Annotated in this window: 52 protein-coding genes and 1 tRNA gene; 31 read left to right on the top strand and 22 right to left on the bottom strand. The window is 60.6% G+C overall.

Features of this window, described 5'->3' with window-relative positions; genetic code table 11:
- The 4 genes from LB525_RS28615 to LB525_RS26790 form a co-directional block, all read left to right on the top strand.
- The coding region (locus LB525_RS28615; protein WP_263492908.1) for a type I secretion C-terminal target domain-containing protein at positions 1–1,820 on the top strand (1,820 nt) is incomplete at its 5' end.
- A gap of 72 nt (positions 1,821–1,892) precedes the next feature.
- Complete coding sequence (locus LB525_RS26800; protein WP_224549243.1) at positions 1,893–2,261, top strand: hypothetical protein; 369 nt, start codon at positions 1,893–1,895, stop codon at positions 2,259–2,261.
- Positions 2,262–2,515: 254 nt separating this feature from the next.
- Entirely contained in the window at positions 2,516–3,151 is a 636-nt protein-coding gene (locus LB525_RS26795; RefSeq protein WP_318012422.1) for a lytic transglycosylase domain-containing protein, read from the top strand.
- Between the two features lie 231 nt (positions 3,152–3,382).
- Positions 3,383–4,630 carry an ABC transporter substrate-binding protein gene (locus tag LB525_RS26790; RefSeq protein WP_224549241.1) on the top strand — a complete coding sequence of 416 codons (1,248 nt, stop codon included), beginning with the start codon at positions 3,383–3,385 and terminating at the stop codon, positions 4,628–4,630.
- Positions 4,631–4,664: 34 nt separating this feature from the next.
- Here the strand turns inward: LB525_RS26790 and LB525_RS26785 are convergent, their stop codons facing one another.
- The 8 genes from LB525_RS26785 to LB525_RS26750 form a co-directional block, all read right to left on the bottom strand.
- On the bottom strand, positions 4,665–5,681 hold the full coding sequence (locus LB525_RS26785; protein WP_224549239.1) for a phosphatase PAP2 family protein: 1,017 nt from the start codon (positions 5,679–5,681) through the stop codon (positions 4,665–4,667).
- Between the two features lie 138 nt (positions 5,682–5,819).
- The gene (locus LB525_RS26780) at positions 5,820–6,533 is read right to left on the bottom strand and encodes a methyltransferase family protein (protein WP_224549237.1); all 714 of its coding nucleotides are present in this window, start codon (positions 6,531–6,533) and stop codon (positions 5,820–5,822) included.
- On the bottom strand, positions 6,505–7,302 hold the full coding sequence (locus LB525_RS26775) for a sterol desaturase family protein (RefSeq protein WP_224549227.1): 798 nt from the start codon (positions 7,300–7,302) through the stop codon (positions 6,505–6,507). The genes LB525_RS26780 and LB525_RS26775 overlap by 29 nt, the downstream gene beginning before the upstream one ends.
- Before the next feature lie 101 nt (positions 7,303–7,403).
- Complete coding sequence (locus tag LB525_RS26770; RefSeq protein WP_224549225.1) at positions 7,404–7,916, bottom strand: prepilin peptidase; 513 nt, start codon at positions 7,914–7,916, stop codon at positions 7,404–7,406.
- Complete coding sequence (locus tag LB525_RS26765) at positions 7,913–8,458, bottom strand: tetratricopeptide repeat protein (protein WP_224549223.1); 546 nt, start codon at positions 8,456–8,458, stop codon at positions 7,913–7,915. Before LB525_RS26765 ends, LB525_RS26770 begins: the two co-directional genes overlap by 4 nt.
- Before the next feature lie 53 nt (positions 8,459–8,511).
- Complete coding sequence (locus LB525_RS26760; protein ID WP_411971054.1) at positions 8,512–9,462, bottom strand: type II secretion system F family protein; 951 nt, start codon at positions 9,460–9,462, stop codon at positions 8,512–8,514.
- An 11-nt stretch (positions 9,463–9,473) separates the two neighbouring features.
- Positions 9,474–10,445 (bottom strand): type II secretion system F family protein, encoded by a 972-nt coding sequence (locus tag LB525_RS26755; protein ID WP_224549210.1) that lies wholly within the window; start codon positions 10,443–10,445, stop codon positions 9,474–9,476.
- Positions 10,445–11,830 carry a CpaF family protein gene (locus LB525_RS26750; protein WP_224549207.1) on the bottom strand — a complete coding sequence of 462 codons (1,386 nt, stop codon included), beginning with the start codon at positions 11,828–11,830 and terminating at the stop codon, positions 10,445–10,447. Before LB525_RS26750 ends, LB525_RS26755 begins: the two co-directional genes overlap by 1 nt.
- A gap of 497 nt (positions 11,831–12,327) precedes the next feature.
- Here LB525_RS26750 and LB525_RS26745 point away from each other — a divergent pair, with 497 nt between their 5' ends.
- The 11 genes from LB525_RS26745 to LB525_RS26695 all read left to right on the top strand — a co-directional run bounded on the left by LB525_RS26745 (position 12,328) and on the right by LB525_RS26695 (position 20,710).
- Positions 12,328–12,501, top strand: coding sequence for a Flp family type IVb pilin (locus LB525_RS26745; RefSeq protein WP_224549206.1), 174 nt, complete (start codon positions 12,328–12,330; stop codon positions 12,499–12,501).
- A gap of 59 nt (positions 12,502–12,560) precedes the next feature.
- Complete coding sequence (locus tag LB525_RS26740; RefSeq protein ID WP_224549204.1) at positions 12,561–12,734, top strand: Flp family type IVb pilin; 174 nt, start codon at positions 12,561–12,563, stop codon at positions 12,732–12,734.
- 86 nt (positions 12,735–12,820) lie between these two features.
- Positions 12,821–13,861 (top strand): Flp pilus assembly protein CpaB, encoded by a 1,041-nt coding sequence (cpaB, locus tag LB525_RS26735; protein ID WP_224549202.1) that lies wholly within the window; start codon positions 12,821–12,823, stop codon positions 13,859–13,861.
- 52 nt (positions 13,862–13,913) lie between these two features.
- A complete protein-coding gene (locus LB525_RS26730; protein WP_224549200.1) occupies positions 13,914–15,368 on the top strand; it encodes a type II and III secretion system protein family protein in 1,455 nt (484 codons plus the stop codon).
- Positions 15,355–15,657, top strand: coding sequence for a hypothetical protein (locus LB525_RS26725; protein WP_224549198.1), 303 nt, complete (start codon positions 15,355–15,357; stop codon positions 15,655–15,657). The genes LB525_RS26730 and LB525_RS26725 overlap by 14 nt, the downstream gene beginning before the upstream one ends.
- 61 nt (positions 15,658–15,718) lie before the next feature.
- On the top strand, positions 15,719–17,254 hold the full coding sequence (locus LB525_RS26720; RefSeq protein ID WP_224549196.1) for a TadE/TadG family type IV pilus assembly protein: 1,536 nt from the start codon (positions 15,719–15,721) through the stop codon (positions 17,252–17,254).
- 62 nt (positions 17,255–17,316) lie between these two features.
- Complete coding sequence (locus LB525_RS26715) at positions 17,317–17,805, top strand: TadE/TadG family type IV pilus assembly protein (RefSeq protein ID WP_318012424.1); 489 nt, start codon at positions 17,317–17,319, stop codon at positions 17,803–17,805.
- A 2-nt stretch (positions 17,806–17,807) separates the two neighbouring features.
- Positions 17,808–18,434 carry a TadE/TadG family type IV pilus assembly protein gene (locus LB525_RS26710; protein WP_224549192.1) on the top strand — a complete coding sequence of 209 codons (627 nt, stop codon included), beginning with the start codon at positions 17,808–17,810 and terminating at the stop codon, positions 18,432–18,434.
- Complete coding sequence (locus tag LB525_RS26705; RefSeq protein WP_224549191.1) at positions 18,431–19,594, top strand: CpaE family protein; 1,164 nt, start codon at positions 18,431–18,433, stop codon at positions 19,592–19,594. The genes LB525_RS26710 and LB525_RS26705 overlap by 4 nt, the downstream gene beginning before the upstream one ends.
- Positions 19,581–20,156: a L,D-transpeptidase gene (locus LB525_RS26700; protein WP_224549189.1), complete on the top strand. Its 576-nt coding sequence runs from the start codon at positions 19,581–19,583 to the stop codon at positions 20,154–20,156. The genes LB525_RS26705 and LB525_RS26700 overlap by 14 nt, the downstream gene beginning before the upstream one ends.
- Complete coding sequence (locus LB525_RS26695) at positions 20,153–20,710, top strand: hypothetical protein (RefSeq protein ID WP_224549187.1); 558 nt, start codon at positions 20,153–20,155, stop codon at positions 20,708–20,710. The genes LB525_RS26700 and LB525_RS26695 overlap by 4 nt, the downstream gene beginning before the upstream one ends.
- A gap of 33 nt (positions 20,711–20,743) precedes the next feature.
- Here the strand turns inward: LB525_RS26695 and LB525_RS26690 are convergent, their stop codons facing one another.
- On the bottom strand, positions 20,744–21,280 hold the full coding sequence (locus tag LB525_RS26690) for a hypothetical protein (RefSeq protein WP_224549185.1): 537 nt from the start codon (positions 21,278–21,280) through the stop codon (positions 20,744–20,746).
- 130 nt (positions 21,281–21,410) lie between these two features.
- Between LB525_RS26690 and LB525_RS26685 the strand changes: the two genes are divergently transcribed.
- From LB525_RS26685 to LB525_RS26675, 3 genes are all read left to right on the top strand, one after another.
- Positions 21,411–22,184 (top strand): thermonuclease family protein, encoded by a 774-nt coding sequence (locus LB525_RS26685; RefSeq protein WP_224549183.1) that lies wholly within the window; start codon positions 21,411–21,413, stop codon positions 22,182–22,184.
- 257 nt (positions 22,185–22,441) lie between these two features.
- A complete protein-coding gene (locus LB525_RS26680) occupies positions 22,442–23,188 on the top strand; it encodes a GGDEF domain-containing protein (RefSeq protein ID WP_224549181.1) in 747 nt (248 codons plus the stop codon).
- 265 nt (positions 23,189–23,453) lie between these two features.
- Entirely contained in the window at positions 23,454–24,359 is a 906-nt protein-coding gene (locus LB525_RS26675) for a LysR family transcriptional regulator (RefSeq protein WP_224549172.1), read from the top strand.
- Here the strand turns inward: LB525_RS26675 and LB525_RS26670 are convergent.
- The 5 genes from LB525_RS26670 to LB525_RS26650 form a co-directional block, all read right to left on the bottom strand.
- On the bottom strand, positions 24,343–25,047 hold the full coding sequence (locus tag LB525_RS26670; RefSeq protein WP_140700483.1) for a peroxiredoxin-like family protein: 705 nt from the start codon (positions 25,045–25,047) through the stop codon (positions 24,343–24,345). The genes LB525_RS26675 and LB525_RS26670 overlap by 17 nt on opposite strands.
- Positions 25,048–25,187: 140 nt before the next feature.
- Entirely contained in the window at positions 25,188–26,534 is a 1,347-nt protein-coding gene (locus LB525_RS26665; protein ID WP_224549170.1) for a dihydrolipoyl dehydrogenase family protein, read from the bottom strand.
- An 18-nt stretch (positions 26,535–26,552) separates the two neighbouring features.
- Positions 26,553–27,947: an NAD(P)/FAD-dependent oxidoreductase gene (locus tag LB525_RS26660; RefSeq protein ID WP_224549168.1), complete on the bottom strand. Its 1,395-nt coding sequence runs from the start codon at positions 27,945–27,947 to the stop codon at positions 26,553–26,555.
- Between the two features lie 33 nt (positions 27,948–27,980).
- A complete protein-coding gene (locus LB525_RS26655; RefSeq protein ID WP_224549167.1) occupies positions 27,981–29,132 on the bottom strand; it encodes a patatin-like phospholipase family protein in 1,152 nt (383 codons plus the stop codon).
- A gap of 22 nt (positions 29,133–29,154) precedes the next feature.
- Positions 29,155–29,937 (bottom strand): 3-hydroxybutyrate dehydrogenase, encoded by a 783-nt coding sequence (locus tag LB525_RS26650; RefSeq protein ID WP_224549156.1) that lies wholly within the window; start codon positions 29,935–29,937, stop codon positions 29,155–29,157.
- A 209-nt stretch (positions 29,938–30,146) separates the two neighbouring features.
- On the opposite strand from LB525_RS26650, the gene LB525_RS26645 reads away from it, so the two are divergent.
- Entirely contained in the window at positions 30,147–31,091 is a 945-nt protein-coding gene (locus LB525_RS26645; RefSeq protein WP_318012423.1) for a LysR family transcriptional regulator, read from the top strand.
- A 52-nt stretch (positions 31,092–31,143) separates the two neighbouring features.
- Here the strand turns inward: LB525_RS26645 and LB525_RS26640 are convergent, their stop codons facing one another.
- From LB525_RS26640 to LB525_RS26615, 6 genes are all read right to left on the bottom strand, one after another.
- Positions 31,144–31,608: a DUF302 domain-containing protein gene (locus LB525_RS26640; RefSeq protein ID WP_224549154.1), complete on the bottom strand. Its 465-nt coding sequence runs from the start codon at positions 31,606–31,608 to the stop codon at positions 31,144–31,146.
- 42 nt (positions 31,609–31,650) lie between these two features.
- A complete protein-coding gene (locus LB525_RS26635; protein WP_224549152.1) occupies positions 31,651–32,853 on the bottom strand; it encodes an MFS transporter in 1,203 nt (400 codons plus the stop codon).
- Positions 32,854–32,942: 89 nt separating this feature from the next.
- On the bottom strand, positions 32,943–33,425 hold the full coding sequence (locus tag LB525_RS26630) for a cupin (RefSeq protein ID WP_224549150.1): 483 nt from the start codon (positions 33,423–33,425) through the stop codon (positions 32,943–32,945).
- 192 nt (positions 33,426–33,617) lie between these two features.
- Positions 33,618–34,532, bottom strand: a complete 915-nt coding sequence (locus LB525_RS26625) for a LysR family transcriptional regulator (protein WP_224549148.1) — start codon at positions 34,530–34,532, stop codon at positions 33,618–33,620.
- Positions 34,533–34,737: 205 nt separating this feature from the next.
- Positions 34,738–35,013 (bottom strand): hypothetical protein, encoded by a 276-nt coding sequence (locus LB525_RS26620; protein ID WP_224523767.1) that lies wholly within the window; start codon positions 35,011–35,013, stop codon positions 34,738–34,740.
- A gap of 181 nt (positions 35,014–35,194) precedes the next feature.
- On the bottom strand, positions 35,195–35,473 hold the full coding sequence (locus tag LB525_RS26615; protein ID WP_224549146.1) for a hypothetical protein: 279 nt from the start codon (positions 35,471–35,473) through the stop codon (positions 35,195–35,197).
- Here LB525_RS26615 and LB525_RS26610 point away from each other — a divergent pair.
- The 5 genes from LB525_RS26610 to LB525_RS26590 all read left to right on the top strand — a co-directional run bounded on the left by LB525_RS26610 (position 35,459) and on the right by LB525_RS26590 (position 39,384).
- The gene (locus LB525_RS26610) at positions 35,459–36,544 is read left to right on the top strand and encodes a patatin-like phospholipase family protein (protein WP_224549144.1); all 1,086 of its coding nucleotides are present in this window, start codon (positions 35,459–35,461) and stop codon (positions 36,542–36,544) included. The genes LB525_RS26615 and LB525_RS26610 overlap by 15 nt on opposite strands.
- A gap of 232 nt (positions 36,545–36,776) precedes the next feature.
- A complete protein-coding gene (locus LB525_RS26605; protein ID WP_140700495.1) occupies positions 36,777–37,046 on the top strand; it encodes a DUF2282 domain-containing protein in 270 nt (89 codons plus the stop codon).
- Positions 37,047–37,089: 43 nt separating this feature from the next.
- Positions 37,090–38,124: a DUF692 domain-containing protein gene (locus tag LB525_RS26600; RefSeq protein ID WP_224549142.1), complete on the top strand. Its 1,035-nt coding sequence runs from the start codon at positions 37,090–37,092 to the stop codon at positions 38,122–38,124.
- Positions 38,111–38,911: a DNA-binding domain-containing protein gene (locus tag LB525_RS26595; protein WP_224549140.1), complete on the top strand. Its 801-nt coding sequence runs from the start codon at positions 38,111–38,113 to the stop codon at positions 38,909–38,911. Before LB525_RS26600 ends, LB525_RS26595 begins: the two co-directional genes overlap by 14 nt.
- Positions 38,908–39,384, top strand: coding sequence for a DoxX family protein (locus LB525_RS26590; RefSeq protein ID WP_411969137.1), 477 nt, complete (start codon positions 38,908–38,910; stop codon positions 39,382–39,384). Before LB525_RS26595 ends, LB525_RS26590 begins: the two co-directional genes overlap by 4 nt.
- Positions 39,385–39,984: 600 nt before the next feature.
- On the opposite strand, the gene LB525_RS26585 is transcribed toward LB525_RS26590, so the two are convergent.
- On the bottom strand, positions 39,985–40,569 hold the full coding sequence (locus tag LB525_RS26585) for a hypothetical protein (RefSeq protein ID WP_224549138.1): 585 nt from the start codon (positions 40,567–40,569) through the stop codon (positions 39,985–39,987).
- A 495-nt stretch (positions 40,570–41,064) separates the two neighbouring features.
- Here LB525_RS26585 and LB525_RS26580 point away from each other — a divergent pair, with 495 nt between their 5' ends.
- Positions 41,065–42,786 carry an ATP-dependent nuclease gene (locus LB525_RS26580; RefSeq protein WP_224549136.1) on the top strand — a complete coding sequence of 574 codons (1,722 nt, stop codon included), beginning with the start codon at positions 41,065–41,067 and terminating at the stop codon, positions 42,784–42,786.
- A 294-nt stretch (positions 42,787–43,080) separates the two neighbouring features.
- Here LB525_RS26580 and LB525_RS26575 read toward each other — a convergent pair.
- Positions 43,081–43,155 (bottom strand) — tRNA-Thr (locus tag LB525_RS26575).
- A gap of 223 nt (positions 43,156–43,378) precedes the next feature.
- Between LB525_RS26575 and LB525_RS26570 the strand changes: the two genes are divergently transcribed.
- The 6 genes from LB525_RS26570 to LB525_RS26545 all read left to right on the top strand — a co-directional run bounded on the left by LB525_RS26570 (position 43,379) and on the right by LB525_RS26545 (position 47,827).
- Positions 43,379–43,627: a hypothetical protein gene (locus LB525_RS26570; protein ID WP_224549127.1), complete on the top strand. Its 249-nt coding sequence runs from the start codon at positions 43,379–43,381 to the stop codon at positions 43,625–43,627.
- Positions 43,628–43,767: 140 nt separating this feature from the next.
- Positions 43,768–45,060, top strand: coding sequence for a UDP-N-acetylglucosamine 1-carboxyvinyltransferase (gene murA / locus LB525_RS26565; RefSeq protein WP_224549125.1), 1,293 nt, complete (start codon positions 43,768–43,770; stop codon positions 45,058–45,060).
- A gap of 92 nt (positions 45,061–45,152) precedes the next feature.
- Positions 45,153–45,587: a DUF2948 family protein gene (locus LB525_RS26560; protein ID WP_095765704.1), complete on the top strand. Its 435-nt coding sequence runs from the start codon at positions 45,153–45,155 to the stop codon at positions 45,585–45,587.
- Between the two features lie 6 nt (positions 45,588–45,593).
- Positions 45,594–46,886, top strand: coding sequence for a histidinol dehydrogenase (gene hisD, locus LB525_RS26555; RefSeq protein WP_224549123.1), 1,293 nt, complete (start codon positions 45,594–45,596; stop codon positions 46,884–46,886).
- 2 nt (positions 46,887–46,888) lie between these two features.
- Positions 46,889–47,374 (top strand): UPF0262 family protein, encoded by a 486-nt coding sequence (locus LB525_RS26550; RefSeq protein ID WP_224549121.1) that lies wholly within the window; start codon positions 46,889–46,891, stop codon positions 47,372–47,374.
- A gap of 42 nt (positions 47,375–47,416) precedes the next feature.
- A complete protein-coding gene (locus tag LB525_RS26545) occupies positions 47,417–47,827 on the top strand; it encodes a low molecular weight phosphatase family protein (RefSeq protein WP_263492904.1) in 411 nt (136 codons plus the stop codon).
- Positions 47,828–47,891: the final 64 nt, after the last annotated feature.

Genomic DNA, 47,891 nt, shown 5'->3' with positions numbered 1-47,891 from the left:
TCGATGCCACGGGCCATTACACCTACACGCTGACAACGCCGGAGGCGAACGCCCCGGCCGGCAACAACGGCACCAACATCCAGAGCGGCACCGACGCGTTCACCTATACGGTGCAGGACGCCTTCGGCAACACCAACACCTCGACCATCACCATCTCCATCAAGGACGACGTGCCACAGATACTCTCCATTCAAAACACCGTTATGCCGAATGTCGCCGACACCGACGCCCACGGCACATGGCAGCCTGTCTTCGGCGCGGACGGCCCCAGCGCGACCGCCGCGATCGGAGTTGCAATGGGGACCGCACCCTCTGGCGAGACTTACTCGATCACCAATAACGTGGGCACCAGCGCGACCGGCGAGCAAATCAATCTGGTCACTGTGACTCCGACCACGGGGACGGCCTACACATTCTACGAGTACACCCATTATAATGCAGCAACCCATAGTTCGGAGATGCTCGCGTATCAGACGTTGGCTGGCGCTCAGTCGGGGCAGGCAAGCAATGAGTTCTTCACACTAACAATGGCGGCGGATGGGACATATGATTTCCATCTCGCAACGAACCAGTTGCAAACCACGACAACTTTTAATGGATCAAGCATCCCCCCCGGTAGCAATTACTACGTGGATGTTGCCGGGACGAGCATAACCAATGGCCAACACGCGAACGATCCAGTGCCTACCTCCGGCTATGACATTCTGATCCAAGGCGGCACCAACTATGTAGTGGCAACCGGTGGATTTACGCAGGGAACTGTCAATTCAAGCCAGAACAGCTTCGGGGTGAATAATGCCCACTTTAACCCTGGCGAGGTTGTGGATTTCAAGTTCGGCACGCCGCAACTCTCGGCCTCGTTCAGCATCGCCACGCCGCCGGCAGGCGAAAGCTTCCAGGTTTACATCTGGAACTCCGCACATACGGCGTACCTGACCGAGATGCTGACGGGGAACAATGTCGGTACGTTCACTGTCGACGCAGCCCACTGGACCGGCACCGGTGTCAATGACCTGGCACATTTCAATGCCTTTGTTGCCGCGAACGGCGGCGGCTTCTCGGAGATGGACGTCGTGAATAACGGGGTCACGGTTGACCTCACATCCATCAAATATAACGAGCAAGTGACGGTGGCCGATACAGCCCTGACCTTCGCTCCCACCATCACCGATGGCGACGGCGATGTTGCCTCTAGCGGCAGCAATCTGACGGTATCCTTGATCGGCAGCCACACCGGATACCAACTGTCTGGAGCCAACGCCGTTCTCGTCGCCAGCGCGAGCGGGCACGACACTTTTACGGGGAATGGAACCAACGACACGGTCGACTTCTCCAACGCGGCGAGCTCCGTCCAGGTCAATCTCTTGACGCACAGCTACGGTGGAGCGGCGAGTGGCGACACGTTGACTGGAATAGAGAACCTGATCGGTTCCTCGCATGACGACGTTCTGGTTGGCGACGCCAACAGTAATATCCTCTCCGGCGGCGGTGGGACGAATACGATGACCGGCGGCGCTGGCGCCGATACGTTCAAGATCGACCATCTCGACATCCATGACCTGATCACCGACTACAGCGGTGCCGGTGGGCAGGGCGACAAGATCGACCTGACGGCGTTGTTTGACGCGCCCGTGGGAAGCAACGACATCAGCAACTATGTCCAGTATGACACCAGCACCAAAATGCTGAGCGTCGACAGCACCGGTACGGGCAGCAATTTCGTCGTCGTCGCTGAGCTACAAAGCGGGCCGACCACCACCGGGACGATCAACATCCTTTACGATGACTCGAACCATCAGCAGCACACGGCCACCATTTAGCACTTATGCGCGGCCACGCTTCCATGCTAAGCATTAGTGAACCGTGAATTCGCAATTCGAAGAGGGGCTTACATGAAACATTCCGCAAGATTGCTGGCTTCGGCCGCGGCGCTGTTGGTGGCCGGGTCGACGGGGTTTGCCGCCGACATCATCGGCGAGCCGGCGGTGAATTATTGCCGCACTGTGGGCACGTCGGACCTGGTGCTGACCGACAACATGGTCGAGCTCAAGGACCATGTGGTGAAGCTGATGGACGAATCGGTCGCCGTCGCCAACAGCCCGGAATGGATCAACTCGTCGCGTCCCGCCTTCGTCTGGGCCTCGGAAGCCAAGGTCGCCTGCGGCATGGCCTATGGCTACCTCAAGACGAACTACAAGGACGAAGACACGCTCAACAAATGCGAGTGCTTCCACGACCGCATGGTCGAGTACATGCACTGAGCTGACGGGCAAGCGGACGCCGGCTGGCTGCGATGGTGGCCGACGGAGAACCGGCGAAGGCGATCGCGCTGGACCGGTCCGCCGTTTCACCGAAACGGCGAAACGGTCCATCTCTTTGTCTTGACGCAAGTGCGAGCGGAAAACCGCTGCGCAGTGTTCTTGGAGTTGCCCTGGCAGTCGCCTTGCTCGGCCTGGGGCAAACACCTGTCCACGCCAACTGGCTGGAACGACCGCAACCGTCGGGGACGCAGCCCGTGCGCTGCGACGCGGCGCCCGAGCGGACGCGCGCGACGTTCAAGGCATTCGCCACCTGCCAGGCGTCGCTCTACGGCCTCGAGCCGGTGCTGGCGCATGCGGTGATGGAGATCGAAAGCGGCTTCGATCCCGGCGTGCGCGGCGCCGACGGCGAGGTCGGGCTGATGCAGGTCATGCCGGCAACCGCGCGGATGCTCGGCTTTCGCGGCTCGCTCGACGAGCTTGGCGAGCCGGCCACCAACATCGCGCTCGGCGTCAGATATCTGGCGCAGGCAAACAGGCTCGCCGTGGGCGATCTTTGCACCACCGTGATGAAATACCGCGCCGGGCACGGCGAGACCGGCTTCTCTGTCCGCTCGGTCGACTACTGCCGGCGCGCACGCGCGATCCTGGCACGGGAAGGCCTCGACGCGACCGGGCCGCTGCCGGTGGCGACGATCGGATTCTCCGACGTCTCGACGATCGGCTTCTCCGACATCTCGATTGTCGGCTTGCCCGCCGCCGGCGAGGAGAAACGCGTCTGCGTGCGACGATCGTTCGTGCCGGGGCCGCGCTACATGAAATGCGCCGACTATCGCAGCCCGGCGCAAGCAAGGACGATACAGGCGCTGAGAGCGCGGCTGTTCGATGGCTGAAGCCATGATGCAAGAATTGCGGGACGGCCGGGCAGGCAAACGTTAAGAGAAGTGAAGGCGGACCGGGGCGAATACCGGCGGCAGATGGGATGGAAGCATCAAATGAAATGTGAGCGGCACGATCCGGACCTGAAGCGCGCCGCGCCCAAACGAATCGTTGCGGCGCGCTTCAGGTCTTTGTCAGATCCATGTCGTCTCCCCAAAACCGGGACCACTTTTGGGCGACATGCATTGGGGGCTCTCGCTCTCGGGCTCGTCGCGACGCTGTGCGGATGCCAGTCCAAGAGCGGCGCGTCGGACGTGCTCGATCCGTCGGCGATCACGGCACCCACCGGCCAGGCGGGCGCGCCCGCGGCGCCCGCCCAGCAGGCAAGCGGCCAGGCCTTGGGCAGTGCGGCCTTGGCCAGCGCGACCTCGGCCGGCCCGGCCTCGGCCGCCGCCGCCAAGGCCCAGCTGACGCTCGGCACGGGGCCGACCAAGGTGGCCATGCTGCTGCCGCTTTCGGCGCCCGGAAGCACGGGCGAGACCGGCCGGAAAATGTATGACGGCGCGCGCCTCGCAATGGCCGACCTCGGCGACAAGCTTCTGACGCTGACGATCGAGGACACGCGCGGCGACAGCAGCTACGCCAAGGACCTCGCGGTGAAGGCGATCACCTCGGGCACGGCGAAGGCGGTCATCGGGCCGTCCGAGCTTGCGGCCGCACAGCACCTTGCCAAGCTCTCCGGCTCCAAGCGGCCGCCGGTGCTGGCGCTGGCCGACAATTTCGCCGGCGGCCCCGGCGTCTATTCCGTGCGGCTCGGCGAAGCCGATAGCGCTGCGGCGGGCGCGGCGGCGGTCGCCGCCAAGGGCGCCAGGAAATTCGTGCTGCTGGTGCCTTCGGGCGCCGACTCGAGCGCCGTGGAATCCCGGGTTGCCAACGCACTCAGCATCTATGGCGCCACGCTTGCCGTGACCCTGCCCTATTCGGCGAGCGACGGCGGCGCCAAGGTGGTGTCCGACATGGGCTCGCTGGTCGAGGCGCCCGACGCCGTGGTCGTCGCCTGCGGCGACGGCAGCCCTGTCGCCGTGCTCGCGGCGCTGAAGGCCAAAGGCATTCCAGGCAAGGCGGTGACGCTGATCGGTACCGACCGTTGGCTCGAGCACCCGATGGATCCGCTCTACGAGGGCGCCTATATCGCGACGCTCGACCAGAGCGAGACCGGCCCGATCGCCGACCGCTTCAAGGCGACCTACAACTACCAGCCGGACGTCAACGTGGCCTATGCCTACGACGTGGTGGCGCTGAGCGCGGGCATCGCCAGCTCCGCCGGACCCGACGGCTTCAGCAAGCAGGTGCTGGAAAACACCAGCGGTTTCCGCGGCTCGACCGGCCTGTTCCGCTTCCGCGCCGACGGCTCGAGCCAAAGGTCGATGCCGTTTTTCAAGGTGGAGAAGGGGCGGCTGAAGCTGGTGGAGAAGTCGACGTCGGGGTTTTGAATTGCTCGCTGTCGGCACCTGCCGCACGACCTTGTTAATCAACTTCCGGCGAGAGCACTGTTCGTGGCGGCAGATTTGCGCCCTTGGCGGTCGAATCGATTCTGTAGGTAACCGATCTCACAATGACGATGGAAAGGGCCGCGATGGCTGCCCCAGCAATCAGGTCGATCATATGATGCCCACCCTCCGGCATCGTGCTGATGATCATGATAACTTCCAAGAGCAGTACAGGCCAAAAAACAACTCGAAAATAGCGCATCGAATAAGCGATCAGAACGCCTAGACTCGTATGGAAAGAAGGGAACGTCACGAGCGGTTGAGCTTCACTGAAATTTAAGGCGAATGGTTCGCCGGATCGTAGCTTCAACAAAGTTGTGTAGTGCCACATCCCCGCTTCAGAAGTGAAATTACTGAATGCGGCGGCTGGAGGCTTAAAGAACGCATATGCCCCGGCAGCAGGGACCAATGCCTCGACAACTCCTATTATTGTCAAGCAGACTGCGCTGGTTACATAGTATTCAAGCAGTCGGTCCAATCGATGCATCGAGGCATGAAAAACCGCGACCATCATCATCTGCAAACCGATCGAATGATAGGCTGCTACAAGGGTGGCACTAACAATCGGGCTGCTATTGGTCAATTTCAGGAAGGCAAGCCAGTCGAACCCGAACGCTCTGTCCATTCCTGCAAGGTTTCCGTCAAGCAGAGGCCTGCCGTTGGCAGAGGCAAGACAGATGAAGACCGCGATTGCCAGCCCGAAAGGAATCGCCAGGGCACACAAATGCAGCAACGTCTGTCCTGTTCCAACCAATTTGCGGATCAACCGAGCTGGACGAGACTCGTCGCCTCTAACGCGGTGACCGACCAGCGCGACTACTACATACAAAGCAACGACGAGGGCTACTATCTTTGCTATGATTCCCAGGTTTGACGGATCAAGATAGACGTTCGAGTAGGGCAGCCAAACGAATCCCGCCGCCGCAACGACTATCGTCAAAATCAACGACAGAAAGGCAAGCCGTCGAACTTCTGTATTGAGACGGTAGATCATGCCATGGCTCTTCGCCGAATTGTGCGCATTCTGGACCGTTCGTTCCTCGCTGACCGGATTTCGCTGACCAGCAACCTGCTGTGTCTCGTCGGTTAGCGGATGGGTTGCGACAAGAAAATGCTAGGCTCCGATCATCCACTATCGAGGGGCTTCAACTTCCGGAGGCGAAGGCTCATCTCGCCATCCAGGGACTGGCGACAAGCTTGGAACAAGCATCGGAATCCTTCGTCTATACGCCTCGTATTCGGGAAACGCCGCACCCAAGACTCTCTCCTCATTGACTATCCGCCGATATTGGAAGGCAACAACTATCGCGCCGACGACAACCGTCGACCAAGTCGGATTGCGAAGAATCACGCCGAGCAGAACGATCGCTTCACAGGCATAAAGAGGGTGGCGCACGAACTGGTACGGGCCGGTCGTAACGAGCCTCCTCGCTTGGGCAAGGATGCTGAATGATCGACCGAGCCGCCAGAGGCACCAGATACAGAGGACGAAACCGAGAATCGTGATGAGGTCGGCCACAATTTCCAGCTTTGGTGCCACCTGTACGCGGGGAACGGCAATCAAGGTGACGGTGGCAAGGCAACCGATCAGGGCGGAAATTCGGGGCTCGATTCCCTGTGCCGTCTTGAGGGGCGGAAGCCTCGCAACGGTCGTGACGACGACGAGCATCATGAAGCCGAGCGCTGCGATATTCGCTCCGATTTCGACCAGCCATCGCACCGTCCAGTCCGAATTGCTGACACCCGCGACCGTTGTCGCCGCTTTCAAAGTCGCGCAGACTGTGAAGTAAAGCGTCATCGTCGCGCGCCCAACGAAGTCACGCATCGCTGGTGGAGGGAGTTTCATTGGTTTTTCCCTTCGGGACAAATGGGTAGGCGAGTTGCTCGATATAGTTCGAGGGTACGGGGTCATCGACGCCATACCGTTCAGGCACAGTTTTGCCGGGCAGGTGCATCGTCCCAAAGATGACATCGATGATTGAGAGCTGCCCCGCAAAATTCTTGTCGTACGCCGCCCGCTCATTGGCGTGATGCCAATGGTGAAACTGCGGTGACGCAATCAGCCACCGAAGCGGCCCGAGGTTCAGCCTTACATTGGCATGCAGCAATAGGGCATGGGCGTGGAAGATGAATGCGAATAGGCCGATGGCTTCGTTGCTATACCCCAGCAAATAGACTGGGATGAAGGAAGCGCCTTTCGTCAGGATCTGATCAACTGGATGGATACGGTGCCCCGCAAGCCAGTCAAGTTCCTCGATGCTGTGATGGATTGCGTGGAAATGCCATAGAAACGGAATGGCGTGAAAGGTTCGGTGGGCGAAATAAAACGCTATGTCTGCAATTAAGATGATTTCTACGACCTGCAGCCAAATCGGTTGTGACGAGACGGTCATGCCAACAAAGGCGGGCACAAGCCAGCCCATCCAGCTCGTCGCGAACGTAATGACCGCAATCAGACCAAGGGTTATCGGCGCCCCGTTGAACACTGCGTAGACCAGATCATTCAGGAAAGCTCTTCGAAGAACTTTCTGGCTAGGCCGCAGGGCAAACAGACGCTCGATCGGCACAAAGATAAGCGCCGTGATCAAAAGAGCCTTGACACTCAAAACGTCCATGCGGCGCCCCCGCCGAAACCCGCACGATCCAATCACTTCGACAAAGTTAGCGCAAGCTTATGGTTTCCGAACGGTTAACCGGCTTGTTGTCGATGCCATGGTTAGCTGAACGCGCTCAGGCCAATCTGCATCGCTATCGTGCAGATCGCGGCTGCCGAAATCGGCACACCAAACGGCGCCACGCCCTTTCTGTCCATATGCTGGATGTAGACGCGAAACATTCCGGCCGGCAACAAAAACGGGTTCTTGACCGCCACTGCCGTGATCACAGCGAATATCAGCAGCAAAACCGAGAACACCGCCAAATTGCTGCCGCCGATGACAAACGGCATCGCGGCCATCAGCTTGACGTCGCCGGCGCCAACTTTGCGCATAGCCCAGAACGGAAAGAGCGCGATGAACAGGATTAGGCCGGCAATGGCGCTCAGGCCCATATCCCACCACGATCCCGACTGAAGACACAAAAGTTGCAGCGAACCGAGACCCAGGCAAAGCAGTAGCAGAACGTCACGATTGGCGATTTTCTGGGTGGAGAAGTCGATCCAGCCGACCTTGGCCAGCAGTGGAATAGCCAGCGCCCTGAGCAGCAGCGAAGTAGCCAGCAGAAGGCTCATGAGCGTTCTATGTTGCGTATGCTAGACGACAAGAGCTTGAGATTGTTGGCCACCGTCGGGTCGTTCGGCGCGAGTTCATAGGCTTTCAAGAAATTTGTTCGCGCGTCCTGCAACTTGCCGCGCAGCAGATAGGAATAGCCGACATTGTTGTAGTATTCCGGCGTCGCGCCGAGCAGTCTGAAGGCCCGGCCATAGGCCATGTCGGAAAGATCGAAGCGCCGGATGCGGTCGCAAGAGGCAGCGAGACCCAGCCAGGCCACCCCATCATTGGGTGCCAGCCGCGTGGCCTTGTAGAACAGGGCGCCGGCGTTGCCGTAGTTTTCGGAGCGGAACTGGGTCTTGGCCTCGGTGATCGCCTGGTCAGAGGCGTAGTAGTCGACATCGCTGATGGTCTTCAGCCCGTCGAAGGTATCGCCAAAAGCGGTGTAGTCGCCCTTGGCGGGCTCGTTGGTGCGGACGACGCCGCCGGTGGAGTCGTTCGTCTGGCATCCGGCCAGGAAGATCAGCAGCAGGCTGGTCGCGACTGCGAGGCGCTTTGTCATTATGTGTCCCACGAGTCCCCCGACTCTACTTTAGAATCTAATCATATGACCGACTAGAAGAAAACGCCTTTCATGCGAATGATCACCGGCAACATGACAACCATCATGACGACGGGAAAAATGCATAACCCCAACGGGATCATCATTTTTACCGGAAGCGCGTTGGCGCGCTCCTCAGCTCGAAGGATCCGCTGAGTGCGCATTTCATCGCTGTAGACCCGCAACGCCTCGGTGAGGCTGGTGCCGAGTTCTTCCGACTGTCGGAACAGGACCGCGAGTGCCTTCGCTTCTTCCAAACCGATCCGATCTGCCAAATCGCGCAGCGCTTCGCGCAACGGTTTTCCAGCGCGCAGTTGCAAATTCATGATTGAAAGCTGAATGCCGAGCCATTTGTGGGTGCCTGCGAGTTCGTTGCCGACTCGCTCCACGGCAGCCTCCAAACTCATACCTGCATCGGCACAGGTGATCATCATATCCATGAAATCCGGAAAACCGCGACGATAGAGCTGCTTCTGACTATTTTCAAACCGATCGAGCGCGATGCTTGGGATTACGATACAGCCAAGTCCAATCAGGGCCGCCCCTGCGAACGCCAATATGCTCGGCAATTGAGGCGGCAGAACGTGCGAAAGAAGGGCATACATAACCACGAATCCGACACACACGGCCACGAAGCGCGATAACGTGTAAATGATCGGCGCGCTGGGTTGATGGAATCCAGCCCGAAACAACTTGGCCTCAAGCGCGTTAGGTTCGCCGCGTTCCTTCTCCAATGCCTTGAAATAGGCCTCCACTGGCCGCTGTGCCGAAATCCTATTTAGTTCCTGCCTTGCACCGAGTGATCGCCGGCTACTAATGCCCCCGGATAACAGGCTTTGGGCAACCAGGCGCCTGGTTTGGAGAACCGGCATCAAAGTCAAAGCTATAACGACAAAAAAAGCTACCGCTGCCAAAAAAACTGAAATTGACAGCAGAACAGCCAAATCTCCGAAACTGGTCAGCAAGTCCATTTCCTTCAAAAATCGAAATTGACCATCCGGTACATGATGAAATCCCCCAGCAATGCCCAGAAGCCAAAGATCGCAAAAGCTGGAAAAATCAGTGGGCTTCCCCAGACATCGCCGTAGTAGCTCGGCGCGATACCCATCAGAACGCCGAGCATGAAAAGCGGAAACAGGGAAATGATCCACGCAGACATGCGTCCCTCGGCTGAAAGCGCCTTTATCTTCAGCCGGAGCGTGCGCCGTGCTCGTAATACCGAGGCAAGATTCGACAAGATTTCTGTCAGATTGCCACCGGTCTTGGCTTGGATTGAGAGAGACACAGATAGGAGATGTAGCCCCTCGAAACCGACTCGTTCGGATAGCTTTCGTACCGCCTGCTCGAGACTCAATCCAAAAGTGATTTCGTCGGAGACTATGCCAAACTCGGTCCCCAGCGGGTCGGCCATTTCTCGCGCAACCAGGCCGATTGCTACCGTGGTCGGATGTCCGGCGCGAAGCGAACGCACTATCATATCGAGCGCGTCGGGTAACTGCGCGGCGAATTTCAGAATTCGTTTGTCTCTGGCTCTTTTTAGGACGAGGAGCGGCAGCACCGCTCCGATGAAAACAAAGACAATAACAGCAGCGAGTGTCGAGAAGCCGAAGATCAACGGCAATAAGAGGGCCAGAACAAGCCCGGCAAGCAAAAACGCCGCGGCGAACGCCAACGGGTTTCCCGTGACGCCGGACTGGGTGTAGAGCCGATTGAGCGCGACTGCTCCAAAAATGAAATCACCCGATGCGGTAAGGCCACGTTCCTGAAGCAAGCTCTGCAGACTTTGCTCCGCCGGGGTGTCGTCTCCCAGGCGTTGCAGACGCCTGTTGATCACTCCTGCTCGCGCTCGCCGACCAGCAAACGACAGATAAAAGGATTCCGCAGCAAGAATCACCGAAGCAGCGGCCAAAACGTACATAAAATAGAGCAGGGTTTGGCCGGTCAGCATCAGAGCGGAACCTGGGGATTGAACGCGTCTTTTCCGAAATGGTGGCCCAGTGTTGCCACTTCTTGGGCAAATCGCGGGCGGACACCGGTAGCGCGGAATTCGCCGATGATGATGCCATCCGCACCGACATCCCGGCGAACAAAATGATAGATCTCCTGAAGCTGGATGACGTTTCCTTCCATGCCAGTCAGTTCTGAAATGGAGATCACCCGCCTACCCCCGTCCGAAAGACGCTGCGTCTGTATGATGATATCGATAGCCGAGGCAATTTGTGCACGAATAGAATCATTCGTCATCGGCATACCAGCCATGCCGACCATCTGTTCCATGCGCGATATTGCGTCGCGAGGCGTGTTCGCGTGGATGGTTGTCATCGAGCCTTCGTGGCCGGTGTTCATCGCCTGAAGCATGTCGAAGGCTTCTTCGCCGCGGACCTCGCCGACGATGATGCGATCCGGCCGCATGCGCAGCGCATTTTTGACCAGTTCCCGCTGGCGGACTTCGCCCTTGCCCTCGACGTTGGGCGGCCGTGTTTCCAGCCGGCCGACATGCGGCTGCTGCAGTTGCAATTCCGCTGCATCCTCAATCGTAACCAAGCGCTCCCTGCTGGGTATGTAGCTCGACAATGCATTAAGCAGCGTGGTCTTGCCGCTGCCGGTACCGCCAGAAACAAGGATCGACTTGCGTGACTGAACGGCTATCCGCAGCAAATCAACCATTGGCGGACGGATTGAGTTGAAAGCCACTAGCCGCTCAAGCGAATAGGGTTTTTTTGAGAATTTGCGGATGGAGACCAACGGACCATCCACTGAGATCGGCCGAACTGCGATGTTCACGCGCGATCCATCTTCGAGGCGGGCGTCGACCATAGGCGCGGATTCGTCCACCCGACGACCAATGGCCGAAACGATCTTATTGACGATCCTCAGCAGATGCGCCTCGTCGCGGAAGCGAATCGAAGTTTCCTCAAGCACGCCCCGCCGCTCGATGAAGACGTGCTTATGCGTATTGATCAAGATGTCGGCGATAGAATCGTCCTTGAGCAAAGGTTCGATTGGCCCCAATCCGAGCATTTCGTCAGCGGTGTCACTGGTGAGTCGATCGAGCTCGCGCGCATTCAGTGGCACATTCCGGCCACGCACGAATTCACGAACGATCGGCCGGATCTCATTTAGGATTTCGTCCTTCGGCGCAGTTTCAAGCGCCGCGAGATTGAAACGGTCTATGAGATGGCGATGTAAATCCACCTTGATTGTGAGAAAATCGTCCCTGTCCGACTCCCCCTCAGTCGAAGGGACTGGTGCCGCTCCGGTTACTGCAACAGCCGTATGCCCCGGCTGCGGCGGCTTCTGTTCGTTCGATCCTTTGATGAAGCGACCCAACATGTCGCCGAACCCTTGCTGATTTCCCCAGCTTTGAAACTAAGCGTTAACCACGAGGGGCACAAGCGGCTTGGAGGACACACTGGCCGTATTACTTGTGACATAGTTAAAAATAGAGATTTGAGAAACCGTTTTATTTTCCCCCGCCCAATGCCAATCGACCAAAGTCCTAGGACCTTTGTCGCAACATAGATCGACAACACCACTAACCCATTTTATATAAACATATATGTCATATGTCTAATGTGACGCTTCGGAGACACGGGTATGGCCGAATTGTGAATGAATGGTTAAGATCGCTTGAAAATCGAAACGAATCAAGCCGTTGTCAAAAGTGAGAAAGCCTCAAACCGAGTATTGAAGGGTTAAAGGACTGTTAATCCGTTTGACTCGGCTTTTTTGCGGGACCTAGGATTGAACGTGACGGGGGATGCTTGGGTATGGGGTTCATCCTTAGGCTCTGTCTCGTCGGGTTCAAACCTCCAAAGGGAGAAATTGGCATGAAAAAGCTCATGACGATGGCCCGGCAGTTCCGCGACGACGAAAACGGCGCTGCCATGGTCGAGTACACCATCCTGCTTGGCATCATTACCATTGCCGTGATCGCGTCGATCATCACAGTCGGTGCCTGGGTCGGCGCTCGCTGGGTGACGCTCGCTGCGGCGTTGCCGTAATATCCCCACCGAATGACCAGCGCCGAGACCTTCGGCGTCGATCAAGGGAGAAAATGGGCATGAAAAAGCTCATCACTATGGCCCGGCAATTCCGCGAAGACGAAAACGGCGCTGCCATGGTCGAGTACACCATCTTGCTTGGCATCATAACCATTGCTGTGATCGCGTCGATCATAACCGTGGGCGCGTGGGTTGGAGTCCAATGGACTTCGCTCGCTGCGGCGTTGCCGTAAAATAATATTGGCGCCGAGGGTAACCCTCGGCGCCGATGGGCTTGGATAGCGCAGGGATCTGCGTAAACATCGGGCGGGGCAATTCCATGCGTGCAAACACAGTCATCATGATCGTTCTCGCCTGCGTATTTGGCGTGTTGGCGGTTGTGCTTGCCAATATGTGGCTGGCCAATCAGCGAAGCGCCATGGCGAAGCCCGGGGACCTGCCGCGCGACACCATCGTCGTGGCCGCAGTGCCGCTGAAATTCGGTGACTCGCTGAGCGACGACAAATTGCGTGAGATCCCATGGCCCGCGGGCGCGGTTCCGGCTGGCGCCTTCAAGACGATCAAGGATCTCCTCGCCGGTGACGGCACAAAGCAGGCGCTTCAGGCGATGGGCGTCAACGAACCAGTCTTGGCAACCAAGATCACCGGGCCTGGTCAACGCGCCACACTTTCTGCCGTGCTGGCGGAAGGCATGAAGGCCGTTTCGATCCGTGTGAACGACGTACTTGGTGTTGCCGGTTTCGTCTTCCCGGGCGACCGCGTCGACGTCCTTTTGACGCGCTCCGTGCGTAGCGACAGTGGCCCCGACAAGAGCTTCGTCGACGTGCTGCTGCAGAGTGTCAAGGTGCTTGCCGTTGATCAGGTGGCCGACGAAAGCAAGGACAGCCCGACTGTCGTGAAGGCAGTGACAGTCGAAGTCAGCACTAAGGACGCACAGAAGCTGACCCTTGCAGCCGGCGCCGGCCAGCTATCATTGGCGCTTCGCCAAGCCGCGGCCAGCAAAGGCGAAACGACCGAGCGCGTCACGCTTTCGGATTTGACCGGCGAGACGCCCGAAGACGCTGCCAAGAGGCAAGCGGAACTTGAGAGGCAAAAGGCCGCGGAGGCTGCGGCCGCGGAAGAGCGCAAGCGAGCCGATGACAAGCTCAATGGACTGGCCCAGGCAGTTGAACGGGTCGGAAGCCAGATCGATCAGTTGAGCAAGGTGAAGCCAACTCCCGCTGTGGCGCCCGCGCCACAAGTACAGGAAGTTGTAAAGGAAGTGGTCAAATATGTGCAGCCGGAACCGCCGGCCCGCGCTACGATCGGCGTCTTCCGCGGCGTGAAGCTCGAAACGTACGACGTGCCGCGCCAGCGCTAAAAGCCAGCGGCAAACGAGGGGCTGCCAAGCGGCAGCAAGTGGGGAGACGAGGATGGACGGGTTCTGCGTGAGGATGGCGGCGGCGCTATTCTCAATATCGTTGTCGATGGTCTCTGGGCATTCGGCGAGAGCAGCTGACCGCTTCATCGACGTGTCGAGCCCGTCGCTCCATCGCATCTTCATCCCGGTCTCGCAATCCGCGACGATCCAGGTCAACGCCACACTAGGCGACATCGTCGTTGGCGACGAGAAGATCGCCGATGCGCAGCCGATGACCGACAAAACGCTCTACATCATCGGCAAGAGCCTCGGCACCACGACGGTCAATCTCTTTTCAGAGGACAAGCGCTCGCTGGGTGCGATCCAGATCGAGGTCGGCCAGGACGTCAGCGACATGGCGGCCGCGATCCGCCAGGTGGCGCCGAAGGCGCGCATCGAGATCGGTTCGATCAACGGCAAGGTTCGGCTGAGCGGCCATGTCAAGGACGCCGCGACCTTGGCGCAAATCGTCGAAGTCACACAGCAGTATGGACCCGACTCGATCATCAACGCCGTCACCATCGATGACAGCGAGCAGGTCAATCTTTCGGTGCGCATCCTTGAGGCCAAGCGCAACGCCGGGCGGGATCTTGGCGTTTCTTTCAGGAGCACAAATAGAAGTGGCACGAGCCGCACTGGAACGGGAATTGGCGCTATATCGAAGGACGACGACGGCAATTCGGTGGTGCTTGGCGATGGAGAGCTACTTAGTGGCCTGCTGTCAACCGCCAGTCCCTTCGGAGCGCTGATTACCCGCATCATCGATAGCAACGTCAAGGTCGATTTGATCATTGAAGCGTTAGAGTCGAAGGGAGTCGTGCGACTACTGGCCGAACCGAACCTCACGACGGTTTCCGGCGAGACCGCAAGCTTTAACGCCGGTGGCGAGGTGCCTATCCGCAGCGTCAACAGCCAGGGCGAAATCGAAATCGTATTCAAGCAATTCGGCGTCAATCTGAACTTCACGCCGGTCGTGCTCGACGACGGCAAGATCCACATCAAACTGGCGCCGGAAGTGAGCGATCTGACCGGGTTCACCCCCGCGGGCGACCCGATCTTCACCAACCGCAAGCTGGCAACCGTGGTCGACCTGCGCGACGGCCAGAGCTTCGCGGTGGGTGGGCTGCTCTCAAGCAAGAACACGAGGCTGCAGGATCAGGTGCCGTGGCTTGGCCAGGTGCCGATCATCGGCGCGCTGTTTCACAATTCGAGCACGCAGAAGGAAGAGACCGAGCTCGTCGTCATCGTCACGCCGCATCTCGTGCGGCCGGTGAAGCCTGGCGAACAACTGGCGACGCCTTTCGACAAAACGAAACCCGCCAACGACCCGGAACTTATGCTGCTCGGTCAGCTCGAGGTTAGCAAGGACATGATCCGCAAGTACGAGCACGGCGACGGCGTCACCGGCCCTTATGGCCACATGCTGGATGTGAAATCGAAGGACAAGCTGGTCTATGTCAAGAAATAAGCTCCTGCTCGTCCTTCTCGGCTCCAGCCTGCTTGCGGGCTGTGCGGCCGACTATCTGAACAACTACGATACGATGACGCTGGCGTCGGGCGACTCGCAGAAAGCCAACCAGCTGCTGCAGACGATCGACCCCTACAATCCGGCTTCGAACAACACTAAGATCGAAGGCGACGGAGCGCGGTCAGTCGCCGTGGTGCAGAAATACAAGCTTCCGCCAAGTGGTTCCGCGCCGGCAACCAACATGACGGTCAATGTCGGCCCGTCGAGCGAGACCAGCGCAGCGAAGTAGAAGGATGCGGTTCGTCAGGCGAGCGAGGACGCCTGGCACGAATGGAACAGAGAGTAAGATCATGTTGAGGACCATTCGTGAATTCTGGAACGATCAGCGCGGCATAGCGATGATCCTCGTTTCCATCATGTTACCGGTGCTTATCGGCTTTTCGCTCCTGGCGATCGATATGAGCCGGGTCAACAATATGCACAACGACCTGCAGAAGGCTGCCGACGCGTTTGCCCTGGCCGGCGCGGCTGAGCTGGACGGGTCAACCGGCTCTTGGGGGCGGGCCGAGCGCGCGATGGCGACATTGGTCAGCAATGAGAGCCACTTCTCGACGGTGGGGACGAATGGCTGGTTCATTCTGACCTCTGGTCAACCTGGCGGGACACTGAACTGTAACGCCGCCGGAAACATTTCCTGGTGTTTCCTGAAAACAATTCCCGCGGCTGACAGCACCCCGATAACACCCGCCAATCGGGCCAATGCCGATCGCACCATCGGGGAAGCGGAAACGCGCTTCATCCAGGTAACTGTCAACCCAACGGGCTTTGCAGCAATCTTTCCGGCATCATTCCTTACAGGCAACGCCGCCGATAATGGTTTCAATGTTGGTGCGGTCTCCGTTGCGGGCTTCGTCTCCGGTGTCTGTGATTTCACGCCAGTCTTCATCTGCAACCCCTATGAAATGGACGCGAACGGAACGAACAGCGCTGGTGGTTACACGCTGCAGCAGGCTGTTTCCGATCCGGTCGTTCACCGTCGGCTGATCGAGCTGAGAAAGGTCGGAAACGGCGCCGCTGCCGGTCCGGGTAACTTCGGCTTCCTTGAGCCCCCCCCCGGCGTGGGTAACGGCGCCCAGGCGCTTGCCGAGACGATCGCGACGTCAAAGCCGATCGGCTGTTATGAATCCGGCCACGTCTCGACCAAGACCGGGCAGAACGCCGGGCCGGTGCAGGATGCTTTCAATGTCCGCTTCGGGATCAGGGCAACCGGCGGCGGCTTCAATAGTGCCGTGTATGGGCCGGCCTCGAATGTCCGCAAGGGAGCAGTAGCCAGCAGCGGCAACGGCAACCAGTGCTCTCAATATAACCAGTTGACGTTCAATGGTCCCGGCAACATGGGGCTGCCTAGGGACGCCGCCACACCGTACATGAACGGACGAATGGGCGATGGAAACTGGAATCTTTCGAGCTACTGGAGCACCAATTTCAGCTCCGCCTCCCATCCTGCCGCGTGGGATACAACCAAGCCGACTCGCTACGAGGTCTACAAATACGAACAGTCCGCCGGGCTGGTCGGAACACGGTCCGCGGGCGGCGAGGTGGGAACGCCATCCAATGCATGCCAGCCGCCGGTCACTTCCGTCGATCGCCGCTTGCTGTACGGGGCAATCCTGAACTGCAACGCGCTCGAGGCAGCGGGCAACGACCTGTCGGGACACAGCACCAATCTGCCCGTGGAAGCCTTCGGCAGCTTCTTCCTCACAGAGCCAGTCGCGTCCGCTTCAGACGATGCTTCGATCATGGTCGAGTTGGTCGACGTCACCGGGGGTAGCGGCCAAGGAACGCTCAACAGTTTCCTGCGCGACGAAGCGCAACTGTACCGGTGACGGCTATGCTGAGGAAATTGATTTGTCACCTGAACAGATTTCGACGTGACCATCGAGGTGCAGTGTTGGTCGAAATGACCCTCATTACCCCTTTGATGCTGACCTTGTCCGCGGGCGTGTTCGAATTTGGCAATCTGATCCACGACAAGCTGCTGATGGAGGCCGGCTTGACCGACGCCGCCCGCTTCGGGGCGCGTTGCAACAGTCAACTTTATACCCAGTATCCAGGTTTCACCGCCATCGATTGCGCCGCTGTGGCCGCCAACATAGCCGTGTTCGGCAACGCGGCGGGATCGGGGAATGCGCGCATCAGCGGCTGGCAGAAATCGGGAGGGGCATCGAATAATGTGACGGTGACTATTGCAGCCGCGGCATCCTGCCATGACGCTGTGCAAGCCGGTGTCACCCAGTACCGCTCCACCACAGCACAAGTCTGCATCGTTCGAGCGGCGGGCAACTACCCATATAGCGGCATCGGTATGCTGTCGATTATCGGCATCGGCCCAGTCACCTTGAGCGGTGCCCATGAGGAGCGGTTGATCCGATTCTGATCATGATCAGGCGTTTCGCAACATCGGAGGACGGCGCGGCAATGGTCGAGATGACCATCGTGTCAACGCTGCTGTTTACTCTTGTCCTCGGCTTCGTGGACTTTGGTTACGCTCTTTACCAATGGAACGCGGCCACCAAGGCCGTTCAGATCGGTGCCCGCTTGGCCTCCATATCCGATCCGATTGCCCCGGAAATCGCAACGGCCGGACCAACGGCAACACCGGGAGCGCCGGTGATTGCCGGATCCTTTGCCTACGTCTGCAATGGTGCCACCTCGACCTGCACATGCACAGGAGCGTATTGCGTCAATGGCGTTTGGACACCAGCAAATTTCAATAGGATTTATGCTGGTGACGATGGAATATGTGGGGCTGTGGCCGGCAGCCGTCCTGGCATGTGTGACTTCTTTCCATTGCTGCAACCAGCCAATGTGGTCGTTAGTTACACCGCAACCGGCCTCGGCTACCAGACGCGGGCGACCGGGGCCGTGCCAACCATTACCGTCAGCCTCCAGAACGTGACCTTCCAGTTCTTCTTCCTGCAGGGACTGATGGGGTTCGGCAACATCACCATGCCTTCCATGCTGAGTACTGTAACGGGTGAAGATTTAAAGAGTACATCACCATGAACGCCATCGACACCAGAGTTCTGCCCACGAAGCGCAAGCAGGTCGCCCTGTTTTCTTCTGATCCGAATTTCAGGCAGGATGTCACGACCCGTCTCGACGCGCTGGCGATCTATGACGTCAAGGTCTCGGATGCGGCGGAGTTCCTGAAGGGGCCGCCGGTCGACAGCCGCCCCGGCATCATCATCCTCGATCTGGCCAATGGCGAGCTGCTCGGCAATCCGGCAATCGTCGAGGCGCGTGCGGCCTGGGCGTCGGTGCCGCTGATCGCGATCTCCGACGAGCTCACCTCCGAGCAGACGCGCGTTCTGGTGCGAATGAACGCGTCCGACTGGCTGCACAAGCCGCTCGACGCCAAGGAGCTGCTCAACGCCGTCACCTTCCACGACACCGGCAGCCAGGGCACCAAGAGCCGCATCGTCACCTTCATTGCCGCCAGCGGCGGCGCCGGCGCCACCACGCTGGCGATCTCGGCGGCCGAGTATCTGGCCTCGAAATCGGCCGAGCGAGCGGCCTCGACCTGCCTCGTCGATCTCGATTTCCAGAGCGCCAATTGCGGCGCCTATCTCAACCAGTTCAACCAGTTCGACCTCTCCGGCATCATCGGCCAGCCGGACCGGCTCGACGTCGAGCTGATGGACGTCATCAAATTGTCGCGGCCCTCCGGCCTGACCCTCTATTCCTTCGAGCGGCCGCAACTGCCGTTCGAGCCGCGCGGTTCCGACTTCGTCTTCCGGCTGCTCGACCTCGTCGCCTACCGCTTCGACGACATCGTCATTGACCTGCCCAACATCGAGACGCCGTGGCACGATTCGGTGCTGCGCACGAGCGACGAAATCTTCATCGTCTTCGAGCTCAACGTCGCTTCGCTGAGGCAAGGCAAGCGGCTCTACAAGAAGATCCGCGAATTGCGCGGCAACAAGGTCAGCATCACGCTGGTGGCCAACAAGCACAAGCGCAAATGGTTCGGCAACCACTTCTCGCGCAGCGAGCTGGAGAAGATCTTCAAGGCGCCGCACATCAAGTCGCTGGCGCTGGACAACGCGCTTCTGGCCGACGCGCTGAACCGCGCCATCTTGCCTTCCGAGGTCGACGGACGCGCGCGCTTCAACAAGGACTTGAAACGCATGTTCAAGGAGCGGCTGGACAATGCCCAGCGCTAGCCTTCGCATTGCCGGGCGTCTTGCCGCGGCCGGCCTGATCGGCATCGCGCTGGCGTCGGCCTGCGACGTAGCGATGGCCGGATCAGGACTGCCGCCGCTGCCGGCCATGGGCCCCAGCCTGCGCAAGGCGGTCGCCTTCGAGACCCGTGAGCAGCCCGGCACGATCGTCATCCGCAAAAACGAGAAGGCGCTCTATCTGGTGACCGCAGCGGGGCATGCGCTGCGCTACCAGATCAGCGTCGGCCGCGACGGCTTCGGCTGGACCGGAACTGTCAAAATCGCTTCCAAGACCGAATGGCCGGAATGGCGCCCGCCCAGGGAAATGCGCGCGCGCCGGCCGGAACTGCCGGCGATGGTGCCGGCCGGTCCCTACAATCCGCTCGGCGCCAGGGCGCTTTATCTGTCGCGCGACGGGCGCGACACGCTCTATCGCATCCATGGCACCAACGATCCCAAGGGCGTCGGTTTCGACGGCACGTCCGGATGCTTCCGGCTGACGAACACCGATGTGATCGATCTTTTCAAACGCGTCGCGGTGGGCGCAAAGGTGGTGGTTGAATGACGATGATCAGCGAGCCGGACGTTCCGGCAATCGAACTCGGTCACAGGGAAGCCGCTCCGGGAAAGCCCAGCCGGGCCAGGCTGATCGGCGTCGTGGCGGTGGGTGCGCTGCTCGTCACCGTCGTCAACGTGACGGCCGCGGTCTATCTCTATCGCGGCGTCAACGACCTCAAGACGATGGAGGCGCGGCTGGAACAGCTCGGTCAGTTCGAGCAGCGGATCGGCGCCCGCATCGACACCGTCAATAACGGTTTCCAGAGCCGGTTCGAGACGCTGGACCATCAGTTGCAGGCGAATTTCGGCCGGATCAACGGCAATATCGCCAAGCTTGAGCAAGGCCAGCCCGTCGCCGCCAGCGAGCCGGCGCCCGGCGCGGCCGAGCCGGGCCTGCTCGACAACACCACGGTGGCGGATGCGTCCGCGGCCGACGGAGACGCTGGCGCCGGAGACGGACAGCCCGCGTTCAAGCGCAAGGTCGCGCCTCCGGGGCCCAACCCATCCTACCAGCGCATCCAGCAGCCCGACGGCAAGGTCTATTACAAGAAGATCAACTGAGCAGGCGGTTTCGCCGCCGACTGAGCCAGCCGGTTACAGATCGCGCTGCAGTGAAAGGACGCGGATCACGCGGGTTTCGGCGCGCAGCCTTGCCTCGCGCAAGAAAGCTACGTGGCAATAGGCGCAGGCCGCGAGACCGAGGCACAGCACCAGGCAGTTCTGCAAACTTAGGTCGACCATCACCGAAAACTGAAGGCCATGAGGCGTAACGAGGGCGGCGATAGTGCTCGCCGTTTCCGCGTTGCTGCTCAGCGCCATCATGAACCCGGCGAAAATCATTGCAGCATGATTGGCGATGAAGAAACCGCCGGACCATTTTGAGCGGCTTGCCATCCAGCAGGCGCCTGCCGCAAAGACGACAATGGCCGCATCGAGCGCCATCGATCCGCCGAGATAGACATGCGCCTGCTGCCAGAACATGGTCGAGAACGGGCGCAGTTCGAGCCAGGCGTGCCACACTGCGGGGCTGGCGGGATAAAAGCCGAGCAGCAGCGCCGCCATCCGCTCCGCCGCCAGCAGAAGCAGCATCAGGGCAGGAAAAGCAAAAAGCAGTATCGGCTTGCGCATCATGTCATCCCCTCGACATCCGTTGAGCGATTCTAGGCCGCATTGGTTGCGCGACGCTTAACGCAACGCCTTGCTTTTCAAGGAATGTCGCTCATGTCTAATGTGTGATCCGGGTCAATGGTCGGGGTGTGCCGTGTCGGCAGGAGCTAACGGGCTCGAGCAGCATCATCGACAGCCGGCACGACCCGGCGGAGGTTCGCGCGTCAGCCAGGCGAACCCGCCCGGCCGCCCGCTGCTGGCGTCCGCGCTCGGCGGCCTCGGGCTGCTCGCAGGCATGGTGCTGATCGCCGAGGGCGGGCGCTGGCTGCCGCCCACTTCGATCGCACCGGCTCAGGACCCCGGCGACCTGAAGCCGGCCTTCCATGGTCCGATCCATGACGCGCGGCCAGGCCGGCCGGCGCGCAAGATCGCCGAGGACCTCATTGCGCCGCCGCCGCTCGACCCATCCGGGATCGAGCGCATCGAACCGCGTCCTCCGCTTGGCGAGCTCGGACTTGCGCCGCGGCCGCAGACGCCGATGCCGCAGGATTGGCGCGAGACGCTGCTTTTCCGTCCCGTCGCGACCTCCTCGGCGGTCGTCGAAGCCATGGGACGCACCGTCGCCATCAGCGGGACGGTCGACATAGGCCCCGACAGGACCTGCATATTCGACGACACCGCCTGGCCTTGTGGCCAGCGGGCGCGGGCCGCCTTCAACGCCTGGCTGCGCGGGCGGGCGCTGAAATGCCTCCTGCCGCCGGAGGTCGACCGTTTTGCCATCGCCGCGCCCTGCGCGCTCGGCACGCAGGATGTCGGCGCCTGGCTGGTTTCGAACGGCTGGGCGATGGCCGCTCGCAGCGGCATTTACGGCAAGGCGGAGGTGGTGGCGAGGACCGCCCGGATGGGCATTTTCGGCCCACCGCAATAGTGCTGTCGCGGGAAAGCCGGCGGCCGGTTTCCTCGCGCACTTGCGTGAAAGCAGAATGGTCAGGGCGGTTCAGCACTTCTAAAACCTGGACTGGCCGCCGACCTGGCAGGTCGTCAGCCACCGGCCGCGGCCGCCGTTGTGCCGGATCCGGCGCTTGCCATGGAGAACATGCCGACTTGCATCAAATTGTACGTTTCCCTGACACCGAAATCGTAACGGACCTCCTGTATGCCATGCGTCGAACAGGAGATTGGCCCTTGACTGCGAAAACACCGACCGCGCCGGTTCAAACGTGGAAGCACCTCATCTTGCTGGCCGCGCTTGGCACCGCCGCCTGCGTCGCGCTTTCGCTCGGGTTGAACTACCTGCTGCTTTTCAGCGACAGCCTCACGCCATTCGGCCGCGGGGCAATTACGGCAATCATCGTGCCGATCGTCATCGGTCTGCCGTTGTTTGCCCTGCTCGGCTGGCAACAGGTGGAGATCCGCCGCTACCGGCAGGAACTCACCAGATCCGGCACCTACGACCAGCTGACCGGCTGCCTGAACGGCAAGGTGTTCACCTCGATGGTCGACCGGAGGGCGCAGAGACCGGCCGGTCCGCGCTCCGGCGCCTTTCTGGTCATCCATCCGGAACATCTGGCATCGATCAACCTGCGCTTCGGTCTCGAATGGGGCGACGAGGCCTTGCGGCTGATCGCATCGGCTATCCGGTCCGCGGTGCGCAAGGACGATCTGATCGGCCGGATCGGAACCTCGATGTTCGGCGTCTTCCTGCCGGGCGCGAGCGAAGAGGACGCCAAGGACGTCGGCGAGCGCATTCGCGGCACGGTCGGCGAGATCTACTTCGCGCCAAAAGGCGACAAGGACGTGCTTGCGATCAAAGTCGGCGGCGTCATTTTCGAGCGGGAGCTGGATTTCGAGGACATGTTCCGCTTCGCGGAGGAAGGCATGGCCGAGATCCCGGACGAAGCCGGCCTGCGGCTGTCGCATGTCACCAACTGAGCCGGCGCGATCGCCCGGCACGCCCACCAGATGTTTCGGAAAGCCGGTGCTGCGAGAGGATTGAACTTCCGCTAATTCAATAAAAACAATACTTTACACTATGTTTTCTAGCATTGTGACGACCGACAAGGTGAACCTGCTGGACAATTGTCTTGCGGGCAAACCCCAGCAAATCACCCCTCGACCTTGCTTGGATTTCCGCTAGCATGGCCGCGAATTAGCTGTTCCTGAAGAAATCGAATTTCGCTGAAGGGGGCGAAAATTCATGGAGATGCAGCAGGTCCGCTATTTCTTGGCCCTGTCCAACACGTTGAACTTCACCAGAGCGGCCGAGGAATGCAACGTCACTCAGCCGGCGCTTACGCGCGCGATCAAGACGCTTGAAGAAGAACTAGGTGGCGAGCTCCTCCGGCGAGAGCGTCAGCACTCGCACCTGACGGAACTTGGACGGCGGATGCTGCCCTTGCTGCAACAATGCTATGACGCGGCCACTTCCGCCAAGTCATTGGCCAAGGCTGTGCAAAGCAGTGACGTTGCGCCGCTCAATGTGACCATTTCGAACAGCATCAACATTGCGCTGCTGGTTTCGCCGTTCACCGAGCTCTTTCGGGCCTATCCCGGTGTCCATCTCAAAATCCACCGTGGCTCGCCGGCGGCGGTGATCGAGGCGCTAAAGGGCGGTGAAGTAGAGTTGGCGATTGCCGGCCCCCTTGGACAGGCTTGGGACCGCCTGGACGTGTGGCCTCTGTTCCAGGAAGGGATCGAACTCGCGGTAAATTCAGATCACCCGCTCGCCCGGCGAAATGAGGCTGATGTCGCGCTGGCTCAGCTCGCCGCCGAACCTGTGCTCAGCCGGATCGATTGGGAGACGAGCGAGGAACTAGCGCGTTGTCTTTCCGCCAAAGGGTATACACCCCGGACCGCGCATGAAGTCGAGACCGACCAAGATCTCCTTGCGCTGCTTGAGGCCAATGCCGGAGTTGGCTTTGTCTCGCTTACGGCACCGCGATCCTCGAACATCCGCCGGCTCAAGCTTCGCGATCTGGACGTCTCGCGGACCGTTTCGGTTTATGCGGTCGCCGGCAGGCAGCGCGCACCTGTCGCGACGACGCTGCTCAATCTCTTGAGAGCGGCCGACTGGTCATCCTTCGGCGTCAGCGAGCCCGCCTGAGCGCCGCGATCAGGTCGTCGATGTCCATGCGACGGCGGTAGTCCGGATCGACGAAGCGATCGGTGATGATCCCGTCGGTTCCGACGACGAATGTGGCCGGGATCGGCAGGAACCAGCTGGAGTTGCCCTGGTAGCTTGGGAGGTCATAGGCAACGCCCATCAACCGCTCCATTTCGGTTCCGATCCATATTGCCAGGTTAAGAGACAGGGCGTAGCCATTGTCCATATCGGTCAGGAAGGGGAAGCTTGCGCCAACCGCGGCCTTCATGGCCCTGGCGAATTTGCCTCGCTCGGGCATGATCGCCACGATTTGCCCGGCCAATGCCGCGATCTCCTGCTGCGCTTCGACGATGCCGATCGCGTTCAAACGGCAGTAAGGGCACCAATGCCCGCGCTGGAAGGTGATCACAGCGGGCCCTTGGAGCAGGATGTCGGCCAGGCCAACCAGCCTGCCTTCGTCGTCAGGCAGCAGGAATGGCGGCATGACATCGCCGGGCTTTGGCGCCGCCGCTCCGGCACCCTGTTTCTCCAGGCGTTCCACCAGCCGATCTACAGCGTCCGCGAACTCCGAGTTTAGCCGGCGGACCGCCGCGGCAACCACCGCCAGCCGTTCATTGAGAGGCGCATCAAGCTCGATGGCTGCCTGCACGGACTGCTCGAATGTCATTGCCTGGTCGTCGGCGGCCATGTCTGCACTTTCATACCTCGCACACAGCCTATCACCGTAACCCCTCGGCAGTTGCCATGTTTTTCCTGCATGGATTTGATGCCCCACCTGCATCGACACATGCCAGATCTGTGTCTTCTTCGCTGACCCGAGGCGACGCGTTACATCATGTTCCTGATATCCGCCGTGAAGGTCGGGAAAGCGCATACCATCTCAGACAGCTCTCGTGCCGTGATGCCGTGCCTCATCGCGAGCGCAAATATGTGGATCAGCTCTTCGCCGGCATGGCCGACCAGGTGAGCCCCAAGGATCCTGTCTGTCATTTCCTCGACGATGATCTTCGACCACGCTACCGGCTCGGCGTAAGTCCTGGCCGAAAGCCAGCCTTGCATGTCGTTTGAGTGGACGTTGATGATGAAGCCGCGTTCCCTCGCCTTGGCCTCGGTCAAACCGACGGTTGCCATGGCCGGAATGCTGTAGAGCGACGCAGGTATGTGACTGTAGTCGGGCCGATGTTTCGGGCCGTCGACGATATTGCGGCCGACGATGCCGCCCTCGTAGGTCGCTATCGGCGAAAGCTGCGGAGAATTCCAGACCGCGTCGCCGCAGACATAGACGTCCGGGTTGGAACGGGACCTCAGATGATCGTCGATCTCGATGCGGCCTTCGCGATGCACGATGACGCCGGCGCCGAGATCGAGGCCTTCGACATTGGCAACGCGCCCGGCGCAATTGACGGCCCGATCTGCGTCCACCCGGTATTCGGCGCCATCCTTCGCGAAGCTCACCCGCAGTCGCCCGTCGACCTCCTCGATCTTCTTGACCCAGGCCTTGGTATGGATGCTGATACCCAGGCGCTCGCCCTCGCCAAGGAGCTGAGCAACGGCATCCACGTCGAAGCTTCCCAGAAGCTGCGGCAGCGCCTCTAGGATCGTGACTTCGACGCCGGCGCGCGCATAGACGTGACCCAGCTCGAAAGCGATAACGCCACCGCCAATGAACACCACGGCGCGAGGCAGCGTCGGATCGCTCAGCACATCGTCCGATGTCGTCAGGAATTCCGAGCCCGGAATCGGCATTGGGCGCGGCTTCGAGCCGGTGGCGATGACGATGTTCCTGGCCTCGAATTCTCGACCGCCGACGCGGATGGCGTTGCTGGCGACAAATGCGGCCTCGCCGTAGATGACGTCGACGCCTCGCTTGGCCATCAAACCGGACAATCGGGACGGGATATCCCTGATGATGTCCTTTTCCCGCTCGATCAAGCCTCGCCAATCTAGCCGCGGCGGTTCGATCCTTATTGCATGATCGCCGGCCCTCGCGATCTCGTCGAGCGCGTGGGCTGCCGCGACCAGCACCTTCTTCGGAGTGCAGCCGCGATTGGGACAGGTGCCGCCAAGATCGCGAGCCTCTACCATGGCGACGGAAAGTCCGGCGGCGCGCGTTGCCACCGTCACGCCCATTCCGGCATTGCCGCCGCCCAGGATCACGACATCATACTTTTCCATCGCACCGCCTCCGCCGCTCTAATGAAGCTTGATGCGCGGTCTGGCGCGCCTGACGATCATCTCGCCGATCGAAGCCAGCGTTGTCTGCGCCAGGCCGTGCACCGCCTTGAGATGCATCTTGTGCAGCGTGCGGTAGACGAGCCTTGCAATGAGACCTTCGATCTTCAGTCCCCCGATCAGGCTGCCGAACGCACCGTAGTCGGCGAGTGAGACGAGGGAACCATAGTCGCGGTAGCGATACGCCGGCGGGGCCCGCCCCGCGAGACGTGCCGCGATCACCTTGGCCATGTGGGCTGCCTGCTGATGGGCTGTCTGGGCGCGCGGCGGCAAGGCGCTTTCTTCGCCCGGGAGAACGCAGTTCGCGCAGTCGCCAATCGCGAACACATTCTCGTCTGCGACCGTGCGCAAGGTTTCATCGACGATCAGGCGGTTGATGCGATCGGTTTCGAGACCTTCGAGACCCTTCAGGAAATCCGGCGCCTTGATTCCGGCCGCCCAGACGACCAGTTCGGCAGGCACAAAGAGCTTGTCGCCGAGCCGTATACCGTCTTCGGTCACTTCGGTGACCTTGATCCCGCAGCGTATCTGCACGCCCAACTTGAGCAGCAAGCGTGCCGTGGCGCGTGCCATCTGCTCAGGCAGCGCAGGCAGGATCCTCGGTCCGGCTTCGACGATGGTGATGCGGATCAGCCTTTCGAAATCGATGTTGTCGAGATTATGCGACGCAATCTCGCGCATCGACTTGTGAAGTTCCGCTGCCAGCTCGACGCCGGTGGCGCCGGCGCCGACAATGACGCAATGGAGCTGACCAGGTGAAAGCTGCTCATACTGCGCATTGGCGCGCAGGCAGGCGTCGATCATGCGCTTGTTGAAGCGGGCCGCCTGTTCCGCGGTATCGAGCGAAATCGCATGGCGCGCGGCGCCCGGCGTGCCGAAGTCATTGGTCACGCTGCCAACGGCCATGACCAGCGTGTCGTAGCCCAGAACGCGCGGCGGGATGACCTGGCGACCGTCATCGTCGAAGCTGGGCGCAACGAAAACCTGGCGTTTGGCACGATCGATGCCGACGACCTCGCCAATGCGGTATCGGTAGCCGTGGCGGCTGGCATGGGCGATGTATTCGACCGCGTCGCGCGATGCACTCAAGGCGCCGGATGCCACCTCATGCAACAGCGGCTTCCAGATATGGGTGCGGTTTCGGTCGACAAGCGTGACGGAAAGCCGCCGGCTGCCGAACTTGCGGCCGAGGCGCGTCGCCAGTTCCAGGCCGCCCGCGCCGCCGCCTACAATGATCACGCGGTGCAATGACTTGTCCGCGTGCGAGCGAGTCTCCGGGATCGTGCGGAACAGCGCAGCATTGTTGGCGAGCACAGCTTCCGGGATCAACCGCATGCCGGGGGTGACAATCTGCATCGGTGGTCTCCGTATCTTGCTCGGCGCGGCACGTCACTCTTGGGATTCGTGGATCACGATGCCTTGCAGCATGTCGACCTCGCATTCCCAGGGCTTGTCAGCGAGGACGCGCTGCCCATGCTCGTATCCTGCCTGCCAGCGCGTGCGTATGCCCGAGCGGGTGAAGTCGATGTCCTTGGTGTGGTCCTCGCCGTCCAGTCGCGGCGAAAGCAGGCGAACGAGATGCATGACCGACGGGCAGCCATAGGAGGCGAGCTCCTTGAACATCGGATCCTCGCGACGCTCCTCCGGCACGAGCCTTCCCAATTCGCGCACGACATGCCGCAACCTATGCAGTTGCTCCTGCCGTGCAACGTGGCTCCGGCCGCGGCTGGCATATTGAAGGTCCTTCTGTCGCCCCATGACCTGCCAGATCGATTTCGGCTCGTTGGCGCGGGGCTGCCACATGTTGACGGCAAAGATCAGCGCGTCACGCCGAGGGCGCTCGTCCAGCACGACCTCAATGGGCGTGTTCGAATAGATGCCGCCGTCCCAATAGGGCTCGCCGTCGATGCAGACTGCTGGAAACGCCGGCGGCAAGGCACCCGACGCCATGACATGCGCCGCCGACAGGATCATCTCGCGCGTGTCGAAATATTTGAGCTCGCTGGTGTTGACGTTGACCGCGCCGACCGTCAGCCGCGTGTGGCGCCCGTTGAGATAGTCGAAGTCGATCAGATTGCTGAGCGTCCTCTTGAGCGGATCCGTAGTGTAATAGGATGCGTTCTCGACACCAACCTCGCGGTTGACTCCGAACATGGCGCTTGGGTTCGGCTCGAAGAACCCCGGGATGCCGCGCATCACCGTGCCCATATTGGCAAAAATGTTGCTTGGAACCATCATCCGGAAAAACTCGTCGAATGGACTGCTGCGGCTGACGCCGTCCCAGAATTCCTGCAGCCTGGCCAGACGCACGCCGGGCTCGTTTCCAGCAATCAGCGCGGCGTTGATGGCGCCGATGGACGTGCCGATGACCCAGTCCGGTTCGATGCCGCCCTCGACCAGCGCCTGGTAGACGCCGGCCTGGTAGGCGCCGAGCGCGCCGCCGCCTTGAAGGACAAGAACGGTCTGACGCTTGACTTCGCCCTGATGGCCGATCGCCGGTCCTGCTTGCGGGGCGGACAGGTTTTGCGTGATCTTGTTCATCGCCTTCGCTCCTCGTGCGGGTCTAGTGAGCGGTCCAGCCGCCTTCGATCGGCATGACGGCACCGGTGATCGAGGCCGCGTCGTCCGACGCCAGGAACAGGCAGAGCGCGGCAACCTGCTCGACCGTGACGAACTGCTTGGTCGGCTGCGCTGCCAGCAGAACATCCTTGATCACCTGCTGCTCGGTGATGCCGCGCGCCTTGGCGGTATCCGGTATCTGCTTCTCGACCAGCGGCGTGAGCACGTAGCCGGGGCAAACGGCGTTGACCGTGATGCCCTGTTCGGCAACCTCCAACGCGACTGCCTTGGTCAGGCCGGCGACACCGTGCTTGGCAGCGACATAGGCGGATTTATAAGGCGATGCGACGAGCGCGTGCGCCGAGGCCACGTTGATGATGCGACCCCATTTGCGCGCCTTCATCGCCTGCAAGGCGCGCCGGATCGTATAGAACGAAGACATGAGATCGATCGCCACCACCGCTTCCCATTTCTCGATCGGGAAGTCATCGATCGGCGCGACATGCTGAATGCCGGCGTTGTTGACCAGTATGTCGACGGCGCCGAACTCGGCGATGGCCTTGTCCATCATCGCCGTGATGGCGTCGCCCTTGCTCATGTCGGCATTGTCGTATCGAACGGCGACCTGATGATCGGCCGCAAGCTTGGCCCGCAGGCGTTCGATCTCGGCGGCGTCGCCAAAGCCGTTCAGAACGATGTTGCAGCCCTCGGCCGCGAAGGCTTCGGCAATGCCTTGCCCGATGCCGCTGGTCGAACCGGTGATGAGCGCTGTCTTGCCTTTGAGCATCGTCTTGTCCTTCCGATTGCGCTATGAGCGACGGGGTGCGGGCCGGCTCTGGATCTGACGATGAGTATGGTGAACCGCCGCAAGCTGCGGAAATGCCGTTGAGACATGGATTCGATAGCTGACGGTCAGATCGTCGGCTGTGGAGGTCGATCGACCGCTCGGGTTGTTTGACGTCAGGGCAGCTAGTAAGATTGCATGGCACCCGGGCCGTGCCGTATGCACGTCCAGTGAGGGAGCGTGCAGTGGAGATCAGCCAGGTCCGATACTTCTTGGCCGTCGCCAAGGAACTGAATTTCACGCGGGCGGCCGAGCAGTGCAATGTCACGCAGCCGGCGCTGTCGCGCGCCATCAAACTCCTGGAAGATGAATTCGGCGGGCCGCTTTTCCACCGTGAGCGCCGTTTCACTCACCTCACCGAGCTCGGCCGCATGGTTGAGACCTATCTCGAGGGAGTCTTCGAGAACTCTCGCCAGGCAAAGCAGATTGCCGAGCAATATGTGAGCCTGAAGAAGATGCCGCTCAAGGTCGGCATCATGAGCACCATCGCTCCGGACGAGATCATCGAGCTCATCGCGGCCGTGCGCGCGCACCACCCTGGCGTCGAGTTGCATCTTTGCGATGCGGACGCGGTAAGCCTCAGGAGAAGGCTGATCGGGGGTGAGCTCGAGGCTGCCATCTATGCGTTGCCTTCAGACGCCCCCGACGAAGAAGTGCACGCCCTGCCGCTTTTCCAGGAGCAGATGGTGATGGCTGTTCACCTGACCCATCGCCTTGCCAATCAGCGCGCGGTGCGGGTGAAGGATATGAGCAACGAAAGCTATATCCACCGCAACAATTGCGAGTTCGCCGGCTACGCGGATGCCATCCTTGCCGAACAAGGCGTCACGGTCAGCCCGGTATACTGGAGCGATCGTGACGACTGGACATTGGCGATGATCGCCGCCGGGCTCGGCTTCGGCTTCATGCCCGAGCATACCGCCAAGCATCCTGGCGTGGTGTCTCTGCCGATCACGGAGCCGGAATTCTGGCGGGAGGTCAATCTCGTCACGGTGCGCGGCCGCAGGCATTCGCCCGCGGTCGGCGCATTGGTGCGAGAGGCCACGCAGAAGAAATGGTTTGGCGAGCGGGCTAAAGCGTTGTCCGCCGCCGAATAGGGTCGTCAGGCAAGGCAGCGTGCTTTGCATGCCGGGCAATGCTTTTCCGCATTCAGTTCCTCTTGACGGTTGAGGTCACCGACTGGATGACTTCCGTCGCCATCTTGAACTGCGCGGTGCGGTCGGTGATGCCGTGCCGCTTGGCGATCCAGTCGAAATCGCTGTAGGCGGCGTAAACCGAGCCGTCGGCGCTCTGGTAAACCAACACTCTCACAGGCCAGTCGAGCCCGGCTTCGGGATTGGAGGTGATGAAGGTGGTGCCGAGCGCCGGATTGCCGAACATGACGAGCCGCGACGGCCTGACATCGTTGCCCGCATTCTTGCCAAGCTGTGCCTGGTCGATGACGCCGAAGAACTTGATGCCTTTCTTGAGCACGTCCTTCTTGATGCGGGCGACGGTTTCGGCGACGGAATAGTCGCTCTTGACTGTGACGACGCCGTCCGAAGCCGTAGCCGGGAGGGCAGCAGCCATCAGCATGGCTGCGCCTGCAAACAGAGCTTTAAGATGGTTGGTCATGTCGGTCTCCTTGGTTGGACAACTAAGTTTCGATTTCAGGTCTCAGGCCTTCGGCGTTTGCAGCACGCGCGCGATTGCGATCGCACTGGCGAGAACCGCGGCCAGCACGATCACGCATGCGGTCCAGCCGACACGGTCGTAGATCTGTCCGATGAGGAAGCTGCCGGCGAGCCCGCCCGCGTAGTAGGACGCGAGATAGATGCCGCTCGCGGCGGCGCGATCGCGCGAGGCGGTCCGGCTGACATGTCCCGTGGCTATCGCTTGAGCCAGGAAGGTGCCGACGGCAACCAGCGCCATCCCGGCGAGGACGACCGGAAGGCTGGGTGCGAGCAGCAGAAGCAAACCGATGATCGCCAGCCCAAGCGTCGCGCCCACCCCCATTCTCGGGCCAAGGCCTGAGGCCACGCGCCCGGCGAGCGGAGTGGTCAGCATTGATGGCAAGAAGACGAAATAGACTGCGCCAAGCGCCATGGGGGTCAGCGAAAGCGGCACCGCGACAAGCTGAAAATTCACATAGGTGAACGTGCCGATAAAGACGAACAGGATCAAAAAGCCGATCGCAAAGCAGGCACGCAGCTCGGCGTTCCGCAACGGGGCTTTCCAGGCGGCGCGGGCGAGCCCCTCTCCCGCGTCCGCGCGCATCATGGATGAGGTCTTTTGCAACGTGAACCAGACAAGGGCGGCGCCGAGCAGATTAAGCACGGCGAAGGTCAGAAAGTTGGTGGAGATGCCGAACGTGTCGGCGACGGCCGCCGACATCAACCGGCCGAAAAAGTTGCTGGCAACATTCCCCGTCACATAGGCCGCAAGCGCGCTCGTCGTCTGCCGCGCCGAAAAATGCTCCGCCAGGTAGGCCATGGTGAGCGTGAACGCAGTCGACATGCAAAGGCCTTGCACCACGCGCAGCAGTGCGAAGACCGCAATATTGTCTGTCTGCGACAGCAGCGTCGTCGGGATCGCCAGGATGGCCAGGCTGATCCAGATGCCGTTGCGGCGGTCGATGCCGCGCCCAAAGAGAGCGACGGCAATCCCGGCCACTGCCATGCCGAAGGTGCTGGCGTTGACGGCAAAGCCCATGGTGGCGCGGCTGACGCCGAATTTCACCACCAGCGAAGGCAGGATGGCTTGGGTGGCGAACAGATCGACGAGCGTCAGGAACGCAATCAGCGCGATCAGGCCGAAGCGCCAGCTATCTGCGGCCGCCATGCGAAGCCGCGTCGGTTCGGAATGCTCACTGGTCGTCATGACGGGCTCCGTTGCCACGTCCTCAGGCAATCGCCCGAGGACGGGCTTTTGGTTTCTGATGCCGGGATATCTTCACCGCGACGAGCGGCTTACATCATGTGATCGTTGTGTATCGCCGGCGGCAGGACGTCGGCGGAATAGAGGACGGCCGGAACCTTGCCGTTGTTCTTCCACCAGTGGGCGAGCTGGCCGAACTCGGCGGTCGCGTCGCCGGCCGGATGCTCGATGCCGACCTTGCAGGTGCTGGCGTATTCAGTGATCGAGCCTTCGACGACGATAATGTTGGCAGGGCGGACATTGTGCTCATGCCACGGCACGACGCCGCCGGGCTGAACGACGAGCTTGCGAAGGCGCAGCATGTTGCCTTTCCAGGCCTCGCCCTTGCTGCTCAGATCGATTGCGGAAAGCACCGTGTCGGTCACGCCGACCGGCTTGCTGGGATGTTCCTGAATATCAGTCGTGGCGGCCTGGCCGGCAGGGCAGTCGCCTGCGAAAGCCGGGGCCGCGGAAAATGCAGCGGTCGCGGACAGCATGCCCAGCGCGAAGGCAAGGTTGAGTTTCTTGGTAGCCATCTCGTATTTCTCCTTTGTCGGTGCCCAATCGCGGGAGGCGGGGCATGACGAGGAGAGTGACCGGAGCCTCCTCGAAAGAGAAATGCTGACTGGCTCTTAAATCGATACCTGAAAACTATCGTCGATCATCATACCGGCGCAGCAGTCCGCGCCACGACAGAGACCATGGCGTCGGTTCTTTTCTTCGACTTGCTATGCAGCCGTTTTCCTAACCGATAGATCGATGCCGCTTTCCGGCCAGCTATGCGCCTTGACGCTGTTGACGAAGGTTGACGTGGCCGGCGAGAACCGGCGCCCGGCCACGACGACAAGCGATACCTCTCGCCAAACCTCCGGATCTATGACGGGCCTGATCTGCAATCCCGGGATGACGGCGCTGAATTCCGGGATGAAGCAGATGCCCAGCCCGCCGGAGACCATGTTTTGAATCCAGTCTTCGCGCTCGCTGGCGTAGGAGATCCTGAGCTTGACGCCACGTTCATTGCAAAGGCCCGCAAGATAGTCGCGATACTCGCAGTTCAGGCGCCTGAGATAGTTCTCGCCGTCGAGCTCCGAGATGGCGACATTGTCGTTTCGGGCCAGCCGGTGCCCGTTGGGAAACGCGAGCACGAACCGCTCGCGGTAGAGGGGCGTGACATCGAACCTCTCCGGAAAGCTGTTGCTCGACGCCATGATGGCGACATCGATCTCACCCGCTTCCAGCAGCTGCGACAGGGATGCCGGGACCCCCTCGACAAGCTGCAGCTGGATGCCCTGCTGGCGTCGGTTGAAGTCCGTCAGCAGCCCGGTAAACCGCCGCGGACCGATCGTGCACATCACGCCAACCTTGAGATTTGCATTCTCCAGGCAAAGGAATCTCGACGCCTCCTGGCGAACGCCGGTCACCTCATCGAGGATCTGCTGAAATCTGGGGCGGAGCAAAGCGCCCAAATCGGTGAGGTGCGTCAGATTCCGCTCGCGGCGAAACAACAGTCCGCCGACCTCATCCTCGAGCTGCTGGATGGCGCGCGAGAGCGCCGGCTGGGTAACGTTGCACTTCTCGCCTGCGCGCGTGAAATTCCGGGTCTCGCAGACAGCCAGGAAATAGCGGATGTGATGAATGTCCATGCGGGTCGTCCCTCAACTGCATCTGCAGGCTCGAACCCTGCCGCAATGCATTCCATCACGCCAATGCACGGGGGGTATAAAGTCGATAGCAATCGGTCATGATGAGCTTCCGGCGAATGCTCTCGCTTTCTCAAAAGGATGATGGCGAGCAAGCTGCTCGCCATCATGCCGCCGTCCGATGTTGCCCGAAACGGTTGTCGAGCGCTCAGTTGGCGCCGCCGAGCGCCTGGAGGTTGGCGCAGAATTCGGCGTGCGGCTTGCTCATCGCCGCATCCTGGCACTCCTTCATCATCGCGCCCTGCTTGTCCTTCGACATCGCGTCCCAGGCGGCCTTGAATTCAGCCTTGGGCTTCATCGTCTTCATGCTGGCGTCGGTGAAGAAGGGCTGCATGTTGGACGGCTCGTCGAGCGCGCCGGCGAACGCAGCGCCGCCGAGCATGGAAAGTGCAAATGCGCCGATGCAGATGGCTTTGATATTCATGGTGGGATCCTTCTCCGGAGTTGTGCAATCGCCCCTTTGACGACTGCGTTGATGACCGGCAGCATTTTGGAACTCTATTGTTCCCGCTTGCCGAGGTGGACCTTGCTTCATCCGGCGCTCAATTCGCCAATGCCATCTGCGAATGGCGTTTATGCCGGTTCTGCATTCCGGGCGTGCGCCGCTAATTGGCTCCGCCCAAAACAAGCACGTTGGCGCAGTATTGTGCGTGGGGTTTGCGCATCGCCGGGTCGTTGCACGCCTTCGTCATCTTGACCCGGTCATGCTTTGACAGAGCAAACCAGGCCTTCCTGAACCCGGCCATCGGTTTCATCGTCTTCATCGTGGAGTCTGCATAGAAGGTCGGGAATGCAGCGAGGTCGCTGAACGGGTCGGCGGACGCCGGGCTCACGCCAAGACAAACGGCAAGCACAGCCACACAGGCAAGTTGTCTTCTCATCATTCATCTCCCTTCCAGGCGCGGCTCCGGCAACGGCGCCAGCCTGATCGGGATGAAGATTGTCGCGCGCGGGGCCAGCAGCCAATGCAATCTGCCTATGGACTTCATGCCACCTTGGCATTTCGGCTGAACAAGAAGATGCGGCAGTCTCTCTCCAATCGCCCTTGCTGGCGACCTTGGGATGGAGACCAGGCCATGCTTGCCCAGTGCGCAGCGAGCACAGTCCAATCGATCACGTCAGCGACGGATCTTATCACGTCAGTGACGGATCCTAATGTCGAGGGCCGGACGATCGACATCGTGCTGGCAAACGACGCGCATGCCGCTTTCGTCTGGGGTGTGCTCGATCGGCTGCTGGACGAGCCGAACTGCAGCGTGAGCGGCGTTACCGCGTCGGGCTTTGCAGCGATGCAGGCGGCGGTCTTTGCTTATGGGCTGACCATCGGCGGAAGGCGCGGCGCGCGGACGGCGCTCGCCAATTTCTGGCGGCGCGTCAGCCATGCCTCGATGTTCGCCATCGACAGAACGAGCCTGCTTAGATCGATGCTGGAACAGTCGATCGAGCTTCAGCCTATCCGCGACGAAGACTGCCCGGTTAAGCTGCGCGTCGTGGCCGTCAACGCCCGCACAGATGCGGTGAAGATATTCTCAGGCGAACAGTTGTCGATAAACGCGATCGTGGCGGCTGCGGCTGTTCCGTTCCTTTCGCCGGCCATTGAGATCGATGGCGATCTCTATTGGGGCGACGGCGACATCTCGCAATTGCCGCCTGCGGCATCAATCGGAGCCTGCCATCGTGTGGTGGTCAGCGGCAAGCCGTCGATATTCATGGCGCGCTGTCCGGATCGCAGCCCCGGCGCCGCCCAATGCGCGACCGGATGCGCCCCGGTTCACAGCATCTTCGACAGCCACTATCGAGCTGGAGCTCCGCTGCTTGTGAGGCCCTGGATCGATTGGGGCGAGCTGACCGACATTCGCGACAGGGGACGGCAATGTGCCGAAGACTGGCTTGCGGCTGATCTTTCCAGTACCGACGAGCGCCCGGCTAACGACTGCAGAACCCAATACATCTAGGCGCTTTCCTCCCGCCTAGCCGCGCCTGCTTCGCATACTCCCGAATGCAGGCGCCAGGCCCTCCGGTTTCCGGCCGGAGGGCCTTTTCGCGCCGCCCTCGGCATATCGTGGCCCGCTTATCAATTCCATGCCGAGACAGCATTTCAGCTCGGCATGGCGATCGTGGAAACTGATCTGCAGACGGGCCTCAGGGCCGGTCTTTCCGTCGAAACGCCAACCAGGAGACAAGCCTGTGATCAACACCAAGACCCTTATCGGCTCGGCCCTCGCGGCCGCCACCTCGCTCGCCGCCACGGCGGCATATAGCGGCCCCGCCGCCAAGCCCGGCTTCGCCTTCGAGAAGTGCTACGGCGTCGTCAAGGCAGGCCAGAACGACTGCCAGACCGCGACGCATTCATGCGCCGGCACTTCCACCGCCGACAACCAGCCTGACTCCTGGCTCTACGTGCCGGCCGGCAGCTGCGCGAAGATTTCCGGGGGCAGCGACAAGCCCAAGGCCTAGCCGACTTTCCACCTCGAGCAATCAGACCAGAAGGAGGAGACCGATGTCCAATATGTTTTCGCCACTCGCAATCCCCGCATCGGCGGGCATCGGTCTTCGCTCGCCTCACATCGCGGAGATGCTGACGCGGCGCCCGTCCGCAGGCTGGCTCGAGGTCCACGCAGAGAACTACATGGGCGACGGCGCGGGCGTCCAGGCGCTGGAAAGACTGCGCCAGACCTATCCGCTGTCCGTGCATGGCGTCGGTCTGTCGCTGGGCAGCGCGCAAGGCCTGGATCGCGACCATCTCGAAAGGCTGCGGAAGGTCTGCGAGCGCTTTGAGCCCGATCTGGTTTCCGAGCACCTTGCCTGGAGCGTCGCCGACGGGGCCTATCTCAACGATCTTCTGCCATTGCGCTATGACGAAGAGGCGCTCGCGATCGTTGCCCGCAACGTCGAGACGGTTCAGGACACGCTGAAGCGACGTGTGCTGATCGAGAACCTGTCGGCCTACCTGGCATTCGCGGACTCCTCGATGAGCGAGGCCGAGTTCCTGGCGGCGCTCGTGGCGCGAACCGGCTGCGGCCTGCTGCTCGACGTCAACAATGTCCAGGTCTCCGCACATAACCTGCAGTATGATGCCAAGGCCTTCATCAACGCCCTGCCGGAAGAGGCTATCGGCGAGATCCATCTCGCCGGCCATGCGACCAACCAGGTCGGAACCGACACCGTGCTGATCGACGATCATGGCTCGCGCGTGCCGCCGGTCGTCTGGGCGCTCTACCAGCATGCCGTGGATCGGCTTGGGCCGCGCCCGACATTGATCGAGTGGGACACCGACGTTCCCGTTCTCGACGTGCTGCTGGGCGAAGCGATGTGGGCCGACATGCTGACCGCATCGATCATGTTCAGCCGCAAGCAGGCGGTGCGGCGCGAGCAAACGGCAGAAGCCCGAGCGATGCCGATCCGCCTGCCGATCGAAGCCGAAACGACAACCAGCATGCCCGTCCTTGCGGCGTTCGCGGCTGCCAGAACCGCGAGACCATCCGTCTCCCTGGCGCTGCCTCCGCTCGAGGAGGAATACCATGCTGCCGCTTGAGCACCTGCAGACCACGATGGCGCGCTCGGTGCTGGCCAAGGGTCCAACGATCGCGGCGAGATTGCTGACCGCGGGAAAGGCCGATCCGCTAGCCCGCCTGCGCATCTACCAGAACAACACCCGCAGCTCGCTGACAGCTGTGCTGATGGCGGTTTTTCCAGTCACGGTTCGCCTGGTCGACGAACGTTTCTTCCGCTACGCGGCGAGCGAGTTCATTCGACGCCATCCGCCAACGGAATCGCGGCTGGCGCGCTATGGCGCCGGCTTCCCGCGCTTCCTCAAATCAACCGACACGCTGTCCGACATGCCGATCGTTGCCGAAACGGCGCGGCTCGAATGGGCCATCGCCGAGGCGCTCGATGCACCTTCGTCGCAGCCCCGCAGCCTCGCCGAATACGACAACACCGAGTTCGGCCCGTCGCCAGATATCGTGTTGCAGCCTTCGTTGCGGCTGATCATTTCGCACTGGTCGATCCTTTCGGTATGGACTGCGCATCAGCAGGAAGGACCCGTCGACCAGAACAGCGCCTGGACAAGGCGCCCCGAACGCGTGGCGTTGTGGCGGTCAGGGGATAACGTGCGACTTGCTCTGCTCGACCGTGCGAGCCTCGCCTTCTGGCATTCGCTGAAGCATGGTCTCGGCCTTGAGCATGCCACCGGCCGTGCGTTGGCCCTCGACCCTGCCTTCGATCTGGTTTCCGCCCTTATGCGTCTGTTCGGCGACGGTCTCGTCACCAATGTGCGCGTCGCCGCGAATTTCCTCTCAAACACATGGAGACAGTCATGAGCGCAGCATCAGAACATTCCTCATCCATGCCGGCCGGCCTTGTCGGCCTCTACAGGCGCGCCATCAAGCTGCCCGAACATATTCCATTTTCGCTGGTCCAACTCGCTGCGCGCGTGGCGGTGGCGCATGTCTTCTGGCAATCGGCCCAGAGCAAGCTCGCCTCGTGGCCAGTGACGCTGCAGTTGTTCGCAAACGAATACAACCTGCCGTTCATCGATCCCTCGATAGCGGCGCCATTGGCGACAACGGCCGAAATCACAGGCTCGGTGTTGATCTTTTTTGGACTGTTCTCGCGCCTGGCGGCCCTGATGCTGCTCGGCGTCGTCTCCGTTATCCAGCTCTTCGTCTATCCCGAGAACTGGGCCGAGCACCTGTTGTGGGCCTCGTTGCTGCTTCTCGTCCTGACACGCGGCGCCGGCATTTTCTCGCTCGACTATGTGGCGGAGCGGAACCTTTCGGCGTCCGGCGGATGAACATCGCGACGGGTGAGGCTATCGCTTACCCCGTGCTCGCGGACTTTGACGATAGCCATGTCTTGAAATCGGAGCGAAAGACGGACGCAGACTTTTGGCTCTCAAGAGCTTCAGCAAATTCAACGGGATAGGCTGGTGCTGCGAGAGAGGATTGAACTCGCCACATAGCCTAATAACTAGCTGAATTTTGTCGATTATTCCTTACCCCCTTATTGCAACTGTGTACCACCACGGTATCCAAACGACAGGGGTAGGGTCACCTATTTCGCCTGGAGCGTAACACCGAAATCGCTGTTGCTGTAACTGTTTGGGACCACAAGTTGGCCGGACAAACCATTGGCGCTAGGTCCCGGCGTGGTTACATCGTACGAGCCAGGAGGAACATCGGGAATATAGAAGGAACCGTCTGATCCCGTTATCGCGTCCCGGCAAGTTTCTACCGACGAATTGCCACTGGGGCAGAGGGTAATTGCAGCACGAGGGAGCGGTTGGGCCGTCCCTTTGACCAGCAGGTCTCCAATCAGACCACCCGCCCGCGCTTCTTCGGTCCCCAAAAAAGCTAGGCACATTAGAACTCCTAAAAGCGTCCGAAAACAGCGACTAGTGCGCATCTGTCATCTCCACCTTCTTCAAAGCACCTTTCGCCGGTAGCGCCTGCATAGCGACTGTCTTAAAAGTAACTTGGCGAGCGTCATCCTGAATATCCCCGAGCTTAAGATAAATTTGCTGCGCGGTGTATCCTGGGTATTCGAAAACTATTCGTTGATAAGGAAAAGAAAGTTGCCCAGATGAATCCCTTTTCATTGGTATCTTTCCGGTCCATTCAAAGTGATTGGCTCCAATTTGATTCACAGTTTGTATCGGAGGATAAAGGTAAAGCTGGACTAAGCGTGAATCTACAGTTGTTTCTGGGCCGGTTAAATCAATAGAACCCAACATAGTGAATTCTTCATACTTTGGAAACTCTTTTTCATCGGGCTTTATTTCGTAAGTTATAACCGACGCAAGCAGAACCAAGGCGAAGTAACCCGCAAAGGCACCCGTCAAGGCAATATTAAACCCCTTAAGAGGCCCGCTGACATGGGCGTCACTTGGTAACAAGAGATAGATGATAACCGCCGGCACAAGCGGAATCAGAATTATCGCTGCCAACACCACTAAGAACGGAGGGAAGGACTGGATCATCTGCAAGTTTCCTCTGCGAAAACAAGCTCCACCGGAAATATAGAATATTGCGCCTAATCTTGTGCGTTGTCAAAGCATAGACCAGCGCGTGCCTAGCGCTTTGCGATCTGTCTTGGCTGAGCAAGCAGACGGTTGGTGGTTCGCATTTGACCGGCGGGCAGCAGCCATCGAGAAACTGGCGAACATATCCATGTGGCCAGAAGTTCCGCGTTACACAATCCGGGCGCGTCGCCGTCACCACGTGGTTACCTGCCGAGTAAACCTTTCAAGTGTCGTAGCCGTGAGTCGGCCACCGCACTCCAGCACTCGAGGCTACGCTAAACCGAGGCGCGCTCCGCGATGTTGGACCAGTAACTCGCTAGCCTCTTCCAGCACCCGCCAATGTGCCGCAGGACGCCCCCTGACCGCTCTGATTTCCTTCCCAAAAAGAGATTGAATGTCAAAGTCCTGATGGCTAGGAATCGTGCAATACGAGCCTAGGTGGGGAACAGCACGATGAAACATCCGTTGGATGCGGTCAGCATATCGGCCAAAAATTTCAAAAGCTTTGGCAATGACATGTTCCCGATGTTAAGTTTTCAGCCTATTAACATCCTCATAGGAAGAAATAATTCCGGAAAGTCTTCCCTCATAGATTTAGTCGATTTATTCGCGTCGGGAGGGCAGACATACGATGCCACCAAGCACAACGTTGGCGGCCGACCTTTTACGGCCTACCAATCGCACGTGATAGATGAACCGTCCCTTCGCAAAGTTTTTCGAGAAGACACTTCGGGAGGGCAACTAAACAGCAACCATTGGGACTATGGAAAGCAGTTTATTGGGGCAAATGCTATAATTGAGCTTGGGTCGAATTGGAGTCCCCAATTTGCCGACCTGCCGGCGAGCCATAGGGGCCTGCTCTCGATTCCTTCCGAAATGCGCAGTTCCCTGGCGCGATCACTGCCACGGGTTTTCGAGAATAAGCGATTGCTGCGTGTGGCAGCAGAGCGGGACGTCCAGCCCGAGCCCAGAGAGAACAATAGAGAAATTACCCCGAAGGGGCGAGGCGTCACCAATCTAGTGAGGGCATTTATCAACAGTGACGATCTTCCGCGCGCAGAAGTAGAGGTCGGATTACTAAGCGATCTGAATGAAATTTACATGGGGGATAGCCAGTTTACGGCGATTGTATGCCGGGAAAATCAAAACGGTATTTGGGAGATATTTCTACGCGAGGAAAACAAAGGCGACATCCGACTATCGGAATCCGGTAGCAGTTTGAAATCAATCTTCATCGTCCTATGCACGCTTCGTTTGTTGCCAAAGATCCAAGAGGTATCCTGGAACAACATAATCCTGTCCGTAGAAGAACCGGAGAACAATCTTCACCCCGCGCTCCTTAGACGACTCCTCAATTTCCTAGCTGAGCGCAGAGCCGAACGTGGCTTTAGCCTGATAATAGCTACTCATTCGCCAGTCGGGATCGATTGGTCAACTAAACGAACTGACAGCCAAATCATCCATGTCAAGCATGATGGTGTTTCCGCTTCGGCGCACGTGGCTATCGGTTACAATGGCAGCCGCGACATACTTGACGATTTGGACATCCGGGCCTCCGACATCCTTCAAGCGAATGGCGTGATATGGGTCGAGGGGCCTTCGGATCGCATATATCTGAACAAATGGATCGAGTTATCGTCCGACAACACGCTGAAAGAAGGGGTCCACTATTCGATCATGTTCTATGGGGGAAAGCTACTTTCGCACTTGCATGCAATGGCCCCACCCGGGGAGGCCAGCAAGCTCATCTCACTGCTGTCACTAAATCGCAACGCCGCCCTTTTGATGGACAGTGATAGACACCTTGGCAAGCCGGCTAGAGATGGGAAGCCGGCCCGCAAGCCTCGCATGAATTTGAACGGGACTAAGACCCGGCTGAAAGATGAGCTTTCGACTATGGGCGGGTATGTTTGGGTCACCGAGGGTCGGGAGGTCGAGAACTATATTTCTAACTCGCTCATGGCGCGAGCGACCGGCATCGGAGCCGTAGACGTAGGCCCGTATGAAACGGTCATCGAGTCGCCGGCACTAAATGCATTTAACGGGGATAAGATAGCCTTTGCGCATCGCGTGGCGGAGCTTGCCAAGAAGGAAGATTTGAGCGGCCATCTGGATTTGGCGACGATGCTGGCCGGCCTTTGCGATGAGATCAATGGTTGGAACGGCTCCCAATGAGGGCCGCCCGTTAGAAATTCGGGTCACATATTTGACACCCCATATACGTGTGGACGGGCGGAGACGTTCCCCCGTGCCTCCTTGTGGCCTTTGCGATCGCCGCTTAATGCCCTCCCGCCTCCCTCCACCGAACTTTTGGATTGGGCTGAGTTCGAGAGACCCGCGCGGCGTGGCAGTGAGGGAAAGCTTGGCAAGCCCGAGGGCCCTGTCCCCATGCCAGGGACCCCATGAAATAGCCGAGCGGTGCGGGAAGCTACGGAAACGCTAAGTTATTGGCGCTAAAGGCGAAAGGGCTGGTGCTGCGAGAGAGGATTGAACTCTCGACCTCTCCCTTACCAAGGGAGTGCTCTACCACTGAGCTACCGCAGCCTGCGATGGCGGCGCTTCTGCCATATCGAACCGGTAAGCGCAAGGCCAAGAAAAACCCAAAGCGTCGCATGTGATTCCCGCCGGCAATTATGCGGTTTGGGGCGGCATGCGCGGCTGATCCACAGGATGAACCCGACTTTCGGCCCGCTTTCATGACATGGCCGCGCGAAAATGCTAGCCATTGCGGAATCGCGGCCGGCTGACCGCCGGTCAGGAATGGACGATGGACGACAAGGCAAATCCACCGAAAAAAGGCGGCGGCGAGCGCAAGGACCGGCTGGCCGAGGCGCTGCGCGCCAATTTGCAGAAGCGCAAGATGCAGGCACGTTCGCGACGGGTTGGCGACCGTGACAAGCAGCGCGCTGGCGACGTTCACAAGCAACGCGCCGGTGACGCTGACGAACAGCGCGCTGCCGATCCCAACGATCGGCCGGAAGAGTTGCCGGCTGCAGGAAAAATGCACAAGGACTGACCAAATCAGCCATACTGGCCGGCCACAGTCGGTCCGGTTTTAGGAAAATCCTATTTCTTGAACCAAGCCGGCCAATAGTCTAAGCCGGGCACACTCAAACCGATTGAAGCGGCCTGTTCGGGCCGAGGGGACGTTTTCTCATGGATCGCATCAGAATTGTCGGCGGCAACGAGCTTGCCGGCACCATTCCGATCTCGGGCGCCAAGAACGCGGCATTGCCGCTGATGATCGCCTCACTGCTCACCGACGACACGCTGACGCTGGAAAACGTGCCGCATCTGGCCGATGTCGAGCAGTTGATCCGCATCCTCGGCAATCACGGCGTCGATTATTCCGTCAACGGCCGGCGCGAAAAGCAGCAGGAAGGCTATTCGCGCACCATCAATTTTTCCGCCCGCAACATCGTCGACACCACCGCTCCCTACGAGCTGGTCTCGAAGATGCGCGCTTCCTTCTGGGTAATCGGGCCGTTGCTTGCCCGCATGGGCGAGGCCAAGGTGTCGCTGCCCGGCGGCTGCGCCATCGGCACGCGCCCGGTCGACCTGTTCCTCGAGGGCCTGCAGGCTCTCGGCGCAGAGCTCGACGTCGACAATGGCTATGTCATCGCCAAGACCCAGAATGGCCGCCTCATCGGCAATCGCTACGTGTTCCCGAAGGTCTCGGTCGGCGCCACCCATGTGCTGATGATGGCGGCTTCGCTCGCCAAAGGCGAGACGGTGCTGGAGAACGCCGCCTGCGAGCCGGAAATCGTCAATCTCGCCGAATGCCTGATCGCCATGGGCGCCAAGATCCATGGCGCCGGCACCTCTACCATCACCATCCACGGCGTCGAGGCGCTGTCGGGGGCGCGCGTGCGCGTCATCCCCGATCGCATCGAGACCGGCACCTATGCCATGGCCGTCGCCATGACCGGCGGCGACGTGATGCTCGCCGGCGCCCGTCCAGACCTGTTGCAGACCGCGCTTGACGTGCTTGTCGAGACCGGGGCCGAGATCACGCCGACCAATGAGGGCATCCGCGTCAAGCGCAACGGCACCGGCATTGCGCCGGTCGACGTGACCACCGCCCCCTTCCCCGCCTTCCCGACCGACCTGCAGGCGCAGTTCATGGGTTTGATGACGATGGCCAAGGGCAAGTCACGCATCACCGAAACGATCTTCGAGAACCGCTTCATGCATGTGCAGGAGCTGGCACGGCTGGGCGCCCACATCACCCTTTCCGGCCAGACAGCGATCGTCGACGGCGTCGCCAGGCTGAAGGGCGCGCCCGTCATGGCGACCGACCTGCGCGCCTCGGTGTCGCTGGTGATCGCCGGCCTTGCTGCCGAAGGCGAGACCACGGTCAACCGCGTCTATCACCTTGATCGCGGCTTCGAGCGGCTGGAAGAGAAGCTCTCCGGTTGCGGCGCGGTGATCGAGCGCATTTCGGGCTGACGCTTCGCAGCATTCTTTCCCAGCGGTTGCGCCGAGCGGAAAGACCGCATAACAGAACGTTGAATTGTCAACGTTCAGGGTGCGCATTCCGCATGGCAGCTCTCAAGCTCATCGCGCTCGACGACCAGGATCTGAGCATCGTCTCGGCGCATGTCCAGGACGCCGTGATGAAGGTCTCGGACCTCGAATATCTGCCGGCGGCCAAGCGCTTCGTGCTGACCATGAACCGCTTCGTCTGGGAAGCGAAATCCGGCTTGTTCCGCCAGCACAATGAACGGCGCCAGAGCGTCTTGCATTTCGATCGCGTGCTCGGCGCCAAGACCAACGGCATTGCGCGCGACAAGCCGGCCGAGGTGCTGTCGCTGCTGGCGGTCAGCTTCATCGCCATCAGCAAGCCGGCCGGCATCGTCGAGCTGATCTTTTCGGGCGGCGGCACCATTATGCTCGACGTCGAATGCATCGAGGCCAGGCTTGCCGACATCGGCGGCTCCTGGGAAGCCACCTCGCGCCCCCTGCACAGAGGCTGAAGCGCGATGGCGATAACGCTCCGACAGCAGGACGCCGATTTCGAACAGCGTTTTTCGGCCTTCCTCATCACCAAGCGCGAGGTGTCGGCCGATGTCGAGGCCGTGGTGCGCGACATCATCGCCCGCGTGCGCGCCGAAGGCGACAGGGCGCTCGTCGATTACACGCTGAAGTTCGACAAAGCCGATCTCAACACGCTCGGCATCGCGGTGTCGAAGGACGACATCGCCAAGGCCTATGAAGCGGCCGATCCGGCGACCGTCGAGGCGCTCAAATTCGCGCGCGACCGCATCCGCTCGCATCACGAGCGGCAGAAGCCGAGGGACGATCGCTATACGGATGCCGCGGGCGTCGAGCTCGGCTCGCGCTGGACGGCGATCGAAGCCGTCGGCCTTTACGTGCCGGGCGGCACGGCGAGCTATCCAAGCTCGGTGCTGATGAACGCGGTGCCGGCCAGGGTCGCCGGCGTCGAGCGCATCGTCATCGTCGTGCCGGCCTCGGGCGGCGTCATCAATCCGCTGGTGCTGGTGGCAGCCGACCTTGCCGGCGTTTCGGAGATCTACCGCGTCGGCGGCGCGCAGGCCGTTGCAGCGCTTGCCTATGGCACGGAGACGATCAGGCCGGTCGCCAAGATCGTCGGTCCGGGCAACGCCTATGTCGCGGCGGCCAAGCGGCAGGTGTTCGGCACGGTCGGCATCGACATGATCGCCGGGCCGTCGGAAGTGCTGGTGGTGGCCGATGCCGACAACGATCCGGACTGGATCGCGGCCGACCTTTTGGCGCAAGCCGAGCATGATGTTTCGGCCCAGTCGATCCTGATCACCGACGAACCGGAATTCGGCAAGGCGGTCGAGCAGGCGGTCGAGCGCCAGCTCAAGGTGCTGCCGCGCGGCGAGACGGCCGGGGCCAGCTGGCGCGATTTCGGCGCGGTGATCCTGGTGCCGACGCTCGACGCCTCTCTGCCGCTGGTCGACAGGATCGCGGCCGAGCATGTCGAGCTCGCCTTCGACGACGCCGAGGCATTCCTTTCCAGGATGCGCAACGCGGGCGCCGTGTTTATCGGCCGCCATACGCCGGAAGTCATCGGCGATTATGTCGGCGGCTCCAACCACGTCTTGCCGACGGCGCGGTCGGCGCGTTTCTCGTCGGGTCTGTCCGTGCTCGATTTCGTCAAGCGCAGCTCGATCCTGAAGCTCGGCCCGGAGCAGCTCAACGCGCTGGCGCCCGCCGCGATCGCGCTCGCCAAGGCCGAAGGGCTCGATGCCCATGCCCGCTCCGTCGCGATCAGGTTGAACATGTAACGATGTCCGGCCGCGACCAGACCCGCGACAGGCTGATCGACGTCGAGCTCGAGGAATCGATCGGACGTTCGACGCCCGACGTCGAGCACGAGCGGGCCGTGGCGATCTTCGACCTCATCGAGGAGAACCGTTTTCGGCCGGTCAATGATGACGGCGCAGGTCCTTACAAGCTTAAGCTTTCACTGGCCGAGTCCCGCCTGGTTTTCGGCGTCAGCCGCGAGAACGGCGCCGAGGTGGTCACCCACATTCTGTCGCTGACGCCGCTGAGGCGCATCGTCAAGGACTACTACCTGATCTGCGAAAGCTACTACGAAGCCATCCGGTCCTCGACGCCGAGCCATATCGAGGCGATCGACATGGGCCGGCGCGGCCTGCACAATGAAGGCTCGCAGACGCTGATGGACCGGCTTGCCGGCAAGATCGAGATCGACTTCGACACGGCGCGCCGGCTGTTCACGCTGGTCTGCGTGCTGCACTGGCGAGGCTAGATCCTGGTCGCCCTGCCCCATTCGATCCTGTTCCTATGCGGCATGAACGCCGTGCGCTCGCCGATCGCGGAACAAATGGCGCGCCGCATGCTTCCCGCCACCACCTTCGTCGCTTCGGCCGGTGTGCGCGCCGGCGAGCGCGACCCGTTCGTCGATGCGGTGCTCGCCGAAGAAGGCCTGTCGCTTGGCGAGCGCCAACCCAGGACGCTGACGGATATGGAGGACGATTATTTCGACCTGATCGTGACGCTGGCGCCGGAGGCGCATCATGCGGCGCTCGAGCTGACGCGCTCGCTGGCCGTCGAGGTCGAATACTGGCCGATGCCCGACCCCACCGACACAGGCGGCACGCGAGAGCACATCATGGCCGCCTATCGCGATGTGCGCGAGCGGCTGAAAGCGCGCATAAGCCGACGTTTTCTGCTTCCCGAGGCAAAAAACGCGGCCGATTAAGCATGTTCACAAGCGGGCGATTATCATATAGGTTCCGCCGCAAATTCCGGCCGGAGTCGGATGA

Origin of the sequence: Mesorhizobium sp. CA16 (assembly GCF_020165175.1) — a bacterium.
Lineage (GTDB): Bacteria > Pseudomonadota > Alphaproteobacteria > Rhizobiales > Rhizobiaceae > Mesorhizobium.
This window is presented reverse-complemented; position numbering and strand designations above follow the sequence as displayed.

Coding starts and splice junctions, on each gene's coding strand:
- LB525_RS26800 (WP_224549243.1), top strand. CDS start 1,893: ATGAAACATTCCGCAAGATTGCTGGCTTCGGCCGCGGCGCTGTTGGTG.
- LB525_RS26785 (WP_224549239.1), bottom strand. CDS start 5,681: ATGATCTACCGTCTCAATACAGAAGTTCGACGGCTTGCCTTTCTGTCG.
- LB525_RS26780 (WP_224549237.1), bottom strand. CDS start 6,533: ATGAAACTCCCTCCACCAGCGATGCGTGACTTCGTTGGGCGCGCGACG.
- LB525_RS26775 (WP_224549227.1), bottom strand. CDS start 7,302: ATGGACGTTTTGAGTGTCAAGGCTCTTTTGATCACGGCGCTTATCTTT.
- LB525_RS26770 (WP_224549225.1), bottom strand. CDS start 7,916: ATGAGCCTTCTGCTGGCTACTTCGCTGCTGCTCAGGGCGCTGGCTATT.
- LB525_RS26765 (WP_224549223.1), bottom strand. CDS start 8,458: ATGACAAAGCGCCTCGCAGTCGCGACCAGCCTGCTGCTGATCTTCCTG.
- LB525_RS26755 (WP_224549210.1), bottom strand. CDS start 10,445: ATGCTGACCGGCCAAACCCTGCTCTATTTTATGTACGTTTTGGCCGCT.
- LB525_RS26750 (WP_224549207.1), bottom strand. CDS start 11,830: ATGTTGGGTCGCTTCATCAAAGGATCGAACGAACAGAAGCCGCCGCAG.
- LB525_RS26745 (WP_224549206.1), top strand. CDS start 12,328: ATGAAAAAGCTCATGACGATGGCCCGGCAGTTCCGCGACGACGAAAAC.
- LB525_RS26740 (WP_224549204.1), top strand. CDS start 12,561: ATGAAAAAGCTCATCACTATGGCCCGGCAATTCCGCGAAGACGAAAAC.
- cpaB (WP_224549202.1), top strand. CDS start 12,821: ATGCGTGCAAACACAGTCATCATGATCGTTCTCGCCTGCGTATTTGGC.
- LB525_RS26730 (WP_224549200.1), top strand. CDS start 13,914: ATGGACGGGTTCTGCGTGAGGATGGCGGCGGCGCTATTCTCAATATCG.
- LB525_RS26725 (WP_224549198.1), top strand. CDS start 15,355: ATGTCAAGAAATAAGCTCCTGCTCGTCCTTCTCGGCTCCAGCCTGCTT.
- LB525_RS26720 (WP_224549196.1), top strand. CDS start 15,719: ATGTTGAGGACCATTCGTGAATTCTGGAACGATCAGCGCGGCATAGCG.
- LB525_RS26710 (WP_224549192.1), top strand. CDS start 17,808: ATGATCAGGCGTTTCGCAACATCGGAGGACGGCGCGGCAATGGTCGAG.
- LB525_RS26705 (WP_224549191.1), top strand. CDS start 18,431: ATGAACGCCATCGACACCAGAGTTCTGCCCACGAAGCGCAAGCAGGTC.
- LB525_RS26700 (WP_224549189.1), top strand. CDS start 19,581: ATGCCCAGCGCTAGCCTTCGCATTGCCGGGCGTCTTGCCGCGGCCGGC.
- LB525_RS26695 (WP_224549187.1), top strand. CDS start 20,153: ATGACGATGATCAGCGAGCCGGACGTTCCGGCAATCGAACTCGGTCAC.
- LB525_RS26690 (WP_224549185.1), bottom strand. CDS start 21,280: ATGATGCGCAAGCCGATACTGCTTTTTGCTTTTCCTGCCCTGATGCTG.
- LB525_RS26675 (WP_224549172.1), top strand. CDS start 23,454: ATGGAGATGCAGCAGGTCCGCTATTTCTTGGCCCTGTCCAACACGTTG.
- LB525_RS26670 (WP_140700483.1), bottom strand. CDS start 25,047: ATGGCCGCCGACGACCAGGCAATGACATTCGAGCAGTCCGTGCAGGCA.
- LB525_RS26665 (WP_224549170.1), bottom strand. CDS start 26,534: ATGGAAAAGTATGATGTCGTGATCCTGGGCGGCGGCAATGCCGGAATG.
- LB525_RS26660 (WP_224549168.1), bottom strand. CDS start 27,947: ATGCAGATTGTCACCCCCGGCATGCGGTTGATCCCGGAAGCTGTGCTC.
- LB525_RS26655 (WP_224549167.1), bottom strand. CDS start 29,132: ATGAACAAGATCACGCAAAACCTGTCCGCCCCGCAAGCAGGACCGGCG.
- LB525_RS26650 (WP_224549156.1), bottom strand. CDS start 29,937: ATGCTCAAAGGCAAGACAGCGCTCATCACCGGTTCGACCAGCGGCATC.
- LB525_RS26640 (WP_224549154.1), bottom strand. CDS start 31,608: ATGACCAACCATCTTAAAGCTCTGTTTGCAGGCGCAGCCATGCTGATG.
- LB525_RS26635 (WP_224549152.1), bottom strand. CDS start 32,853: ATGACGACCAGTGAGCATTCCGAACCGACGCGGCTTCGCATGGCGGCC.
- LB525_RS26630 (WP_224549150.1), bottom strand. CDS start 33,425: ATGGCTACCAAGAAACTCAACCTTGCCTTCGCGCTGGGCATGCTGTCC.
- LB525_RS26625 (WP_224549148.1), bottom strand. CDS start 34,532: ATGGACATTCATCACATCCGCTATTTCCTGGCTGTCTGCGAGACCCGG.
- LB525_RS26620 (WP_224523767.1), bottom strand. CDS start 35,013: ATGAATATCAAAGCCATCTGCATCGGCGCATTTGCACTTTCCATGCTC.
- LB525_RS26615 (WP_224549146.1), bottom strand. CDS start 35,473: ATGATGAGAAGACAACTTGCCTGTGTGGCTGTGCTTGCCGTTTGTCTT.
- LB525_RS26600 (WP_224549142.1), top strand. CDS start 37,090: ATGTCCAATATGTTTTCGCCACTCGCAATCCCCGCATCGGCGGGCATC.
- LB525_RS26595 (WP_224549140.1), top strand. CDS start 38,111: ATGCTGCCGCTTGAGCACCTGCAGACCACGATGGCGCGCTCGGTGCTG.
- LB525_RS26590 (WP_411969137.1), top strand. CDS start 38,908: ATGAGCGCAGCATCAGAACATTCCTCATCCATGCCGGCCGGCCTTGTC.
- LB525_RS26585 (WP_224549138.1), bottom strand. CDS start 40,569: ATGATCCAGTCCTTCCCTCCGTTCTTAGTGGTGTTGGCAGCGATAATT.
- LB525_RS26580 (WP_224549136.1), top strand. CDS start 41,065: ATGAAACATCCGTTGGATGCGGTCAGCATATCGGCCAAAAATTTCAAA.
- LB525_RS26570 (WP_224549127.1), top strand. CDS start 43,379: ATGGACGACAAGGCAAATCCACCGAAAAAAGGCGGCGGCGAGCGCAAG.
- murA (WP_224549125.1), top strand. CDS start 43,768: ATGGATCGCATCAGAATTGTCGGCGGCAACGAGCTTGCCGGCACCATT.
- LB525_RS26560 (WP_095765704.1), top strand. CDS start 45,153: ATGGCAGCTCTCAAGCTCATCGCGCTCGACGACCAGGATCTGAGCATC.
- hisD (WP_224549123.1), top strand. CDS start 45,594: ATGGCGATAACGCTCCGACAGCAGGACGCCGATTTCGAACAGCGTTTT.
- LB525_RS26550 (WP_224549121.1), top strand. CDS start 46,889: ATGTCCGGCCGCGACCAGACCCGCGACAGGCTGATCGACGTCGAGCTC.
- LB525_RS26545 (WP_263492904.1), top strand. CDS start 47,417: ATGAACGCCGTGCGCTCGCCGATCGCGGAACAAATGGCGCGCCGCATG.